We start from the raw sequence: 44,393 nt of genomic DNA, 5'->3' as shown, positions 1-44,393 counted from the left end.
CCGTCACCAAGCCCGCGCCCGCTGGTTCCACCAACGCACCCGACTGAATCGCGACTACGCCCTGGTCAGCTAGCAATTGGCGGCTGCCGTACTAGTCGATCGGCAGAATGACGGCCATGTCCGACGCGCGTGCCCGACTGCTGTCCCTGCTGTCGCTGTTGCAGACTCCTCGGCTATGGCCGGGAAGCGAGCTCGCGCAGCGGCTCGGGGTGTCCGGCCGGACCGTACGGCGCGACGTCGACCGGCTGCGCGAGCTGGGCTACCCGGTGTACGCCGAGCAGGGCGGGCTGGGCGGTTACCGGCTGACGGCAGGCTCCGCGATGCCGCCGCTGCTGCTCGAGGATGACGAGGCGGTCGCCGTGGCCATCGGGCTGCGCACGGCGGCGGTGCAGGCGGTGACCGGGGCGGACGACGCGGCGGTGCGCGCGTTGCGCAAGCTGCCTCAGGTCCTGCCGGCCCGGCTGCGCCGCCGGGTCGACACGCTGGCCTCCTCCACGGTGGCCCACCCGTTCTCTCTCGCCCCGGAGCCGGTGGACCCCGACGCCCTGGTCGTCGCCGCCACCACGATCGCCAACCACAAGCGGCTGCGGTTCCGGTACCGCGACGAGGGCCGGCACGTCGAGCCGCGCGCCCTGGTGACGGCCGGGCGGCGCTGGTACCTGCTCGCTTTCGACCTCGACCGCGACGATTGGCGGACCTTCCGACTGGACCGGGTCACGGACCTCGCCGCAACCGGTGCCCGGGCGACCACGAGAGACGTACCCGGCGGGGACGTCGCCGCCTTCGTCGCCAGCCGGACCACGCAGATGGCCCCGACATACCCGGCCGACGTAGTGATCCACGCACCGGCCGCCCACGTGGTGGACCGCCTCGGCGCGCCGCCGCCGGGCACCCTGACCGACCAGCCGGACGGCACCTGCCGGTGGCAGGCGCCGCCGGACACCCCCGAATGGCATACGCTCCGGCTGGCGTCGATCGGGCTTCCGTTCGACGTCAGCGGCCCGGCAGAGCTAGCTGCTCACCTCAGGTCAACAGCTGCACTGTTCCAGGCCGCCACAGCGGGACCAGGCCGGTCCGGGACGCGGGGCCGTGTCCGCCCAGCGTCACCGCCGCCGCACAGTTGATGCGCGCCTGAAGCGAGCGCTCGCCCGGCACGGCGGACCGAGGACAATCCGGGCTGATGCCGCCTGCCCAGTCGGCTGCATCGTGTGCATTTACCGCCAGTTCCTGCCGGGTGCACGGATCTGCCGCTGAGCACGCGCGACCTCCTAAAGATGGTCGCAGTACGGAGAGCAACGACGGCCAAGGGCGTGGCCCAGGTCCCGCAGGAGACTACCCAGCCGCTCGGCCTCCTCGGCGGTGGGTGGAGTGATGGCTGCGCCCGCCGCGATGTGCTCTCCGGCCTCGTGCAGCGCAACGTACGGATCTTCGGCGGTTGCGCGGTCGAGCCGCAGAACGACGTCATCCCGCATGCGCAGACCCTAATCGCACGTCGCGCGGCACCGGTTGGCCAAGGTCGGGGGTGCGCTGATCTGCCGCGAGGCGTGCGCCGGCAGGGCGCGTTGTGTTCGCCGCTGGCGACTGGTGTACGGGCAGGATTGGCTACGAGTCTTGGACGAGGAAGCACCCGTGTCGGCCGTCGGTGGAGATGAACGCGAAGGCCACCGGTGCGGCGCCGAGGTTGAGGTGGAACGGTTTCCAGTTCGTCTCGAGGCGCAGTAGGGGCCGCCACGGCCCCCTCTTGGGCCAGTCGTGTCCGTTGAGCAGTAGTGCCGTCCCGCCGATCTTGTCCTGGTCCAGTGTCTGGAAGTGGCGGTCCTGTTCGTGTGGTGGCAGCGCCGTGTAGGCGTCGTACGGCAGGTGCTCGGGGTCCTCACCGCGGGCCAGTTCGACGGTGTACTCCGCTGGCGACCCATCGCGGTGGTAGAGGGTTGGGCCGCTGGTCAGTGGGCTGGTCGGCCCGTCGAAGACGCCGCCGGGCTGGATGATGACGGCGTTCTCGCCGCCGTCGGGGAAGATGACGTCCGGGTCGAAGTCCTCCACGTCGCTGCCGTGGTCGCCATGGGTGACGAACACGTAGGCCAACTGTCCCGGGCCGGCTCCGGCGAGCTCGGGCTCCAATGCGATCTGGCAGACAAACCGCATCGGGCTGTCCCAGCCTTGGCTGACCGGCCACTGCGCTCCGCTAAGCCAGACGGGCTGACCGCCGAACTTGGTGACCGGCTCGGTCACCGGCGCCTCGGCCCGGTGATAGTTCGCGATCCGCCATACGGCAGTCATGGCGGCGACCGTAGCAGACAGCCCCAGCACCCGGCCCGCAGCCAATCGTGACAGCGCTGGTCGCGTGAGGCGGGTCGACATCGAATGGCCGCCGGTAGATACAGCATTAACCTCGCCCTGTTCCTGGACGTATCCTCATCTGCCGTCGAGCGGGCGTCAGGGGCCGCACCTACGAGACCGACAAGTCAGCCGACCGCTCGTGCCGATGTCCGCTAGTTGCCGCTGTGCAGCGGTCTGGAATGCTTTGCCCATGCCTTCCTACCCGCCCACCTTCGCCGACCAGGTCATCGCACAGCCAGCCCGTGCCCAGTTCGAGGCGTTCCTCGACGAGCACCGCGGCGCGCTCAACGGCTGCTTGGACGGGCTGACAGAGGAACAGGCGCGCCGATCGTTGGTGGCCTCCCGGACCACGCTGCTGGGTCTTGTGAAGCACGCGACTTTCGTCGAGAAGGTCTGGTTTGACGAAGCCGTCACGTGCCGGTCGCGCGCTGAGATCGGCATCCCTGCGACGTCAGAGGAGTCGTTCATCCTCGATGACGACGACACGATCGCCACCGTCCAGCACGCACACCGCGAAGCCTGCGAAGCATCACGCCATGCGACGTCATCCCTGGGTCTGGACGACATCCTTCACGGACACCGCCGGGGCCCGCTCCCGCTGCGGTGGGTGTATCTCCACGTGCTGCGCGAGCTCGCCCAGCACTGCGGGCACGCAGACATTCTTCGAGAGCAGCTCATCAACGAGTAGTGCGCGGACGTCCGCTAAGTAGGCTCCCCTCTCTGTCAAGACATCGCCGGGAGCGGGGTTCTAAGCTGGGTCTCGGCGGGTCCGGGAAGTGACTTCTCCGAAGAGCCGGCTTGGGGATGCGAGCTGGTCACGCTGGAGTCAGTAGTCGTTCCCCGGTGTCCTCCCGGGCCCGTCGCCGCGGCTACGGCGTCGTTGATCATGCGCCGGTAGACGATGTCAGGCAGGCGCCGTTTCAGAGACCGCATCGCCGTTGCAGGAGGTGGTGCCGATCAGCGCGACGCAGTGGGCGTTGGCGGCATCGGCTGGGTCCGTCAGACCCGCTCGCCTGCAGGTCAGGTGAGGGCAACGGCGGCGCCGGTCACCGCGATCCCGGTTCTGGGTTGGGCGGGGATGTTTACCGTGAGCAGGCTTGGGCGGCCCATGTCCTGGCCCTGGTGCACGGTGACCGTCGCGGGCGGCGTCACCAGGCCCAGCTCGCGTAGGTAGCCACCCAACGCGGCCGCTGCCGCACCGGTCGCGGGGTCCTCCACAACGCCACCGGGTGGGAACGGGTTACGCGCGTGGAACACCAGCGCGGACTCGCGGTGGACCAGGTTGATCGTTGTCCAGCCGCGCTGGGCCATCAGGCTGGCCAGGGCCGCCATGTTGTAGTCCAGGTTGGCCAGGCGTTGCCGGCTCGCGGCGGCCACGATGGGATGCCACGCCCCGGCGAAGGCGATCCGCGGCGGCAGCGTCGCGTCGAGGTCACCCGATGTCCATCGCAGCGCTTCGAGCAGGGCCGCAAGGTCGCTGGCGGAGACAGGTTTGGTTCGGGGTTCGACGCTGATCAGCGTGGCGGTGGTGGTGCCGTCCGCGTGCATCTTGGTGGAGACCTCGACCAGGCCGGCGCGGGTCTCCAGATGCAGGATTCGCGGACCGTGCCGCTCGGCGTAGGCAGCTGCCGACGCGATGGTCGCGTGGCCGCAGAATGGGACCTCTGCCTTTGGGCTGAAGTAGCGCACCTTGAAATGCCCGTCCCCGTCAGGTACGAGGAACGCCGTTTCGGAGTACCCGACCTCGGCCGCGAGCCGCTGCATCTCCGCGTCGCTGAGCCCGGTGGCATCCAGCACAACACCAGCCGGGTTGCCGCCAGCCGGATCGGCACTGAACGCGGCGTACCGCAGGATCTCCATGATCATGATCCTAGGGCGGAAGCCCACCAAATTCGAGTGCAATCCACCCTCGCGGCCGCAAGAGCAACCCTGTAGCCCGGCATCCGCTCTAAAGTAGCCGCTGATCGCTCGTACCTCACCGGCCTGTAGTCGTCGTCGACCTGCTCCCTGCCCAGAAGGTGGCCGCGATCGTGCTGGCCGGGTCCGGCTGAGCGGGGTGTCCGTCGCGGCGGTCAACGTAGCTACCGTGGCAATGGACGGGACCACGATCCAGGCGGCAGCAAGCGCAAGGGCGCGACGGCGGCCGACTATGCAACCCCACCTGTCAGGCGTGATCGGTCACATCACGGGGAGCCATCCTGGTCTCACTCCAGCGTTCCTGTACCTCTGCCCGTGCCTGGGCCGCGAGCTCGTCCAGGTCGAGCCCGGTGAGATCACGGGCGTACACACCGAGAATCCGTTGGCGCAGCAGCACCTGGTGCCGAGGACGCCAGTTCCAGGCGTCCTCGGCGGTGACCAGGTGCACGGTGCGGCGCATCAGGTGCAGCCGCACCACGGCGCGCTGCTCGAGCAGCCGTGAGAGTTCCGAAGGGTCGAAGCTGCTCACCCGCGACCACAGCCCGACGAAAGGTTCCTGCGGTTCCTGCGCCTGCAACCCGCACAGGTGGCCGACCGCGTCGAGCACGGACACGTCGGTGCGCTCGAGCAGGAACTGACGGGCGAGGGTAGCGCGGTTGAGCGCTCGCACGTCGAGGCGCTCGGTCATCGGAATTGCGGCGTCTCCTCCCGGCCGTTTACGGCCGGGAGGAGACGCCGCCCCCTCCCCTCAGTGATCGTCTTACATGGATAGTCGTTAGGATGTGGGTCGTGGGTGATGTGGTGAAGCGGGCTTACAAGTACCGCTTCTACCCGTCTCCTGAACAGGCTGGGCAGCTGAACCGCACCTTCGGGTGCGTGCGTGTGGTGTACAACCGAGCGTTGGAAGCCCGCACCCGGGCGTGGGCGGTCGACCGTCGGCGCACCACGTACGTTGAGTCGTCGGGGTGGCTGACGGAGTGGAAACGCACCGATGACCTGGCGTTCCTGAACGAGGTGTCGTCGGTGCCGTTGCAGCAGACGCTGCGGCATCTGCAGGCCGGATTCGTAGCGTTCTGGGACAAGCGGTCCCGGTATCCGAGGTTCAAGTCCAAGCGCAAGTCGCGGGCGTCGGCCGAATACACCCGCTCCGCCTTCCGGTGGCGTGACGGCCGGCTCACTCTGGCCAAGATGAACGCGCCGCTGGAAATCGTGTGGTCCCGACCGTTGCCGGAGGGGGCGGAACCTTCCACGGTCACGGTGTCCCGGGACGCTGCCGGACGCTGGTTCGTGTCCCTGCTGGTGGAGGACCCGACGGTGACGCCGCTGCCGCCGGTCGCGGCGGAGGTCGGTGTGGACGCGGGCATCACCAGTCTTCTCACCCTGTCCTGCCCGATGCCCGGGGTGAGTGACGAGCTGGGCAAGGTGGCCAACCCGCGTTACGGGCAGGCCGACCGGCGCAAGCTCGCCAAGGCGCAGCGGAACCTGGCCCGCAAACAGGACGGCTCCGCGAACCGGGCCAAGGCCCGGCTCAGAGTGGCCCGCATCCACGCCCGGATCGCCGACCGGCGGCGGGACCACCTGCACAAGCTGACCACTCGACTCGTCCGTGAGACCCAAACGGTCGCGATCGAAGACCTCAGCGTGCGCAACATGCTCCGCAACCGGCGTCTGGCCCGTGTCATCTCCGACGCGGCCTGGGGCCAGTTCCGCGGCATGCTGGAGTACAAAGCCACCTGGTACGGGCGTAAGGTGATCCCCGTCGACCGGTGGCTGCCCACGTCCAAAACCTGCTCCGGGTGCGGGCGGATCAACACCACCCTCACCCTCGATGTCCGCGCTTGGACGTGCCCGGGTTGCGGGGCCGTGCACGATCGGGACATCAACGCTGCTAAGAACATTCTCGCCGCCGGGCTGGCGGAGGGGTAAAACGCCTGCGGAGCTGATGTAAGACCTCAAGGGAAAGTCCTCCCGGAAAGGCAGTCGGCGATGAAACAGGAAACCTCACGGGCGACCGTGAGAATCCTGGCCCTTCAGGGCCGGGAGGATGTCAACTCCGGTCTCCTGCGGCGCGCGCGCGGTCGGCGGTACGGCGGCGCAGGTGGGGGAGCTGGATGCCGGTGCGGCCCAGGGGACGCGTACGCATGAATGGCTCCTTTAGTTAGGCCCGGGGGATCTGGCAACGGGACGAGGCCGCCGAGCTGGGCGTCTCGTCCCGTTGCCAGAGGGCGAGGGTCAGGCGTTGGCGTACTGGGCGGCGACGTCGAGGATCCAGGTGATGCCGAAGCGGTCGGTCAGCATCCCGAACCCGGGTGCCCACTGCGCCGGGCCGTACGCCTCGACGACGGTGGCGCCATCGGCCAGCTTCTCCCACAGCGCGCCGACCTCTTCGACGGTCTCGCCGCGGACGGACAGGAAGAACGGCTCGCCGGTCAGGGTCATGCCGTTCTCGCGTCGCGTGGAGGGCGCCGGCGCGATGCCGGCTCCGGCCTGGCTGGGGACGTCGTAGGCCATGACGCGGAAGCCGTCGTCGGCCGCGACCTGGCCCCAGACGACCTTGCTGGCGTCGGGCAGGTCGTTCGGCATCCCGAAGTCGCCGTACGTGATGGCCATGATCTCGCCGCCGAACACCGAGTGGTAGAACTCCAGCGCCTGCCGGGCGTTGCCCCGGAAGTTGAGGTGGGCGGTGGTGGTGATGCTCATCCAAGGCTCCTGGTGGAAGTTGTTTCCGGTCACGGTGTCCGGCCGGCGTCGTCACCAAGGTTCGACGGCGTAGGTGACAGGTTGTGGCATCTACTGCGGGTAGATTTCAGCCTCATGCCGAAAACCTCTGGTCGACTGCTGGCCATGTTGTCGCTGCTGCAGACGCGCCGTGACTGGCCGGGCACGCTGCTGGCCGAGCGGCTCGGCATCAGCCTGCGGACCGTGCGCCGCGACGTGGACCGGCTGCGCGAGCTCGGCTACCCCATCGCCGCCGTCAAGGGTCCCGACGGTGGCTACCGGCTCAGCGCCGGCACCGAGCTACCGCCTCTGCTGTTCGACGACGAGCAGGCCGTGGCCCTCACCATCGCGCTGCAGACCGCCGCCACCACACTGGGCGACGGCACCGGCGAAGCGGCAGCACGGGCGTTGACCACCATCCGGCAGGTCATGCCGTCCCGGCTGCGGCACCGCATCCACGCCCTCCAGATCACCGCCGTCGAACGGCCCGCCACCCGACCGGCCGCCCCGATCGACGGCGACGTGCTCCTGGCGATCAGCTCCGCCGTACGAGCCCACGAGATCCTCCGCTTCGACTACGGCTCCGAGACCGCGGACAAGCCCCCGCGCCGCGTCGAGCCGCACCACGTCATCACCTGGGACGGACGCTGGTACCTCGTCGCGTGGGACCTCGACCGGTCGGACTGGCGCACCTTCCGCGCCGACCGGATCACCCTGCGCATCCCCAACGGACCCCGCTTCACGCCCAGGGAACTGCCCGGCGGCGACGTGACCACCTTCGTCACCGGCAGGTTCCGCGGCGCTGACGACGGCACCATCGGCTGGCCCTGCGAGGGCACCGCGATTCTTGACCTGCCGGCCGCCGTCGTGGCCCTCTACACGCGCGACGGGATCGTCGAGGAGCTCGGCTCGGACCGCTGCCGGCTCACTCTCGGCTCCTGGTCCTGGCCCGGCCTCGCCGCCGCCATCGCCCGGTTCGACACCGAGATCGAGGTTGTCGGCCCCGCCGAGCTTGTCGACGCCTTCGGGCACCTCGCCCGCCGCCTCGCCAGGACCGCGCCGGCCCCACTCCTGGCGGGACTTCTTGACCGGGTGCTCGCTCATACCGCCGACCCCGACGGAGCGTGATGTCCCCGGTGCCGCAGCGCCCGGTCGTAGCCGAGAACAGTGTTGTCCGACGAGGAACTCGGACGAACACGTCCTTCATGCCTGATCGAGCAGAGCCGCCATGGTTCGGTGGCAATGCTGCAGCGTGCGGCGTGGTACCCGGCAGCATCGGCGACAGCGCTTGCGGCGGTCAGCTCTGCTGGTAGTTCACTGCGGCGAACCCGCATGGCTGGTGCAGGTGCAGGTAGTAGGCGCCCTCGCCGAACTCGTCCAGGTCCCCCGTTCCGGTCGACTCCGGCAGTTGCCGGCCTGCAGCTGCGGCACAGTGGGCCGGAGGTACCACCGTGCGAACCACACCGCCACGGTCGCCGGTGATCCGCTACCGCTGAGTTTGCCCAGCTCACGGGCATCGGGCGGCAGCCGGTGACCCCGGCCCGGCGGTCCGCGCGGCTGGTGCGGTTCGCCAATGCCGAAGAGATCAACCCGTCCACGCTCCGGTCCGTTCCCGAGGCGCGGCCGGCGTCGGACGGGACACCCCAAGCAACCACGAGGCGGATCTCGTCGCTTGGCGCACGACCCACCCGCGTGCGGCCTGTCCGACTACGCCTGTCGTACGGCGTGTATGCCCGATCGGTCGCCGGATCGCATGGACGGTCATCCGCCGGTGTTCGGTCGGGTGAGTCCCTGGTCGTAGGCGAAGATGACGGCCTGTACGCGGTCGCGGGCACCTATCTTGGCGAGGACCTTGCCGACGTGGGTCTTCACGGTGGACTCCGACAGCACGAGCCGCTCGGCGATCTCCCGGTTGGTCCAGCCACTGCCGATCGCCACGAGGATCTCGCGTTCCCGGTCGGTGAGGCTGGCCAGCCGCGGGTCGGTCCGGCCCGGCTGCGAGGGGCCGGCGGCGAGCTGGCCGGCGAAGCGGTCCAGCAGTCGGCGGGTCAGCGCGGGCGCGATGACGGCGTCGCCGTCCGCGACCGCCCGGATGCCTGCCAGAAGCTCCTCGGGGCGCGCGTCCTTGAGCAGGAAGCCGCTGGCCCCGGCGCGCAGGGCGGCGTGCGCGTACTCGTCTAGGTCGAACGTGGTCAGCACGAGCACCCGGGACCGGTCGCCGGCCGCGACGATGCGTCGGGTGGCCTCGATGCCGTCCATGCCGGGCATGCGTACGTCCATGAGAATCACGTCGGGGTGCAGCTGCTCGGCTCGGCGCACCGCCTCGGTACCGTTGCCGGCTTCTCCGACGACGTCCGTTTCCTCGTTGTTCTCGAGCAGCATGCGGAAACCCAGCCGTTGCAGGGGCTGGTCGTCGACGATGAGCACGGTGATCATGTCTGGCCTTCGAGTGCGGCGAGCGGGGTCAGGTCGAGGATCGCCCGCACCGTCCAGCCTCCGCCAGGGCGCCGGCCGGCCTCGACGGTTCCGGCGTACAGGGCGGCTCGCTCGCGCATGCCGGCGAGTCCGTGCCCGGGTTTCGCGGGCGGCGGTGGCGGGCGGTCGGGCGGCTGGGGGCCGGTGTCGTGCACCGTGATCTGCAGCCGCCCGTCGGCGGCGGTGAGGCCGACGTCGAGCGCGGTGTGCGGCCCCGCGTACCGCAGCGCGTTGGTGAGCGCCTCCTGTGCGATCCGGTACGCGGTGAGCTGTACCCCGGGGTCGAGGGCATCAAGGTTGCCGGCGGTGCGGTAGACGACGTCCGGTCCGGCCACCCGGATGCGCTCACACAGGGCGCTGATCTCGGCGACGCCGGGCTGCGGGTGGCGCTCGGCGGCCTCGGTCTCGTCGCGCAGGACGCCGAGCACCCGGCGCAGTTCGGCGAGGGCCTGCCGGCTGGTGTCGCCGATGAGTTCAAGCGCCTCGCGGCCGCGTTGCGGGTTGCCGCCGACCGCGTACGCGCCGCCGTCGGCCAGTGAGATGATCACCGACAGGCTGTGGCCGACGATGTCGTGCATCTCGCGAGCCACCCGGGTGCGTTCGGTGGCTGCGGCGAGCCGGCTGCGCTGGTCGCGCTCGATCTCCAGACGCAGCGCCCGGTCGCGCAGCGCGGCCAGCTGTGCCCGGCGGATGCGGATGGCGACACCCAGGGCGGCGGCCGCGGTAGCGGCGCTGTATAGGAAGAACAGCGCGTCCCACGGCGTCACGACGGCGGAGGCCCGCCACGCGACCAGGGACATCGCCGCGGCGACGGTCAGTCCGGCCCAGAGCAGCCGGGCCGGATGGACCCGCAGCACGAGGCTATAGATGGCGATGAGCAGCGCGACGTCGGCGCGGAGCAGCACGCCGAGGGACCACTGTAGGACGAACACCGCGGCGATGGCGTAGAACGCGGCGGTTGGTGCCCGCCGGCGCCAGAACAGCGGCAGGACGAGGCCGAGCTGCAGGGCGACCGTGGCGGCCAGGGGCGGATGGTTCAGCAGGACCCGCAGCTCCCGCCGCTCGTCGGTGTGGACGAGGTCGGGAATGCAGAACACCAGCAGTACCGCGGCGACCACCGCCGTGTCGAACAGCCATGGCCGCCGGGCGTCGAACCGCCGCAGCCGCTGGCCAAGGCCGGCGAGCCGGTCGACCAGCGGATGGGCGGCGAGATGGTCGGTGCCTGCAGAGCTCATCGTCACCAACCCGTTGCGATGGTCATGCGTCCTTGCGTACCAGACGGTAGGCGGCGCCGGCCAGCGCCAGGACGGTCCAGCCCAGCAGGACCAGCGCGCCGGTCCCCGCGGACAGCATGCCCGTGCTGTGGTGCAGCGCGTACAGCGACTCGCCAGCGTTGCTCGGCAGGTACGGCCCGATGTTGTCCTGCCAGGAGGTCGGCAGCAGCGACAGCAGCCCGGGCACCAGCAGCAGCGTGGCGACGAGCACCGAGATGGCCCCGGGCACCGAGCGCATCAGCATCCCGAGCGCGGTCCCGATCACCCCGACGAGGCTCAGATAGAGGCCGGCGCCGAGCAGCGACCGGGCGACGCCGCTGTCCGACAGGGGCATGTGGGCCGGGGTGCCGTTCACGATGGCGTTGACGATCAGGAACCCGCCGAACGCGCCGGCGACGCCGACGACGAAGGCGACCACGCCGTACACGGTGGCCTTGGACCACAGCACCGGCAGCCGGCGCGGCACCGCGGCCAGCGTCGAGCGGATCATGCCCGTGGAGTACTCACCCGCGGCGACCAGCACGCCGAGCACGCCGAGCGCCAGCTGGCCGAACCGTACGCCGAACAGCGTCAGGGTCACCGCGCTCGCGTTGACGAACTCCCCCGAGCCCGGCCGGGTGCCGCCGGAGGTGGCCAGCGACTTGTACCGCACCGCCGCGATGCTGCCGAACACCAGCAGGCCGGCCAGCCCGAGGGCGAGCGTGATCCAGGTGGAGCGCAGCGTCCACAGCTTCGCCCACTCCGAGCGGAGCACCCGCCGCCCAGTGACCTTGTACGCGGGCCGCGACACCGGCCCGGCGCCGGCTCCCGCGGTGCGAACTTCCGTAACAGTGCTCATGCCGCCACCCCGCTCGTCACGGCGCCGTGGTACTCCACGGCGTCCCTCGTCAGATCCATGAACGCCTCCTCCAGCGATACGTGCTTCGGGGTGAGCTCGAACAGCGCGATGCCATGCTCGGCGGCCACGAGCCCGATCTGCCGTGCCGACAGGCCGCTCACCTGCAGCTGCTCGGAGCCGGCCCGCCCGGTGATCTCGACGCCCGGGCCGGCCAGTGCGGCCCGCAACCGGGCCGGGTCCGCGGTGGCCACGGTGACGGTGTCGCCGCCAGCGTGGCGCACCAGGTCCTGCACGGTGGTGTCGGCGAGCAGCCGCCCGCGCCCGACGACGATGAGGTGCTCGGCGACGAGCGCCACCTCGGCCATCAGGTGCGACGACACGAACACCGTGCGGCCCTCGGCGGCGAGCCCGGCGAGCAGGTTGCGTATCCACAGCACGCCCTCGGGGTCGAGACCGTTGACGGGCTCGTCGAGCATCACCGTGGCCGGGTCGCCGAGCAACGCGGCGGCGATGCCGAGCCGCTGCCCCATGCCCAGCGAAAACGACCCGGCACGCCTGCGCGCCACGGACTGCAACCCGGTCAGCTCGATCATCTCGTCGACCCGCCGCCGCGGGATACCGTGCGTGTGGGCGAGGACCATCAGGTGGTCGAACGCGGTGCGGCCCGGGTGGATCGACCGCGCCTCCAGCAGTGCTCCGACCTCCTGCAGCGGCGCCGTGTGGCGCGCGTACCGCCGGCCGTTGACGGTCACTGACCCACTGGTCGGAGCGTCCAGCCCGATGATCAAGCGCATGGTGGTGGACTTCCCCGCACCGTTCGGCCCGAGGAACCCGGTCACCATGCCGGGCTTCACCTCGAAGTCGAGGCGGTCGACCGCCGTCTTCTCGCCGTACCGCTTCGTCAGCTGCCGTGCCTCGATCATCGACCATCCCTCGCCTCGACTCCGCCGCGTTTCCGGCATCCCGTCAACGACGCTAGAGGCCGAACGCCCTCCGGCGGCGGTACCACGGAATGATCTCTCGGTTCCGGCGTAGTACCGCGGTACCCATCCGGGCAGCCAGCAGCGTCGCGGAAGGTACGGGCGGGTGGCTGGGCGTCCAAGCTGATCCGGCAACGGGTAGCTCAACGGCTGATGATGATGCCCAAATGGCCCGTCTGCCGGCTCCGTCATCCGGCCATGTCTCCGCCGAGGCCGGGCAGGGACGTCGGACGCAAGAGTGGCTTCTTCGATGGTGGGAGATGCGCGCAGCCGGCCGGCTGGTTGGCCGAGCTGGAGAAGTCAGCTCAGCGTGGCCGCCTTGCGCAACAGCACTGAGCGTTCGCGCTGGTTGGCGCACAGCCGGGCCGCCAGCTCCAGCTCGGCGCGCGCTTCCGGTCGCCGTCCGAGCCGGGTCAGCAGCTCACCACGTACGGTCGGAACCAAATGCGAACCGGGGAGCCGGTCCGAGGCGATCAGCTCGTCCACGATGGCCAGGGCTTGCGCCGGGCCCGAGGCCATGGCAACAGCGACGGCCCGGTTGAGCACGACCACCGGCGACGGTGCGACCCGGCCGAGTGCCTCGTAGAGCACTACGATCCGGTCCCAGTCGGTTGCCTCGACCGAGGGCGCCGACGCGTGGGTGGCGGCGATCGCGGCCTGCAGGCCGTAGGGGCCGAGGCCGCGAGTCGATGCCTTGGCCAGCGCGGCCAGCCCACGGCGGATCGCCGAGATGTCCCACCGCCGCCGGTCCTGGTCCTCGAGCAGGATCGGCGAGCCGTCCGGGCCGGTCCGGGCCGGGAAGCGCGCGGCCGTCAGCTCGCACAACGCGAGCAGATCGTGCACCTCCGGCTCGGCCGGTTGCAGCGCGGCCAGCGTGCGGGCCAGCCGGATCGCCTCGTACGCGACGTCGGGGCGCAGCAGCCGGTCGCCTGAGGTGGCCGTCGACCCCTCGGTGAAGATCACGTAGATGACGCTGAGCACGCCGCCCAGCCGCTCCCGGCGCTCGTCGGCCGGCGGCAGCTCGAACGGCACCCCGGCCGCCGCGATCGTCTTCTTGCCCCGGGTGATGCGGGCCTGCACGGTCGGCACGGGTACGAGGAACGCGCGGGCGATCTCCTCGCTGGACAGGCCGCCGACCACGCGCAGGGTCAGCGCCACCCGGGCCTCGGGGGAGAGCACCGGGTGGCAGCTGATGAACATCAGCGCAAGCACGTCGTCATCGATCTTGTCGGGATCGATTTCTTCGTCCACCGCCAAGTCGGCCGCCAGCTGGGCGTATCGGTCCTGCAGGGCGCTCCGGCGGCGGATCGCGTCGATCGCCCGCCGCCGGGCCGTGGCCATCAGCCAGCCGGCCGGATTCGCCGGAGAGGCGAGCGGCCACGACACCAACGCCTCGGCCACCGCCTCCTGGGCCGCGTCCTCAGCCAGCCCGAAATCGCCGGTGAACCGGGTCAGCGCGGCGACGATCCGCGCCGACTCGATCCGCCAGACGGCCTCGACATCGACCGTACCCATCAGATCTGGCCGTTGCTCTCGCGCCCGGCCCAGTCCTTGACGATCACTCGCGGACCTGCGGGACCTCGTCGCTCCCAGGCACCCGCCGGACCTCGATCTTGGACCCGCGGGCCGCCGGGACCCGCTTGGCCCACTCGACCGCCTCCTGTTTCGAGGCGACGTCGAGCAGGAAGAAGCCCCCGAACAGTTCCTTGGTCTCGCCGTACGGCCCGTCCGTGACCACCGGGACCTCGCCGGTGAAGTCGACCACGACGCCCTTGCCCGGATCGTCCAGCCCTTCCGCCGCGAGGAGAACGCCGGCCTTGACCATCTCCTCGATGAACTGGCGGGTTGTGGCCATCATCTCGTCGATGTTGGTCATCATTGCCGCGTTCGACTCGTCGGTACCCCGCATGATCAGCAGGTACTTCGGCATCGCGTTCTCCTCGTCCGGCGGGGCCGCCTCTCGGCCCTCGCACCCTAACGTCGAACGAGTGGCCCGCAGATCGACACGGCCCCGGAGAAATCTCTCGCCGCGACGCAGCCGATCCCGCCGACGTCCGGTTTCGCCCGTCAGAGCGATCCCTGAGCGATGGCTGACGCGGATGCCCTGCTGATCAGAAAGCTCATCGTCGCATCTTTGCAAGGCGGCGACGCTCAGGCGATCGGCGCATGGCGAGCTCGCCGACCCCGCCCCTCAGTGCTCGGCACCAGGACAAAACGGGTGGCCTCGCCAGCCCGTCCCGCTCTACCTTGTAACTGGATCTTCTTCTCCGATCCACTCACGAGAGGACTTCACCCGCGTGACACCGCCCGCTCTTTAGACCCGACACCTTCCGTGCATCGGTCGCCGACGTCGCCGTCGGCTCTTTTCCCATGCCTACCGTCAGGTCTTCAGAGAGATCATGTCTACGCGTCCTCACACCATGCTGTCCTGGGCCCTTCGACCCACGCGCCTTCCCCTGCTCGCGTTCCGCTGCGTCCACCGCCATTCCGGCCTCGCCGCCACCGGCGACGGGAAGCTCCGCGTCAACGCCAACGGCAAACTCCTCGACATCTGGCCGGCCGCCTGCGTTTCCTGCGACCGCACCAGCAAGATCACCGTTCACGATCGCGTCCCGGTCCGGTACCTGGATCCGATCCTTCTGGAGGGCTACTCCGGCAACTCCTCCACCCTCGTCGCCCGCGTCCTTCTCGACCCGCTGACCGCCCGGCGCAACCGGTTCGCCCTGGAGTGGGACTCATGCTGGGAACTGCTCGCCCCGTCCCCTCCCGAAAGCCCCTGGCCCGTCCAGGTTTCGGTCGTCTTCGACGACCCCGTGCCCCTTCGCCCCGAACGGCTCATCGCCGAAGGGGCTGGGCATCAGCCGCGGGGAGATCGCTCCCTACGTCAAGATCGGCATTCCGCTGAACCGCAGGACTCACAGGGATTTCTCGTTCGTCCTGCTATGAGCCGCCGCCTTGGGCCTGAGCTGGGGCGAGAGGGAAGGTGGCCTTGCCATGGACTACGTCACGCGGCCGTCCGCGCGCGGTCGCTCATGACCGGGCGCGAACGAAGGTCAGGGCCGGCCCGATACCGGCGACGAAGGTGAACGCCCCCGACTCCATCGTCGACCCTGACGGGGTCGGGCCACGGATCGGGGGTTGAGACTGACTGGCCGGCTCCGTTGATCGAGTAGTCGGAATTCACCTCATCAACGCCGTCAGAGTGACGCTCTGTCACGGGCCGAGACCTGCGCCGTCCGCGCCGAGCATCCGCATCTGCCGAGATCAGTGCGCCGTTGTCGTCGGACGATGCGGCCTGACCCACACCGACCGAGGCCTGCCGGTCGTTGGATTGCGCGCTCGCCTGGGCGACGACGAGGAGTGTGGATCGGCCGCGAATATCTGCGCCGTTCAGGACGGGTACGCGTTGCCAGGCGTCGTTGCGATCAGTACATCGGCTACCGGCTGCCAGCCGAGCGTCATGTACAGACGCTGACCGTCCTCGCTGGCGATGAGAATGCCCTGTTCGACGCCTTCTTCGATCGCGGAACGGGCTAGTGCACTCATGACCGCGCTGGCTAGGCCCTTGCGGCGATGAGCCGGCATGGTTTCGATCCGGTCTGCGACCGCATCCGTACCGGCCAGTCCCATCGTCCCGCGCGCACCGACCTGTCCCGAGTCGTGCCCTACCGTGGCCGTGACCACGCTGTCGCCTCCGTGCGAGTCGACCTGGGTCAGGAGCCGGTACGGTGCGACGGGCATGTTCTGCGGATGCTCGCGAAGATCGGCTGTCATCAGCAGTTCCGAGTGCTTAAGCACGATCAGGCCGGCGGCCGCCAGAGCCGAGGCTGCCCTCGCCGGGTCGGTGGTGGGCACGGTCAGCCACGTGACGGCGTCCTCGCCAGCAACTAGCTCAGCCAGCGTGGTGAGCGACGCGAGGTCCTCGCCGGCATCGAGCGCGACATACTCGATGTCGCGGCCGGGCTGCATGCACCGGACCCGCAACGCGCCGCCTACGTCTTCGGCGACAGGCAGCGCGCGAGCCACGCCCCAGCCGCGCTGCCAGCGGACGATGAGATCTCGCAGGTTGCTCACCCATCGAGTAGATCACTTGCACGTGAGCGGCCCGCCACGCCCCTGGGACGCAATGAGCCCGAGATCACGTGCGCGGATCTGGATCCGCGATCCGCGCGCCACGGAGGGTTACGTGAGCGCTCGCGGCTCGCGGTCGCGGTAGCCGATGTTCGGATCCTGTTGTTTGATTCCGTGCGCGTCAGTCGTTCTCTTGCAGGCAGTAGACGGAGATGGCGAGGAGCGGATCCGCTCCGTCGTTGCGAATCTGGTGCGGCACCTTGCTCTCGAACGCCGCGACGTCCCCGGCGCGCAGAACTCTCGTCTGGTCCGCCCACGTCAAGGTGCCGATTCCGGACGCGATGACCCACACCTCACGCGACCGGTGCATATCAAGGTCGTTGGACGTTTTCGGCGCAACTGACCAGCGACCGACCTCGAACGGGCGGGAGCCGTTGACGGGAACGGCAGCAGCGCGCGGTGCACTGGGCCGCCCTCGGTGAAGTCGTACCAGTGTTCAAACCTTACGGGGCCGCTGGTCATGCTCGAATTCGTATTCGATACGTGTCCAGGTTGGTTCGCTGGAGCTGTTGCGTCTGGCGGCAATCGGACGCAGCGTTGCCGAGGTCGGCGCAAAGTGCTGAAGCCACAGCTTCCGCTGATAGACGACGTGTATGCTCCCGGGCTCAAGGTGTGCACTCTCATGCCGCCTAGCGCTCGTCACGCAAGGTAACCGCCTAGCGGTGCACGCATCCGGACGTGTCGATGAGCGTGGGTGAGCCGCAGGTTTCAGGTTGCGGTAGACGCTGGCTTCAGACGCTTGCGCTCGACAACGCTTGTAGCTGTCACCACGCTCAAAGGCGGCACGTCCTTCGCGACAACGGCGCCCGCGCCGACGACTGAGCCCCTACCGATTGTCACTCCGGGGGTGACCGTGGCTGCGGCGCCGATCCACACATCATCCTCGATGACGATGGGCGCGTGCGTGATGAAGTCGTACCGTTCGTCGAGCTCGACGGGGTGTCCGGCCGTGCTCAGAGTTACTCGGGGACCGATCAGGACGCGGTCACCGATGGTGATGCCCCCGTAGTCGAGGAAGAAGCATCCCTGATTGATGAACACGCGCTCTCCGAACGATGCTCCAAGCCCGTAGTCGCAATAGAACGGGGGCAGGATGGACAGCGAGTCAGGGATGGGTCCACCGAAGATCTCGGTGAGCACCGTCCTGCGCGTGTCGAGGTCGTCAAACGGCAGCACGTTGAGGCGCGAGGTCAGGTTCATGACGAGCTGTACGCGCTCCGCGAAGGCTCGGGACTCGGGCGTCCGTGTTCGTAGGCGTTGCTCGTTGCGCACGAGGCGATCTTGTCACGGCGAGTCAGAGACTGCGTGACGACCCACCGGCAGGGAATGCGTCACTCCGTGATCGTGGGGTCCTCATCGAACGTCTGGATCGGCCGCTGGCCGGGTGCGATCTACTCCAATCGCCGTCACAGTCTGCAGCCCGGGCGCTGCTCGGTCGGACGGCTTTCCTGTCGTTGAGTAGATGCCTGGGGCTAGCGCATTGAATGCGCCACGGACAGCGGTCAGTGTGAACCGGTAGGTTCCCCCCAGCCGGTCAACGTCAGCGCGGGCAGCTGATCAGGGACGCTGGACGCGTCGCGGTTGAGGTCGCTGACGACGGTGAGCACGTAGCCGTCGTCCTCGTTGGAGGCGCCGGCGGCGGGCACGAACACGGCCTCGCTCGGCGGCACCCCGGTGCCGACCGGCAGCACCGCAATCCCTCAGCCATCCCTCTCCGGTCTGCGGGTTCGGTGGCTGGCAGCAATGGGCGCCGTGCCGGCCACACTGGCACGGTGACCCGTACGGAGGGTCGGCGCGGTCGGCGCCGACCTGTCCGCACCGCGCGGCCGCCAGGGCGCTCCCGCAGGATGGCTCAGTCCGCGCCGACGCGCAGCCAGAACGAGGCGGGAAGGAACTGCTCGGTCAGCCCGATCCGGCGCCACAGTGGGGCCGCCACCTCGCGCAGCTCCGGGTCGCCGGCCACGAACGCGTTGGGCAGCTCGACCTGCCAGCGTTCCGGTGCGGCCAGCAGGAACGCAGCCAGCAGATACTGCTCGTTGTAGTGCCGGTGCCGCCACTGCGGCGGGTAGTCGCGGGGGAGCATGATGTCGTGCACCTGTACCAGCACGCCGGGACGCAACCGGGGCAGCACCTCGAAGAAGAAGACCGTAACGTCCGAGCCCATGAAGCTGCGGTGGGAGCCGTCGAAGAACAGCACGTCGCCCGCTTCGAGCGCGTCGAACAGGCTGAGGTCGGCCTGTTCGAGCGGGGCCCGGACCACCTCGTCGCAGAGCACGTCGACGCTCGCCCGGGGCGCGGGGTCGATCGAGGTGATCCGAGTTCGCAGGCCGTGGTCGCGTACCGCACGGCGGGCGAACTTGGTCGAGTTGCCCGAGCCGATCTCCACGTACCGCTTCGGGTCGCGCTCGACCAGGAAGCCGTAGAGGGCCAGGGCGTCCAGCGGCGGCAGCCAGCCGTTGACCCAGTATGGAGCCCCGAAGTCGAGATCGCCGCGCAGCGGGACGGCGGCGAGATGGTCACCGTGGTCGAGGAAGCGCCGCAGCCGGGCGGCGTACGCCTCCCGCCGCCGATCGAGCAGTTCGGTGAGGCCGGGGTGGTCGGGGCGGCCGTAGCCGAAGCGCGGCTCCGAACGGACCGGGAAGTCCACGAAGATCGGCCGGCGCAGCCCGAACGCGGACAGCACCAGCCCGTGCAGCAGCGGTCGGCGCTCCAGCCGGGCCAGGGGACCGGCCAGGAATGGCAGGGCGGAGAGCACCTCCACCCCGGAGGCGGTGCTCAACGCGCTGCGCAGCCGGCGGGTCGCGCTGCGCAGCCCGCCGCCGGTGACCCGGGGCGGAGCCGGCAGCCGGTCGGTGGGCCGGGAGGTGGCGGTCATGAGGGCGCTCCTTCGAGACGGTCGGCGGTCGGGTGGGGCAGTGGGGCCGTGGTGGGATCCGGTGGGCTGGCGGGGCCGGCCGAGCGGCGGCCGGTGGCCGCGAGCAGGGCGAGCACGACAGCGGTCGAGCCGATGTCGCCCACGGTCAGCAGCACTCGGCTCAACGCGACCAGCGTCACCAGGTCGGGTCCGCCGACCAGGGTGGCCACCGTGAGCGCGAGCGCGACCTCGCGTACGCCCAGCCCGGTCGGCAGCACCACGGCGCACAGGCCCGCGACCACGGAGAGGGCGAAGCCGCCCACGCCCAGCGGCAGCGCCGGGCCCGGATCGGCGCCGAGGGCGACGGCGAGCACGGTGACGTGCAGCCCGCTGATCAGCCAACCGAGCACCATCAGCCCGGTCGCGCCGAGCAGCGCCCGCCGCCCGGGCAGCAGCGGCCCGGCGTCGCCCCGGCGCAGCAGCCGCGCGGCGGCGCCCAGCAGCCGGGCCAGGAGATCCGGGGCCAGCACCGGCGCCGCGGCGGCCGCGCAGGCCGGCAGCAGCAACCACCACCACGGGCTCCGCGCGAGCAGCCAGGGCAGGGCCAGGACGCCGACCAGCACACCGGAGACCGCGGCGAGGCCCTGGCTGGCCAGGAACGCCGCGGCGAGTCGGGCCGGTGGCTGGCGCAGCGGCCGCGCCATGGCGGCGTGCGCCACCGTCGGCCACACGCCGCCGGGCAGGTAGCGGGTCAGCCCGGCGAGGAAGTAGACCCGGGTGGCGTCGCGCAGCGACAGCCGGGCGCCCAGCCCGGCGAGCAGCACCCGCCAGCCGACGAAGCCGGGCACCCCACCGACCGCCGCGAGGACCCCGGCGGCCAGGGCGGCGGCCCAGCCGACGGCCCGCAGGCTGTCGGCCATCCCGTGCCGCACCCGCCACACCTGCCAGCCGAGGAAGACCAGCACGGCGGCGTACCCGGCCAGACGCAGCGCCGCGGCCACCCGCGCCCGGCTCACCGGGCACCGCCCAGCGAGAGCACGACGTCCTGCACCCGGTGGTCGGACATGCCGCGGGCGTCCCGCAGCCGGTACCGGTGTACCGTCCAGTCGGCAGAGACGAACGTCCAGTCCAGCCGCCACCAGCGCCGCCCGCCGATCATCCACGACGTCGGGTACGCCGACCCGCTGGCCCGGCCGGCGTCGTTGAGCCGGTCGGTGAGCCGCCGTAGGTCGGCCATCGCCGGGCTGGTGTTCAGGTCACCGGCGACCAGCACCGGGTTCGGGTTGCGGTCCAGGTCGGCGGCGAGCGCCCGGTACTGCGCCTCCCGCCGCTGGAAGAACTCGTGCCGGCGCTGATAGAACAGCTCGCGCAGCGGGCTGCTCAGGTCCAGCGGCACCAGCAGGTGGGTGTTGTAGACCGACACGATGCGCCCCCGCACGAGCAGGTCGGTACGGAGCGACTTCACCTCCCAGTAGTCGGTGCGCCAGTCCGAGCCGGCCGGTGGATCAGCTGGCAGCGCGACCACCGCGACGACCGGGAACCGGGTGACGGTCACCAGTTCGCCCCGCAGCACCACCTGGTAGCCCGAGAACTCCCGGCCCAGCCGGGCCAGGTCCGCGTCGCGTCGCGCCGGGTCGTCGTCCGGCTTGTACTCCTGGAGCAGGTAGATGTCGGCGTGGCGCGCGGTGAGCGAGCCGTAGAAGACGTCGGCGTCGTCGGTGGCGTTCCACACGGTCGTGTTCCAGGAGACCAGGTGCAGCGCGTCCGGCGGCGCGGGTGGCGCGGTGCGCAGCACGGCCGGGTTCAGTCCCGCCAGGTCCCCACCGAGCAGCAGCCCGGCCACCGCGAGCAGCGCCACCCGGGCGCGGAACCGCCCGGCGACCACGGCCAGCACGAGCAGCAGGCCCGGTACGGCGACGAACGCCAACGGCGGGATCAGCTCCGGCGCCAGCCACAGCCACCACCGGCCGCTGAGCAGCCGGTGCGCCACCACGAACGCCAGCCACGCCCCCGCCAGCCCGGCCACCGTCCGCCTGGCGCCCACCCCGTCCCGCCGGCCGGCCGGATCCTGGCGCCTCGCCACCGGGGCCACGCCGACCGGCGCCTGCACGGCGGTCACGCGGCCACCGCCGGCTCCTCGTAGAGGCGGCGGAAGCGGCGCGAGAGCAGCCACTGGAGCAGTCCCACCGCCACCCCCACCCCGATGGTCAGGCTCACGACCAGGTGCAGGCCGGCGAAGGCGACCGTGTAGCGCGGGCCGCGGACCTGGCGCACGTAGCGGTACATCCGGGCGTCGCTGAACAGCCAGAGCATCAGCAGCAGCACCGGCACTGCGGTCCACGCCGGGCCGGCCAGCAGCGGCAGCGGCGCGGTGGCGGCGGCCAGCCACGAGGCCAGCCCGGTGCCGGACTCGGCGGAGGTGACCACCCCCACCACCCGGCGCCGGTGCAGGAAGAACGGGATGTGCACCCGGGTGCGGGTGAACACCTTGCCCAGCGCGATCCGCAGCGTCGCGTCGTCGTCGTGTCGGCCGATCACCCGGCTGGTCATCCGGACCTCGTACCGGTCGGTGAGCCGCTCGCTGACGTCGGCGCCCTCGCTCTGGGTCAGCCGCGGGTTGAACGGGCCGACCTCGGCCCAGATCCGGGCCGGCACGGCCAGGATCGCCGTCGACAGGAAGCCGGTGATGCTTCCCTCGGCGGCGCGGAAGTACCAGTGCCGGTACAGGTTGCGGTAGTCCTTGGTGAAGGTGCCGTCGATCAGCGGGACCGTGTCGTAGTTGCCGCAGACCGCGCCGACGCCGGGTTCGTCGCGCAGGATCGCCACCGCGGTGGCGACCGCGTCCGGAGCCAGCGCGACGTCCGAGTCGACGAACATGAGGACCTCCCCGGCGGCGGCCTCCGCGCCGAGGTTCCGCGCCACCGAGGGGCCGCTGTTGACCGGCGTACGCAGCAGCCGCACACCGGGGAAGGAGTGCGCGACGGCCACCGAGTCGTCGGTGCTGCCGTCGTCGACCACGATCACCTCCAGCGGCCGGTGGGTCTGCCGGCCCAGCCCTTCCAGGCAGAGGCGCAGCGTGCGGGCGTAGTTGTAGTTGGGCACGATCACCGAGACGAGTGGGGCGGAGACGATCACCACCTCACCAACCTTTCGAGTCGAGGGGACGGGCGGCGGGACGCGACGACGGCCCGAACGACGGGTCCACGGCGGCCCGGACCAACCCGACCGCCGCGCCCGTGATCAGGGCGACGTTGACCAGCAGATGGGTGCCGAGGGCCCGGGCGAGGAACGCCCAGCCGCCGGCCCGCTGCAGCAGCGCCACCAGCGGCGGGTCGGCGGCGGCGAAGACGGCGAGGCAGAGCAGCGGTGCCGCCGCCCCGTACGGCGCGAGTAGCGCCGCCGGCAGGGTGAGCACGGTCAGCCCGGCGGCGAGCACGCCGAGGGTGGGATTCAGCGCCAGGCCCCGGCGGCGGTACCGGTTGCGCAACGACCAGCGCAACAGTTGGGCCCGGCGGTACTGCTCAGCCAGCAGGGGCAGCAACCGGTCCGCCTCGTCGTGCCAGCCGACGACTGTGTCGGTGAGCCGGATCCGGTAGCGGGTCAGCAGCCGCTCGCTGTACTCGTCGTCCTCGGCGCTGCGCAGGTTCTCGTCGAACGGGCCGAGGTCGCGCAGCACCGTACGCGGCACGGCGGCGAGCGCGAACACGGCGGTGTCCACCGGCCCGACCGCCCGGGTCAGCGCGGCGTGCAGGTGAAGCACCCGGTACCGCTCGACCGGCCCGTCGTCGATCAGCGGTTGCGGGGCGTAGACGCCGTAGACGCAGCCGCAGCCCGGATCGGTGGCCAGCACGGCCAGGGCGTTGGCGACCGCGTCGGCCGCCAGCGCGACGTCGGAGTCGACGAAGAAGACCACCTCGCCGGTGCTGGCCGCCACGCCGGCGTTGCGGGCGGCGGACACCCCGCCGTTGACCGGTTGGACCAGCACCCGGACGCCGGCCGCCGCGGCCACCGCCCGTGAGCCGTCGGTGCTGCCGTCGTCGACGACCAGCACCTCCAGGGGCGGATGGGTCTGCGCGGCCACCGAGTCCAGGCAGCGCCGTAGCGTCTTGGTCGCGTTGTACACCGGGATGACGACCGAGACGGTCGGTGCGGGGTTCATGGCGCCTCCGGCAGCGAGATCAGGGCGGTCTGGGTGCGGTGGTCGGAGAGCCCGTGCGGATCGCCCAGGGCGTACCGGTGTATCCGTACGGCGCCGGAGGTGAGGGTCCAGTCCAGCCGCCAGGCCGCGGGCAGCCCATCGGCCGGCCAACTCGCCGGGTACAGGTCGGACCCGGCGTCCACGGCGTCACGCAGCCGGCCGCGCAGCCACCGCAGGTCGCCCATCGCCGGAGTGGTGTTGAAGTCACCGGCGACCAGCACCGGGTTCCGGTTGGCGGCGAGGTCCGCGCGCAGCCCGGCCAGCTGCGCGCGCCGGGCCGCATCCCGTTCCCGCACGTACGCCAGGAAGCGCCCCGGTGCCAGGTTCACCTGCACCGGAAGGTGCACGTTGTACGCCGACAGCACCCGGGCACCCACCCGCAGGTCGGTGCGCAGCACCTTGGCGGCGGTGAAGACCCGCCCGAAGTCGGCGTCCGGGTCCGTCGCGACGTCCGCGTCCGGGCCGATCGCTGGCGCGGCCACCACCGGGTACCGGGACAGGGTGAGCAGCTCACCCCGGGCGACCAGGGTGTATCCGGGAAACGCGCGGCGCAGCCGCTGCGGGTCGGGGGCGGGTCGGGCCCCGGCCAGCCCGGCGGCGTCGTCCCAGTAGAGATGCTCCTGCAACAGATAGACGTCGGCCCGCTGGGCGACGAGGAACCGCAGGAACGCCTCCGGGTCGTCGTGCTGGTCCCAGTAGCCGGTGTTCCAGGCCAACACGGTGACTGCCCCCGGCGGCGGGGTGGGATGGGACGCCCACGCGTACCGATTGAGCCCGGCGTCGGGCAGGCCGAGCGCCAGCGCCGCGGCGGCCGCGCCCAGCACGGCCGCCGCCGGCCGGGTGGGCAGCGGCCGGCGCAGCATCCGCGCCGCCGGTACCGCCGACGCCAGCGCCACCGGCACCAGCAGGTACGCGACCGGCGGCACCAGGTCCGGCAGCAGCCAGAACCACCAGCGTCCGGTCAGCGCCCGGTGCAGGCCGGTGAAGAGCAACCAGCCGAGCGCCACCGCGCACAGCAGCCGGGTGGCCCGGCACCACCGGCGGCGCGGCGCTCCGGCCGATGCCGGGGCGGCGGGGCGGGCGAGCACGCTCATGCCGGCACCCGCTCGGCGGGGCGCGGGCCGCCCTCGTAGAGGCGACGGAAGGAACGGGAGCAGAGCCACTGCGCCGCCCCGGCGGCCGCCCCGGCGGCGATCGCCAGGTTGATCAGCCACTGCACTCCGACGAAGGCGGCCAGTAGGACCAGCCGGCGCCGCCGCGCGACGAACCGGTACATGCCGGCGTCACAGGCCAGGAACGCCAGGCCCGCCGCCAGGGACGGCACCGCCCCCGGTGGTCCGGCCAGCAGCGGCAGAAGCAGGGCCAGGGTGCCGAGCAGCGCGCTGATGGCCGCCCACATCCTGGCCGCGGTCTCGAAACCCTGCGCGGCGCGGCGGCGGTGGGCGTACAGCGGCATCCGCAGCCGGCTGCGGTGGAACACCTTGCGCAGCATCGGCCAGAGCCGGTCGTCGTCCCGGTGCCGGCCGTGGATGGCGTCGGTGAGCCGGATCGGATACCGCTCGGCCAGCCGTTCGCCGTACTCGACTTCCTCGGTCTGCCGCAGCCCCTCGTGGAACGGGCCGATCTCGGCGAACACCCGGGCCGGCATGGCGCAGATCGCGGTGAACAGGAAACTGACGTCGCCCAGCGAGCTGATCCGCCACCAGTACGCCTGCAGGCACCGGCACTCCTGCACGAGGCTGTCGCGGACCAGCGGGACCTCGTCGAGGATGCCGCAGATCGCGCCGGCCGCCGGGTCCGCGCCCAGCAGCCGCACTGCGCGGGCCACCGTGTCCGGCGGCAACTCCACGTCGGAGTCGACGAAGAGCAGGATCTCGCCGCGAGCACGCGCGGCGCCGACGTTGCGGGCCAACGCCGGACCGCCGTTGCGAGGGGTGGAGACCACCCGCACGCCGAGTGCCAGTGCCACGGCCACCGAGTCGTCGGTGCTCTGGTCGTCCACGAAGACGATCTCGGTGGTGGGATAGGTCTGGGCCAGCAGCGCCGGCAGGGTCAGCGGCAGCGAGTCCGCGTGGTTGTAGTTCGGTACGACGACGGACACCGTCGGGGTGTGCGCGGTCATTGCTCTCCTTGGCAGAGGGCGCCGGTGCGGCGTCAGGACAGGGCGGCGGCGATCGCGGGGAACCGCGTGGCGGCGTAGAGCACGCCGAGCGAGGCGACCCAGAGCACGGCGGCGGCGACCACCGCGCGGTCGTGCAGCAGCAGCCGGACCGGATCGCCGGCCGCCCGCCGGACCAGGGCCAGTTGCAGGTAGCGGGACACCAGGTAGAGAACGAACGGGGTGGACAGCAGCATCGCGGCCTCCCCGTGCGGGTCGAACGGCGCCTCCGTGCCCACCCAGACCAGGCCGGCGGTGACCGCCAGGACGCCGGTGAGCTGCAGCAGATGGCCGGCCAGCTCCACCGACCAGCCGCGCAGCGCCGGCCGGTGGGCCACCCCGCTGTCCAGCAGTTCCTGCCGGCGCTTGCCGACGATCAGCAGCAGGCAGCCGGCGAAGACCGTGATCAGCAGCCAGGCGGACACGGCAGCGCCGACAGCCAGGTAGCCCTGCACCGCGCGGAGCACGAACCCGACCGCGACCAAACCGGCCTCGACCAGGGGAACGTGCTTCAGACCCCGGCTGTACCAGACGTTGAGCGCCAGGTAGGCCAGCACCGGCCAGATCGGCCCGACCAGGCCGGCGGTCAGCAGCAGGGCGAGGCCGAGGAGCAGCACCAGGCACCAGACGTACGCCAGCGGCACTGGCACCCGGCCGGACGCCACCGGCCGGTCCCGTTTCACGGGGTGGTGACGGTCCCGGTGTCGGTCGGTCACGTCGTTGCCGACGTACACCGCCGACGCGGCGAGCACGAAGGCCACAACGGACCAGCCCAGCCGGGCCAGTTCCGCCGAGTGCCAGGAGCGCGGGTCCAGCAGCGGCAGCGCGACGACCAGCAGGCTCTTGACCCAGTGCGCGGGACGGACCAGACGGACCAGGTCCACCACCAGACGGGCGCGGCGGGTGGGCAGCGGCGCCACGGCCGGAACGGCGGTTCGGGCGGAGTCGAGGAGGGGCATGGGTCCTCCCCCTAAAAGAAAATCTTGGCGAGGGACAGGGCCCCTTGCCGCCAGGGTTCCCGACTGGTCCTACCGCCCCCGGTCGCCGTGGCGGCGCTCCGGTTTGCCCGCCACCAGCGGTAGGTGCCGAGGATCGCGTCCCGGTTGGAGAACCGGGGCTTGAAGCCCAGCCGCTCGCGAGCCTTGTCGATGCTGACGTAGGAGTCGGCGCGCAGCTTGTGCAGCAGCCGTCCGTACACCGGGGAGAGTCCGCTGCGCTCGAGGGTGCGCAGCGCCGCGAGCGCCGGCGCGGCAGGCAGGCCGACCACCCGCCGGCCGTGCCCGGCCGCGTCGAGCACCGCCTGGAAGTCCTCGCGGAGGGTGCCGAACTCGGCGGCGCCGAGGTTGTAGGTGTCCGCGGCGACGTCGTCGGGGGCGGCGAGCACGGTCAGCACCGCGTCGACCAGGTCCTCGACGGCGAACATCTGCACCCGCACGTCGCCGCGGCCGAGCACCGGGAAGTTGCGGCCCTCCTCGGCCCACTCGAAAAGCATGGCGAACAGGCCCATCCGGCCCGGCCCGAGGAAGGTCTTGGGACGCAGCACCGGGACGCAGAGCCCGTCCCCGCGGAACCGCTCCACCAGCAGCTCTGCCTCGACCTTCGCCCGGGTGTACGCGTCGACCGGCTCGCGCGGATGGTCCTCTGGGGTGGGCACGAGCCGGGGCAGGCCGTACACGGCGGTGGAGGAGATGTGCACCACCCGCGGCACCTGTACCCGGCGGGCCGCGCCGAGGACCGCATGGGTGCCGTCCACGATGATCGACTGGATCATCTCGGCCGGATAGCTGGGCAGCGCGGCGGCGCAGTGCACCACGGCGGATGCGTCGGCGAGCACCCGGGCCAGCAGCGCGGCGTCGCGGACGTCGCCCTGACTGTGGGCCAGCCGTGGATGGGTGTGCGCGGCGGGCAGCAGGTCGACGCCGTGCACCCGGTGTCCCTCGGCGAGCAACCGGCGGACCAGGTGCGAGCCGAGCATCCCGCAGGCGCCGGTCACCACGATGTGGTCGCTGGTCACCACCGGGACGTCACCCGCTCCCGGACGAAGGCGGCCAGCAGCCGCGGCAGGCCCCGGGAGAGCGTGGCGTCCAGGGCGCTCAGGAAGTACTCGACGTCGTCGGGGGTGGCCACCAGGCTCGGGGCGACCATGAGCGGGTTGTCCGCGTTGGGGCTGTAGTAGGTCATGATCCTGTGTTCGCGGAACAGGTGGGCGATCACCGACAGGGTGATGAGCTTGGTGCGGAACTGCGGGTCGTGGGTGAAGCCGGGCATCAGCTTGCCGGCCAGGTCGAGCAGGCCGGGCCCGCCGCCGAGGAACACACCCCAGAGCGCGCCGGTGCCGCTGACCTGGGCGATCACGTCGGGGTACGCCTTGGCCAGCCGGTCGAGGCCGGGCTGCAGCACCGCCTCCAGGGCGCGGGCCCGGGCCGGGTAGTCGTCGTCGACCACGACCGCGATGGCCTCCAGGGCGGTGGTGGTTTCTTCCCCGAAGCCGTAGTAGGTGGTGCTGTGCAGGATGACGTCGGACAGCCGGTCGTACGCGCGGCGGAAGACCGGCTCGCGGGCCGTGTAACCGGCGATGGACGCCTTGCCGCCGCCGAGCGACTTGGAGTAGGTGAGGATGTCCGGCACCAGCCCCTCGTGCCGCATGAAGTAGAAGAGGCTTCCGGTCTTGCCCCAGCCGGTGTAGACCTCGTCGAAGATCAGCACGATGTCCCGTTCGCGGCAGAGCCGCTGCAGGGCCAGCAGGTCGTCCCCGGTCCACCGACGCATCGTGGAGGCGCTGAACGGCTCGACGAGGATGGCGTACACGTCGCAGCCGCCGTCCGGGGCGCGCGCGGCGTCGACGGCCGCCCGTACGGCGGCGAGGTCGCCGTACGGGTACACGACGATGCCGGGCAGGCCGGGGAAGCGGAACGCGTTCTCGGAGGAGCCGGTGAGGCTGCCCGCGCCGAGGGTCTTGCCGTGGAAGCTGATGTCCGCGCGCAGCACCGTGTTGCGTCGCCCGCCGTGGTACTTGTACGCCATCTTCACCGCCCCTTCGTTCGCCTCGGCCCCGGAGTTCGGGAAGTACGAGACGGACAGATCTGCGGGGAGCAGCGCAGCCACGTTGTGGCTCAGCGCCGCCACGTAGGGGGAGAAGAACGCCTTGTGCACCTCCATCCGGTGGGCCTCGGCGTACCGCCGTCGGGCGGCCAGAATCCGCGGGTGGTTGTGCCCGTGGTTGAGCACGCCCACGCCGCCGGAGAAGTCCAGCACTCGACGGCCGTCCCGGAGGTGGATCCAGACGCCCTCGGCGCGGTCCACCAGCTCCCGTCCGAATCCGAAGGTTGTCATCAGCGAGACCTGGCTTCGACTGACATGGTCGCGGTACAGCTGGTGCACCTGTCTGGTGCTGAGCTGTTCCGCCTCGTCGATACCGATCAGGTGGGGCATGCAGTGGCCTTTCCTCGAACGACCGGCGGGGGAGTGGCAGCGCCGGCCGTGACCGGCCGTCCGTCGGACGGGTGCCGCGACGGCGACGCTGCGCGATCTCAAGCTAACGAAGTGTGTCGATGCCGTCATGCCGGATGTTCGGAGGACGTCAGGCCGGCGTGCTGTCCCCCGGGTGGGGGACGACGGCGACCCGGGGGAGCGCGCCCACGCTCCCGTTCGGATGGTGCGGTGACGGGTCAGCCGGCCTGCAGCCGGTCCTCGCGGACCCGCTCGGCGAGGTCGAGCTTGGTCCGGCTGGGCCGGCCGAGGTCGTGGTACTTGGCCTTGACCCGGTCCAGATAGGTGCGGGCCGTCTCCGGTTTGATGCCCAGGTGCCGCGCCGTGGCCGTGAGGGTCATCCCCGAGGCGTACGCGAGCAACACGCCGCGCTCCCGGGGGGACAGCCGGGGCCGCGCCGGACGGGTGTCACCCAGGCAGGCGAACGCCAGCTCGGAGGAGAAGACGGGTCGGCCGTCCGCCACCTCACGGATCGCGGCGGTCAGCGCTTGCAGGTCGTGGTCCTTGGTCATGTAGCCGCTGCAGCCGGCGGCGAAGGTCGCCACCACCTGGTCGGGGCGCGCCCAGACGCTGAGTACCAGCACCCGGCGCCCCGGTGCCGCCAGCCGCCGGACGTTGTCGGCCGCGTCGCTGCCGTCGCGCAGCACCAGGTCCAGCAGCACCACGTCGACCGGCTCCGTCAGCTCGCGCAGCAGCCGCTCCACGGTGGCCGCCGCCCGCACCAGCCGCAGATCGGCCACGCTCGACAGCCAGGCGCCCAGACCCTCCAGGAGCATCCGGTCGTCGTCGACCGCCGCCACCCGGATCACCTGGCCCACGTCAGCTCCACGCATGTCCCGGCGCCCGGCTCGCTGGAAACGCGGGCCCGGCCACCCACCTCGGTCATGCGGTCGACGAGGGAGTGCCGGAAACCGAACCCGGACGGTACCGCCGCCGGGTCGAAGCCGCGTCCACGATCGACGATCGTGACGCGCAGCACCCGGCCCTCCCCGGTCACGGTGAGCCAGGCCTGATCAACCCCGGCGTGCTTCACGACGTTGTTCAGCGCCTCCTGCGCCGCAGCGCGGAGGGCCTCCACCACCTGCGGCGGTACGTCCGGCGGGACCGTCGTCCCCTGATACCGGACCCGCAGTCCCAGCAGGGACACCTCGCCGACCACCTCCCGCAGCGCCTCGCCGACCGTGCCGAACGCGGGGTCGCACCCGTCGCCGAGCAACCCGCGGATCACCTCGGCGTCGCGGGCGCAGCGTCGGCGCACCTCCGGCCGCCCCGGATCCGCCACCCCGCGGGCGATCAACGTCAAGGTGGTGAGGACCGTGTCGTGCAGCGCCCGGTGGTGGGCGAGCCGGGTGACGTAGCGGGCATGGTCGGCGGCGGCGTCGGCCTCGGCGGCCAACCGATGGGCGTTGATGCGGTCGAGATTGCGCCCGATCCGGCGCAGATAGCGCACGGCGAAGCCGGCGACCAGGGTGAAGCAGACCAGGCCATTGATCGCGTGGACGAGCGCCGGTGCGGGCATGCCCGTTCCCGGGCTGTACCCGATGATCACGGCCGACTGGGCGAGGACCAGCGCGAGCACGCCGGCCGCCACCGACCACGGCCGGGTCAGCGCCGCCCCGACCAGCGACCCGCTCGCCTGCACCACCAGGTTGCCCCAGTTCGGTACGGTGACGTCGGTCGTCAGGTTCGCGGTGACCATCATCAGCACCAGCCCGGCGAGCAGGACGTCGAGGTGGACCAGCGCCGCGGGGAACCAGCCGCGCTGTCGGGCGACCCGGAACAGCGCGAGGTTCCAGGCCGCTACCGCCAAGAGCAGCCCGAGGTTGGCCCACGTGCTCCGGTACGCGCCATAGGCGCAGGTGACGAGGGCCGGCGCCAGGCAGGTGATCCGGTGCAGTGCCAGCAGGACCACCATGAAGCGGTTCGCCCGGTCCTCTCCCGTGGCATCGGCTGTGGCCGCAGAGTGACCGCGCAATGACACGTCGGTCATTCTGGCAGTCCCGGCCAGCGATGGTCATCACTGAATGGCGTTGCTGGAGCCTTTCGGCGGTCCGGATTGACCGGGTGGTGGGGGGAGCGACCGCTTCCGCTACTTGACGGTCCGCCGAGGACCCGCATCGCGCGGAGGTGCGGCCGGTCGCGCGCTGGCCACTCCGCAACACCAGGGGCGGGCGGTCTGGGACGCGTCAGAGCAACTCGCCGCTCGGGCAAACGAGTTGGTCGACCATGCGGGACAGGTGCCGGGAATGCGGCGGCGCCGTCACCTGATGGGTGACGGCGCCGCGGGGGAGTGCTTACCTAGTTCTTGCCGGTGTACTTGAACACGTACAGCCCGAAGTCGCGATCGCTGGCGAGCACGTACTCGCCACCGGCGCGCTGGAGGATCTGCACGCCCCAGAGGTCGTTGCCGGCCTCGTCGACGAAGTGGCCGACCTCGGTGATCCGGTCGTTCTTGATGCTGAGGACCCGCAGCCCTGCGTCGTAGTACGACGCGTACACCAGGTGCGGGTTCTGCTTCGACACGGCCACCTCGTGCACGGTCAGGTTGCCGAACCCGCCGGCGTAGGCCGGGTCCATGCCTTCCCGTACGGCGTAGGTGTCCAACTCCTGTAGCTTCCCGGTCCCGTTGCGGAACAGGTGCACGTAGCCCCATCCGTCGAAGGTGGCAGCCAGGGTGACGGCGTCCCCGACGGTGCCGACCGGCACCGCGGCCCTGGCCGAGCTCTTCTGGCAGGCCGCCTCGTCGTAGCCGGCGTCTGCGTCCATGATGGACAGGCCGGCCTGCCGGTTCACGAAGAAGAACGGCTTGCTGGCCACGACCGACGGGCTCACCAACGAGCCGCAGCCGCCCGGCGAACCCGTCCGGTTGAAGACAACGGTCCCGGCGTACCCGCGCGACTCCACGTTGGTCGCCATCTCGGTGAAGCCGCATCCGCCTCGCTCGACGAGGGCGATGTAGGGACCGCCGGTTGCCGGTGCGGGCGCCGGCGGGTTTGCGTTGCAACCAAGGCCGACGAAGATGGCGGTGCCGGAGAGTTCGTCGCCGGTCGGCAGTTGCGCGCTGCCGGCCTGCACCGCCCGGAAGTCGCCTCCGTCGTTCGTCGCGACACGGACCCGGGTCGACCCGAAGTCCTCGTCGGTGGTCAGCACGTACTGGCCGTTGTGCACGAACTCGGCGTAGTGCCCGTTGCCCTCGGGGCCTAGGGTCACCCCGTTGGTTTCCAACAACTGGGGGTCGGGGAAGGTGAAGTCGGTGTCGGCGACGTAGGTCGGATGAGCCGGGTCGGTCACGTCGAGCGCCACGTAGCCGGCGTCCCACATGGACAGCAGCATGATCTGCCGGCTGCCGTGCTTGCGAACCACCACGTCGTGGAAGAAGACCGTGTCCAGGTCGACACCCGGCTGCAGGATCTGGGGGAACATCGCGGCCACGTCGATGTCGATCACCTGGACCGGGTGCCGCGGGTCGGTGATGTCAAAGATTGGCAGCATCGGCGTACGGCTGTCCGGGAGCACGATGTAGGCCTTGCGGTCCGGTCCGGCCCCGGTCTGCCACATGAACGTGCTGTGAACCGTGCGCGCCCGCGACGTCACCCCCGGCTCGACCGCCCCGAAGCCGTTGGCGAGGACCACGGGGTGCAGGGGGTCGGAAACGTCGACGAGGGTCGCTCCACCCACCGCCGGCGGTGCCGTGGCGTTGGTGCACAGCTCGTTGCTGTACGCCAGCACGTCGCCGCTGAATGCGGGGGTGCTGAAGCTGATCGGATGGATTCCTTCGCCGACGAACGAGCCCGGTGACGCGGCGATGAAGCCGACCTGGCGGGGCTTGCTGAGGTCGGAGATGTCCATGACGTAGACGCCGCCCTCGCATGGATCGCTGTTGAACGCGCCGAGGTACGCGTAGTCGCCGAGCACGCCGACGTCGGAAACGACACCCGCCCGCGCGTTGTTCACCCGTGCCTTGCCGACGAGGGTGACGTCCTTGCTGCCGTGGTCGAGATGCCCTCCCTCGCCACCGTGCTGGTGACTTTCGACGACGACACCGCCGTCGTCGAAGGTCTTCGTGTTGTCCGCGCCGGCCGGCCCAACCGTCAGAGCCGTGGCGGCGAGGACGACGGAGAGCAGAATCACGCCTCTGCGGGGTTGCCGCATGCGATCACATCCGATCAGGTAAATCAACCAATGGCCTGATCGGCAGCATGGTAATCGGCATGATGGAGCGAAACCATCCCCTGTCCGGCCTTCCTCACGAGCGGGGGCGGTGCCCGGTGGGCTCTACCGCACCACCAGCGTGAACTCGGCGGTATGCACCCTGCCGCCCACCTGGAAGTCGAAGAACATCCGGTACCGGCCGGGACTCGTCGCCGTGAGCCAGAACTTGACCGCGCCGCCGAGGAGCCGCGCCTCCGGGTGGACATGCACGTACCCAAGGTCGCCCTCACGTAGCACGACAAGGTGCCCGTACGCGCCGAGATAGCGCTGCAGGTCGACCACCGGCGAACCCTCCCGGGACACTCGGAACACCAGCGCCTGGATCTCGCCGAGTCGGGGCGTACCCTCATAGGTCACGGTGAGTCCGTCGACAGTGGATTCGCGCGTGGCCTCGGGTAGTGGGCGCGGCCGGTAGTCGCCGGGCACGGTGAGGTCCACGCCGAGGGTCAGCGGGACCTGCGCCGCAGCCGAGCCGACGGCCGCGAAGTCGGCGTACGCCCGCCAGGCGCCGGCCTGCGGCAGCACCAGGTCGACGCTCCAGGTGCCGTCCGGCGCCATCGTCGGGTGCAGGTGCTGGTAGCTGGAGAAGTCCCGACGCGCGACGATCAGGTGCATCGGCTTGTCGTGCACGATCGCGAAGTTCGTCACCGGCTTGCGGTCGGGGCCGGCGACGCGGAACCGCCAGGTGCTCCGCGCGCCCGCCGTCAGGGAGGTCGTCTCGGGTACGAGGGTGTAGCCGCCCGCGCTGACGGCCAGCCCACCCACCTCGGCACCGGCAACCGCCGCCGCACCGCCCGCGTGCTGGTGCCCGGCGTCACCCGAAGTGTGCATGCTGGTGCCGGTCGGCCCGCCCGTCGGAGCCGAACCTGTCGGGCGCGCCGAGTCGCGGACCACCTCGCCGAGCGCAAAGCCGGCAACGAGCGCGACCGCGAGCCCACCCGCGATGGCGAGCAGGCGGACCGACGCGCCCTCACGGGCCGACGGGGACGCCGGGCGAGACGTCGCCTCCGTAGCCGAGGGCTCAGCCATCGGCGCCGGCCGGCTCGTAGCCTGCCGCGTCTACCGCGGTGACCGTCTGCACCCAGCGGCCGCAGGCAGCCCTCGTGACGGTGTACGTGGTGGTTTCAGACATCCGGTCTTCCTTGCGTTGGCCGAGAAAACGCCAGTGGGTACATGACTATCCGCACTGTTGCCGGGAGGCGCAATCCCTGCCGGGTAGGGGACCGGGGCGCCGTTGACTGGGCCGGTCCGCCGGCTGTACCGGTCGGTGACCTCGACCCAGTGGCCGGCGGGGACGCCGGTTGGTGCGCCACCGGTGAGACCGGCCTTGACTGGCCGGCCGTCCGCCGCGTAGCAGGAGAGGATGATCCGGGTCAGCATCGGCTGCCCGCCCGGACCGATGCCGATGAATCCGCTGAAGGCGACCATGCGGTCGCCGATGGACGCCCGTTGTCGAAGGGTGCCCGGGAGACGTACGCGAGCCTTCGCCGGTGGCGCCTCCGCCGGTCGTGTGGTGAGGGGGGCCGCACGGTGCCTCCTGATAGGCGGGCGTCACGGGATCATATCGGCACCAGCAACCCTGGGGGCGCGTTCGGCTGCCCGGGATCGAGCCGGACTGTCGGCCATCCTCGGCGCACCGTCGCCGCACCAGCTGCCCGCTACGCCATGAGGACCCTGCGCAGGCCGTAGACGGTGTCGAAGGCCGGGTCGACGTCCCCGGCGGCGGCGTCCTGCCGCAGGTCGCGCCATTCGGAGTCCGCGGCCATGATTCGGTCGAGGGCCCTCACCGCGAGTACTGCCAGGTCGTCGGGCAGATCGAGCCGGCCGCCGTCGCGTAGAAAGTCCGGCACCTACGTGAAGGCGTCGACGCAGACTAACGCCGAGGTCGGGGACAAGTCCAACGACGCGGCTGGCACAGATCCGCAGCGATCTGCGAGCACCGGGCCACCTCTCGCTTCTGATATTCGAGCGGCAAGCTGCCGGCAGCTGTAGGGGGCCGGGCGGGAGGTGGGGTGGCCGCCCACGTCGATCCACTGGTGCGACGCCCCGGCCGAGTGGGGGAGTAACCGAGCCGCCGCCGCGCCACCGGGGACGAGGTCCGGTCGCCGGCGTCCTCGATTCAGCTCGGCCAGGGTACGTGTGCCGTCACCCGCTCCCGCAGCTGCTCGTTGATCAGCCACAGCTCGCCGGTGGCGGGCCAGTACGACAGGTTCTCGGTGTTCTTCGGCGCCTTGGTCCAGACGGTGGTCGACTGCCCGCCGACGCCCCGGTGCAGGCAGCTCGGGTAGTCGACACCGTCGCCGATGTTGTCGGCGTACTCCGGGCAGACGCCGGCGATGACGAACTGTCCACCGTGCGACACCGCACCCTGCATGCCCCATACCGGCGACCCGAACGCCTCGACGGCACGCACGTAGCCGTCGGCGTCGCGACGGGGCAGGCCGGTCTCCGGGTCGATCGGCCAGCGTACGATCCGCCCGCCGCCGCGGGTGGTGTGCTCGACCGCGACGAAGGAGCCGTCGGTGCGGTCGAGTGCGAGGCTGGCGAAGCACGGCCGGGTCCCGGTCGCGTTCGCGCAGCCGCCGCCTTCGTACCAGAATGCGCCGACCTGCGGCAGTGCGAAGGCGTGGTAGCGGGCGTGGAAGTTGCCGTCGGCGCCCAGACCCACCTCGGCGCTGGAGGTGTCGGTGCGCCAGATGTGGGCGAGGTCGAACACGCGCAGCACCGCGCCGCCGGTGGCGACGACGAGCTTGTTGCCGTACCAGTACAGGCCGTGCCCGTGCCCGCTGATCGCCTGGAACGTCCCGGTCGCGGTCGGCTCGACGAGCAGCACGTGCCGGTACCGCAGGGTGGCCAGGTCCAGGAACGACACGCGGATGAACGAGTCGTCGGTGTAGTGCCACGTGGCGGCGACGACCCGCCGCCCGTTTAGCACGGTGCCCGCCGATTGGGCGTCGCCGGACCCGGTGACTCCCTGCGGGATCCAGACGTTGGCGGTGTCGTCCTCGCCGGTGTCCCAGCAGAACCCGGCGGGGGACAGCGACGCCGCGAGGTTGGTCGGGTGGCACAGTCCGCGCCCCTGCCGGTTAGCGCCGTCGAGCACGGCCGCCAGCCCGGCCGGCGCCAGGCGAGGGTCGCGCTCCAGCGCGGTGATGCGGCTGCCGTAGGTGGCGAACGTGTCACCGGCCACCAGCCGGAAGCCGCTGACGTCGATGCGCGGGAAGGTGGCGGCGGCCGCGGCCGGCGCGGGGTTGGCCACCACGGTCCCCGCCGCTGCGAGCGCCAGTGCGGTGAGCGTCACCAGGATACGAGCCAGACGGTTCTTCATGGTCGGCGTCCTCGGTTCTCAGACAGCGATCGGGGTACGGGGTACGGGGCCAGGTCCACCGCGCACGGCGGGCCGCGCCGCGCGGCCAGGACAGCGGGTGGCGATGTCGCCCGGTAGCGCGTTCACCGCGTCGGTGATCTCGGCAAAGAAACTCGGTGCACGAACCACTGCCTCCACTGTGGACGCCCTTGGCGTGCCTGCCCGTTGCTGTCCGTATAGTAGACGGCGTCGCCGGAGTCCCGCTGTTGGTGCACGTGCCGCTCTTGGTGCCACGGGTGACGTTGCGGGCGACCTCGCCGCTGACGTATTTGATGTCGTAGCTGACCTCCTGCGCGGTCCAGCCGCACAGCTCCCCGGTGCGGGCACCGCTTGTGCAGTACGTGTCACCGTTGACCGATTTGCAGTTGTAGCGGGTAATCACGTTGCGCCAGTCGGTGGAGTTGGGGCCGTAGACGTAGACCCGAGCGTCGCTGGCCCCGGTGCCGGCGGCTTCCAGTCGCCAGGAAGCGCCGCCGTGGTTCGGTTGGTTCGCCGGGCCGGGCGCTTCTCGTCAGGCAGCAGTCGTTCGAGCACCTCGCCCTGTCACATCGGCTCGTCGTCAGGGCTCATAGGTACGAGTGCAACCACGCGAGGAGGACGCAATGCAGTTCAAAGAAGCCGCCGAGGCCGCCGACGAAGCGACGATGCGGTCGATGCTGGCCGCCGATCCCGGGCTGCGCGATCGGCACGTAGACCTGGTTACGCGGATGGCCGAGGCTCGCAACTGGCCAACGGTCCGGCTGCTGATCGAGCATGGCTTCGACGTCAACGGTGTCACGGCCGACGGCGCCACCGCCTTGCACTATGCGGCGGCGGCTGGCGAGCTGTCGATCGCGCGCCTGCTGGTCGAGCACGGTGCCGACCACACCGCCCGCGAACCTGGGTTCAATGCGCAGCCGGCGGGCTGGGCACAGTACTTCAAGAAGTCGGAAACCCAGAAATATCTCGACTCCCTGGCCTGATAGCGCGCCGCCCGATCACGCGGCATCAGACCCCAGCCCGTCGAAATAGGGCTCGCTCCCATCCCGCTCGGCATTCACCGCCCTGTTCACTCCGTCCGGTGGAGGAATGCGGACGCGAGGCGGTGGACGCGGTCGGGGTCGCGGACAACGTCGATCCTGACGATCTTGTCGCCCGCGACGGTGAAGGCCATGACAGAGAACGGCCGCCCGTCGCGGGCGATCAACGTTCCGATGGCGCCGTTGACCAGGGCGGGGCGCAGTTGGCCACCACGTGGGGCGCGGGCCTGCTTGGCCACGGCTTGCGCGCCGCGGACGACGGTTGGCGGCCGGGTGGTGCCGAAGTCGGTGCGCAGGACGACATCGGGGTCGAGGACCTGGACGAGGGCGTCGAAGTCGCCGTTCCACGCAGCCGCGTAGAAGGCACGGACGACCTGCCGCTGGCGCGCTAGATCCGGGTCGGGCGATGGGATCTCGGCACCGTTCACCCGGCGTCGTGCCCGGCTGGCGAGTTGCCGCGCGGCGGCCGGGGTGCGGCCCACGATGCCGGCGACCTCCTCGAAGGGCAGTTCGAACATGTCGTGCAGCACGAACGCCAACCGTTCAGCAGGAGTGAGCTGGTCGAGCACGACGAGCAGGGCCAAGCTCACCGAGGCGGCCAGCAACGCCTCCTGCTCGGGGCCGAGGTCCCCGTCCGGGATGACAACCAGGTCGGGCAGGTGCGCGGCGAACGGATCCTCCCGGCGGCGTCGGCGGGAGCGCAACACATGTAGGCACTCCCGAGCGACGACAGTGGTCAACCATCCGCCGAGGTTGTCGATCTGCTCCGCGTCGGACCGGCCCAGCCGCAGCCAGGCATCCTGAACAGCGTCGTCCGCGTCAGCCAGCGAGCCGAGCATTCGATAGGCCACCGCCCGCAGCCGAGGTCGGTGCTGCTCGAAGCGCGCGGCCAGCCACTCATGCTCATCCATCGGTCACACCGTCCCATCGCCAACGCTCACAGAAGTGAACCCTCGGACACGACGAATGTGACACGCCTGGCCCGGCTCACCGTGCAACCCTCGTGTCGAACGCCGCGGCGATCCGCCGGTACTCGGGTGGTAGGAGTCCTTCGCCGCGTCGAAGGCGGCTCTGGCCGTTACACCGAGGTGCTGCGCCGGCGAGACCGGACCCCGTACGCAGCGCACAGCCCGCTGACGATGACGAGCGTCAGCGCCAGCATCGTGACCGCGGGCCAGGCGCCGAGCGCCCAGGCGCGGCCGGCCAGGCTGCCGAAGATGGACGAGCCGAGGTAGTAGGCGAACAGGTACAGCGAGGCGGCCTGCCCGGAGGCCACGCCGCGGGCGTGGGCGCGCGTGGGTACCCAGCCGCTGGTCACCCCATGCACGGCGAAGAAACCGACTGTCATGATCGCGAGGCCGAGCACGACGACGGGTAGCGAACCGGGCAGCGTGAGCAGCACCCCGGCGACGGTGACCAGGCAGCCGACCGGCACGACGGCGCGGTGGGAGAACCGTTCGGCCAGTCGTCCTGCGAGGGTCGAGCTGACGGTGCCGAGTGGGTAGACCAGGAACACCAGGCTCGCGATGCCGGCGTTCAGGTCGAACGGTGCGGAGGTGAGCCGGAAATCCATCGCGTTGTACACGGCGACGAACGCGCCCATCGAGCAGGCGCCGATGACGTAGAGCGCGAGCAGTCCGCGATCGGCCACTGCCCCTCGCGCCATGTCCGTCAGGTGGTCGATGCGGGCGGGCGCCGCCACGAAGTTCCGCGACGGGGGCAGGGTGAGCAGGGCGACGGCCGCGCTGAGCAGTCCCACTGCGGCGATCGCGGCCAGTGCCCACCGCCAACCGGCGGCGTCGGCGACTGCGGCGGCGATCAGGCGACCGGTCATACCGCCCAGGGCCGTGCCCCCGATGTAGAGGCCGGCCGCCCGGGCGTGCGTGTCGGCGTGGAGTTCCTCGCGCAGGTAGGCAGTGGCGACCGCCGGCAGCCCGGCCAGGGTGACGCCCTGTAGCAGGCGCAGGCCGAGCAGCACGTGCCAGGTCGGAGCCAGCGCGCAGGCCAGCCCGACGACGGCGGAGAGGGTGAGGGAGAGGTGGATGAGCCTGGTCCGCCCCAGCACCTCCGAGACCGGGCCGGCCACCAGCAGCGTGACGCCGAGGCCGACGGTGGTCAGGGAGAGGGAGAGGGTGCTCTGCGTCGCGGAGATGGAGAAGGCGTGCGCGAGCTCGGGTAGTAGCGCCTGCGTGCTGTGCAGGAGGGCGAACGTCGCCACTCCGGCCGCGAAGAGCGCCACCGCGATTCGGCGGTAACCCGACTCGCCGACCTGGTAGCCCGTCGACGACTGGGTCGGGGCCGCGCGGGGCGGCGAGAGCGGGCGGGTGGCGGCCTTGCGGATCGGGGTCATCCTTCGAGCGTCCGACGACGCACCGCATGCGTCAAATGCATGCCCTGCCTAACATCAATACGTGAGGCGTATAGTTGCGCCCATGCAGGTCGAGGATCTCCGCAGGCTGCTTGCCCTCGCGGACCACGAGCGGGTCACCGACGCCGCTGCCGCGCTGCACATGAGTCAGCCCACCCTGTCCCGGTTGCTCGCCCGGGTCGAGGAGGAGCTTGGCAGCCGGCTGTTCGAGCGGGACGCGCGGGGAGTGCGCCCCAACCCGTACGGCGAGGTCGTCCTCGCCGCGGCGAAGGACATCACGGACCGGTACGACCAGCTGCTGCGCGACCTGGCGGGCCTGCTTGACCCCGAGTCGGGGACCGTCCGGCTGGCGTTCCTCGACTCGATGGCCACGTCCCTCGTGCCGCGCCTCCTGCACGACTTCCGCCAGCAGGCGCCCCGCGTACGCGTCGCGCTCCGTCAGGAGCCCGGCCACGAGATCCTGCGCGACCTCGCCTCCGGCGTCTCCGAGCTGGCGCTGATCTCACCGCGCCCCGACGGCCCGCACGGCTGGCTGCCGCTGCAGCGGCAGCAGTTGGTGCTCGTCGTCCCCGCAGGCCACCGGCTGGCCGAGCGCGCTCGCGTGCGGCTCGATGAGATCGCGGAGGAGGATTTCGTGACCGTACCCAGTGGGTTCGGGTTCCGGTCCCTGGTGGACGAGCTGTTCGCGGCCGCGGGGGCGACGCCGCGCGTGGCGTTCGAGAGCGGGGATCTGGCCACGATCGAGGGACTGGTCGGATCGGGTCTGGGGGTGGCCCTCGTGCCGGAGGAGTTCGCCGGTGCCTCGAGGAGCGTTGGCGTGCCTCTCGTCGCCGACGGCGCGGAACGCGTCGTCGGGCTTACCTGGCGGACCGACCGCGTACTCGCCCCGGCCGCGGCGCGGTTCCTGGAGTTCGTGCGCTCCGTCGCTCCGTTCGGTAGGACCGGGAGGGCAGCGGGCGGGATACCCGGCCGCAGGTAGCCGATGCCCGCCGCAACAACCCAGTGGGCTGCCAGCGGCTGGAGGGCCCACGGCTCGCGCAGAAGCGTTTTGCGCAAAACGCCGCGGTCCGCCACCTGCGCAGGTTCTGGCCGCAGTCGTTGACGCCGCTGGCCGTCGGGCCCCCAGTGCCGATGCGACGGCTTGTCAAGGACGGTGACGAAGTCGTCGACCAGGTTGGGCCAGGTCGGCGTGCCCACCAATGGCGGCAGGCCAGCCCACCGTGTGCCGCGGCGCGCCAGGCGGCGTGGCGGCCACCCCGTTCCTCGGCTGCGGCTGCCCACCCGCCCAACACGCCGGCGACGTGGTCGCTGAAGTCCGCGAGGTCGTCGCCGGCGATCTCGACGAGCCGCGAGCCACCCGGCAGCAGGCGCTGCGGGCTGACCAACCAGCGCCAGATCCCTACGGCCAGCCAGTCCCAATCGTCCACGCTGACGTCGTCAAACTGCCCAGAGCCGGCATTTGCCGCCAGGCCCACCTCGCCGCGCCAGCGCCGGATGATCTGTCGTACCCGCCGACAGGTGTGCGAATTGGTGCGGAGCATGTCGCCGTCGCTGAGTGGCCCGTCCCCGGCATGCCAGTCCTCGACCGGGCTGTTGCGCCACGCGTTGTTGACCACACCGACTGCAGCGAGATCCAGAACCGGCCCCACCCGGTCCGGATCGATCCCCACCTGATAAGTCAGCATCGCCCGCACGAGCTCCGACTCCTGCTGCCGTGTCAAGGCATCGTCGGTATCGGGGCGAGCGACATTTCCCATGGACACCGAGAATGCCAGCTCATGCCCTCGATTGGGCGGACCGGCCAGTACCGGTCTGGCCGGCGGTAACGACGGGTTGGATCAGCCCGGCGGGCTTTAGTCTGAGGGCATGCTCGAAGCCGGCAGCCGGACGCGCACTCAACCGCCCCCACCGGCCATCGTGTTCGAGGCGCTCACGGAGCCCGACCGCGACCCGGCGCGTCCCTGGCTGCAGCTTCTGGACGACGAACAATCGCCGCAGGTCCTGCGTGCCGAGCACCCACACCTGGTCCTCTGGTCATCCCTGTGGCCGAAGCGGCCGGATGCCCAGGTGCGCTTCGACCTGGAGTCCGACGGCGGAGAAGGCACGCAGCTGCGCTGGACGCTGCTGGTCGCCGAGCCCCTACCCGACCCGTCGCTCCTCGGACATCTGCGCAAGCGGCTCAACGATCTGATCAACGCGAACCTGCGCTACACCTTCGGGCAGTAGCCAGACGAAAGGTTTGGTGGGCAACAGCCACTGGAGGCCGAACCACGATGACAAGTGCTACGAGTGCATGAGGCCGTACGCTGACGATGGGTGGCCCTTGTCGCTTGTCCTATCCCTTTGCGATGCGCCGGCTGCCCGGTGGCTGTGCGCTGATCGGCGATCGGAGCGAACCGCTCCGGTATCCGGATCTGCCGAGATGAGTGCACCATTGACCATCTCCGGCGGGTGACCCCGGCGACCTTGGCCTTGGCGGACGCGTAACATGGTGGTTACGCTTGTCTGATGGACGAGGTGGCGGCGGCGATCGCCGACCCGGTGCGGCGAGACATCCTGGTGATGCTGCGCGAGCAGCGGCTCCCCGCGGGGGAGATCGCCGACCGGTTCATAATCAGCCGGCCTGCCGTCAGCCGGCACCTGCGGGTGCTCCGGGAAAGCGGCCTGGTCCGCGACACGCTCGTCGGCCGTCAACGCTTCTACGAGCTGGACGCGTCGCGGTTCGCCGGCTTGATCGAGTGGCTCGACCAGTTCGCCCGGGCCGCCAGCTGGGAGCGTCGTCTCGACGCGCTGGAGACCGAGGTCTATCGCACCCGTCGCGAGCGCCGCCAGCGCGACACGACGGATCAACGACAGGAGAAAACGGCATGATCAATCCACCCACCGGCCGGCTCTTCCCGATCGCTGACGGCCACGATCTCATCCTCAGCCGCACGTTCCGGGCACCCATTGAGGACGTGTGGGCCAGCGTGACCGAATCCCCCCGCACCGCCCGGTGGTTCGGAGCGTGGCAAGGCGATGCCGCCCCCGGTCACATGATCAAAATGCAGATGGCCTACGAGGATCGGGCACCGTGGTTCGACGTGCGGATCGACGCATGCGACCCACCACGGCGACTGGCCCTGTCGACGACCGACGAGTCCGGCAACTGGCGGATCGAGCTACTGCTGTCGCACACCGATGGTCAGACCGAGTTCCGGCTCGTGCACCACCTCGACACCACCGACGAGATCGGCGAGATGGGTCCCGGCTGGGAGTACTACCTGGACATGCTGGTGGCGGCGCGGGACGGCTTGCCCACGCCGAGTTTCGACGACTATTACCCGGCGATGAAGCCCTACTACGATTCGCTGCCTGCCCAGACCGACCCGGCGTGACCTTGCAGGGCTGCTAGTGGGTAGAAGCCCACCCATACTCTTCTGCCGCGGATGGTGCGGTGAGCCCGAAGGCGTACCCACGTCCTACGGTGGGACGATGGACTGGAAGATTGAACTCATCCCCGTTCCGGTGACCGATGTCGACCGGGCCAAGGCGTTCTACCAGAAGGTGGGCTTCAACGCCGACCACGATCACAGGGTGCACGAGGGCCTGCGGTTCGTGCAGCTGACACCACCCGGCTCTGCCTGCTCCATCGTGATTGGCGAGGGCATCACCGACAAGACTCCCGGCACGCAGGAAATCCAGGTTGTGGTCGCCGACGCCGAGGCGGCGCGCCGGCAACTGCTCGACGCCGGCGTCGATGTCAGCGAGGTCGAGGTGCAGCCATGGGGCAACTTCGTCTACTTCGGCGATCCTGACGGCAACAGGTGGTCGTTGCAGGCGATCGAGTCACGCCCCAACGGCTGATCGACGGCCCACAACAGCCTGGGCAACGCGCTGATTTGCCGCCGTCCGTGCGCGCCCCGCGTCGCCGGTCGCGACAGCCTGTAACGCCGTGCTGGCGCTGTCGGCGTCCCGGCGTGCCGAGAAGAGTGCATCCCACCTCGTGGCGTTGCCACCGTTCCGTACCCCTGTGGGTCATTCTGCAGTGTTCAGGGACGGACGGGCCGACTGTG

The 44,393-nt window shown here is 70.8% G+C and carries 46 protein-coding genes; 11 read left to right on the top strand and 35 right to left on the bottom strand.

Features of this window, described 5'->3' with window-relative positions; translation table 11 throughout:
- Positions 1-116: 116 nt before the first annotated feature.
- Positions 117-1,124 carry a helix-turn-helix transcriptional regulator gene (locus ACFYM6_RS33310; RefSeq protein ID WP_387281439.1) on the top strand — a complete coding sequence of 336 codons (1,008 nt, stop codon included), beginning with the start codon at positions 117-119 and terminating at the stop codon, positions 1,122-1,124.
- A 144-nt stretch (positions 1,125-1,268) separates the two neighbouring features.
- Here ACFYM6_RS33310 and ACFYM6_RS33305 read toward each other — a convergent pair whose 3' ends face one another.
- Together ACFYM6_RS33305 and ACFYM6_RS33300 are read right to left on the bottom strand one after the other, a co-directional pair.
- Complete coding sequence (locus ACFYM6_RS33305) at positions 1,269-1,472, bottom strand: hypothetical protein (protein WP_387281438.1); 204 nt, start codon at positions 1,470-1,472, stop codon at positions 1,269-1,271.
- 130 nt (positions 1,473-1,602) lie between these two features.
- Positions 1,603-2,280, bottom strand: coding sequence for a hypothetical protein (locus ACFYM6_RS33300; RefSeq protein ID WP_387281437.1), 678 nt, complete (start codon positions 2,278-2,280; stop codon positions 1,603-1,605).
- Between the two features lie 250 nt (positions 2,281-2,530).
- On the opposite strand from ACFYM6_RS33300, the gene ACFYM6_RS33295 reads away from it, so the two are divergent.
- Positions 2,531-3,028, top strand: coding sequence for a DinB family protein (locus ACFYM6_RS33295; RefSeq protein WP_387281436.1), 498 nt, complete (start codon positions 2,531-2,533; stop codon positions 3,026-3,028).
- Positions 3,029-3,360: 332 nt separating this feature from the next.
- Here ACFYM6_RS33295 and ACFYM6_RS33290 read toward each other — a convergent pair whose 3' ends face one another.
- Positions 3,361-4,200: a PhzF family phenazine biosynthesis protein gene (locus ACFYM6_RS33290; protein WP_387281435.1), complete on the bottom strand. Its 840-nt coding sequence runs from the start codon at positions 4,198-4,200 to the stop codon at positions 3,361-3,363.
- A gap of 304 nt (positions 4,201-4,504) precedes the next feature.
- Complete coding sequence (locus ACFYM6_RS33285) at positions 4,505-4,945, bottom strand: DNA glycosylase AlkZ-like family protein (RefSeq protein WP_387281434.1); 441 nt, start codon at positions 4,943-4,945, stop codon at positions 4,505-4,507.
- 101 nt (positions 4,946-5,046) lie between these two features.
- Here ACFYM6_RS33285 and ACFYM6_RS33280 point away from each other — a divergent pair, with 101 nt between their 5' ends.
- Positions 5,047-6,183 (top strand): RNA-guided endonuclease InsQ/TnpB family protein, encoded by a 1,137-nt coding sequence (locus ACFYM6_RS33280; protein WP_387281433.1) that lies wholly within the window; start codon positions 5,047-5,049, stop codon positions 6,181-6,183.
- Positions 6,184-6,489: 306 nt separating this feature from the next.
- On the opposite strand, the gene ACFYM6_RS33275 is transcribed toward ACFYM6_RS33280, so the two are convergent.
- On the bottom strand, positions 6,490-6,957 hold the full coding sequence (locus tag ACFYM6_RS33275) for a VOC family protein (protein ID WP_387281432.1): 468 nt from the start codon (positions 6,955-6,957) through the stop codon (positions 6,490-6,492).
- A 114-nt stretch (positions 6,958-7,071) separates the two neighbouring features.
- On the opposite strand from ACFYM6_RS33275, the gene ACFYM6_RS33270 reads away from it, so the two are divergent.
- Positions 7,072-8,103, top strand: coding sequence for a helix-turn-helix transcriptional regulator (locus ACFYM6_RS33270; RefSeq protein WP_387281431.1), 1,032 nt, complete (start codon positions 7,072-7,074; stop codon positions 8,101-8,103).
- 169 nt (positions 8,104-8,272) lie between these two features.
- On the opposite strand, the gene ACFYM6_RS33265 is transcribed toward ACFYM6_RS33270, so the two are convergent.
- From ACFYM6_RS33265 to ACFYM6_RS33230, 8 genes are all read right to left on the bottom strand, one after another.
- On the bottom strand, positions 8,273-8,437 hold the full coding sequence (locus ACFYM6_RS33265; RefSeq protein WP_387281430.1) for a hypothetical protein: 165 nt from the start codon (positions 8,435-8,437) through the stop codon (positions 8,273-8,275).
- Positions 8,438-8,736: 299 nt separating this feature from the next.
- Positions 8,737-9,411 carry a response regulator gene (locus ACFYM6_RS33260; protein ID WP_387281429.1) on the bottom strand — a complete coding sequence of 225 codons (675 nt, stop codon included), beginning with the start codon at positions 9,409-9,411 and terminating at the stop codon, positions 8,737-8,739.
- On the bottom strand, positions 9,408-10,685 hold the full coding sequence (locus tag ACFYM6_RS33255; RefSeq protein ID WP_387281428.1) for a sensor histidine kinase: 1,278 nt from the start codon (positions 10,683-10,685) through the stop codon (positions 9,408-9,410). The genes ACFYM6_RS33260 and ACFYM6_RS33255 overlap by 4 nt, the downstream gene beginning before the upstream one ends.
- A gap of 22 nt (positions 10,686-10,707) precedes the next feature.
- Complete coding sequence (locus ACFYM6_RS33250) at positions 10,708-11,562, bottom strand: ABC transporter permease subunit (protein ID WP_387281427.1); 855 nt, start codon at positions 11,560-11,562, stop codon at positions 10,708-10,710.
- Positions 11,559-12,485, bottom strand: coding sequence for an ABC transporter ATP-binding protein (locus ACFYM6_RS33245; RefSeq protein ID WP_387281426.1), 927 nt, complete (start codon positions 12,483-12,485; stop codon positions 11,559-11,561). The genes ACFYM6_RS33250 and ACFYM6_RS33245 overlap by 4 nt, the downstream gene beginning before the upstream one ends.
- Positions 12,486-12,842: 357 nt before the next feature.
- A complete protein-coding gene (locus ACFYM6_RS33240) occupies positions 12,843-14,057 on the bottom strand; it encodes an RNA polymerase sigma factor (protein WP_387281425.1) in 1,215 nt (404 codons plus the stop codon).
- 43 nt (positions 14,058-14,100) lie between these two features.
- Entirely contained in the window at positions 14,101-14,472 is a 372-nt protein-coding gene (locus ACFYM6_RS33235) for a YciI family protein (protein ID WP_387281424.1), read from the bottom strand.
- Between the two features lie 346 nt (positions 14,473-14,818).
- Complete coding sequence (locus tag ACFYM6_RS33230) at positions 14,819-15,145, bottom strand: hypothetical protein (protein WP_387281443.1); 327 nt, start codon at positions 15,143-15,145, stop codon at positions 14,819-14,821.
- On the opposite strand from ACFYM6_RS33230, the gene ACFYM6_RS33225 reads away from it, so the two are divergent.
- Entirely contained in the window at positions 15,092-15,628 is a 537-nt protein-coding gene (locus ACFYM6_RS33225) for a DUF1062 domain-containing protein (RefSeq protein ID WP_387281442.1), read from the top strand. The genes ACFYM6_RS33230 and ACFYM6_RS33225 overlap by 54 nt on opposite strands.
- A 304-nt stretch (positions 15,629-15,932) precedes the next feature.
- On the opposite strand, the gene ACFYM6_RS33220 is transcribed toward ACFYM6_RS33225, so the two are convergent.
- From ACFYM6_RS33220 to ACFYM6_RS33125, 20 genes are all read right to left on the bottom strand, one after another.
- On the bottom strand, positions 15,933-16,616 hold the full coding sequence (locus ACFYM6_RS33220) for a GNAT family N-acetyltransferase (RefSeq protein ID WP_387281423.1): 684 nt from the start codon (positions 16,614-16,616) through the stop codon (positions 15,933-15,935).
- Positions 16,617-16,794: 178 nt separating this feature from the next.
- On the bottom strand, positions 16,795-17,106 hold the full coding sequence (locus ACFYM6_RS33215) for a cupin domain-containing protein (RefSeq protein WP_387281441.1): 312 nt from the start codon (positions 17,104-17,106) through the stop codon (positions 16,795-16,797).
- A gap of 275 nt (positions 17,107-17,381) precedes the next feature.
- Entirely contained in the window at positions 17,382-17,945 is a 564-nt protein-coding gene (locus tag ACFYM6_RS33210) for a sugar O-acetyltransferase (RefSeq protein ID WP_387281422.1), read from the bottom strand.
- Between the two features lie 230 nt (positions 17,946-18,175).
- Positions 18,176-18,364, bottom strand: a complete 189-nt coding sequence (locus ACFYM6_RS33205) for a carotenoid oxygenase family protein (protein ID WP_387281421.1) — start codon at positions 18,362-18,364, stop codon at positions 18,176-18,178.
- A 161-nt stretch (positions 18,365-18,525) separates the two neighbouring features.
- Positions 18,526-19,548: a class I SAM-dependent methyltransferase gene (locus ACFYM6_RS33200; protein WP_387281420.1), complete on the bottom strand. Its 1,023-nt coding sequence runs from the start codon at positions 19,546-19,548 to the stop codon at positions 18,526-18,528.
- On the bottom strand, positions 19,545-20,543 hold the full coding sequence (locus ACFYM6_RS33195) for a hypothetical protein (protein WP_387281419.1): 999 nt from the start codon (positions 20,541-20,543) through the stop codon (positions 19,545-19,547). The genes ACFYM6_RS33200 and ACFYM6_RS33195 overlap by 4 nt, the downstream gene beginning before the upstream one ends.
- On the bottom strand, positions 20,540-21,646 hold the full coding sequence (locus tag ACFYM6_RS33190) for an endonuclease/exonuclease/phosphatase family protein (protein WP_387281418.1): 1,107 nt from the start codon (positions 21,644-21,646) through the stop codon (positions 20,540-20,542). Before ACFYM6_RS33190 ends, ACFYM6_RS33195 begins: the two co-directional genes overlap by 4 nt.
- Positions 21,643-22,665 (bottom strand): glycosyltransferase family 2 protein, encoded by a 1,023-nt coding sequence (locus ACFYM6_RS33185; RefSeq protein WP_387281417.1) that lies wholly within the window; start codon positions 22,663-22,665, stop codon positions 21,643-21,645. Before ACFYM6_RS33185 ends, ACFYM6_RS33190 begins: the two co-directional genes overlap by 4 nt.
- A gap of 1 nt (position 22,666) precedes the next feature.
- A complete protein-coding gene (locus tag ACFYM6_RS33180; protein WP_387281416.1) occupies positions 22,667-23,686 on the bottom strand; it encodes a glycosyltransferase family 2 protein in 1,020 nt (339 codons plus the stop codon).
- Positions 23,683-24,819: an endonuclease/exonuclease/phosphatase family protein gene (locus tag ACFYM6_RS33175; RefSeq protein WP_387281415.1), complete on the bottom strand. Its 1,137-nt coding sequence runs from the start codon at positions 24,817-24,819 to the stop codon at positions 23,683-23,685. The genes ACFYM6_RS33180 and ACFYM6_RS33175 overlap by 4 nt, the downstream gene beginning before the upstream one ends.
- Positions 24,816-25,847 carry a glycosyltransferase family 2 protein gene (locus tag ACFYM6_RS33170; protein WP_387281414.1) on the bottom strand — a complete coding sequence of 344 codons (1,032 nt, stop codon included), beginning with the start codon at positions 25,845-25,847 and terminating at the stop codon, positions 24,816-24,818. Before ACFYM6_RS33170 ends, ACFYM6_RS33175 begins: the two co-directional genes overlap by 4 nt.
- 32 nt (positions 25,848-25,879) lie before the next feature.
- Complete coding sequence (locus ACFYM6_RS33165) at positions 25,880-26,842, bottom strand: UbiA prenyltransferase family protein (RefSeq protein WP_387281413.1); 963 nt, start codon at positions 26,840-26,842, stop codon at positions 25,880-25,882.
- A gap of 11 nt (positions 26,843-26,853) precedes the next feature.
- Positions 26,854-27,897, bottom strand: coding sequence for an NAD-dependent epimerase/dehydratase family protein (locus ACFYM6_RS33160; protein WP_387281412.1), 1,044 nt, complete (start codon positions 27,895-27,897; stop codon positions 26,854-26,856).
- A complete protein-coding gene (locus ACFYM6_RS33155; protein WP_387281440.1) occupies positions 27,894-29,216 on the bottom strand; it encodes an aspartate aminotransferase family protein in 1,323 nt (440 codons plus the stop codon). The genes ACFYM6_RS33160 and ACFYM6_RS33155 overlap by 4 nt, the downstream gene beginning before the upstream one ends.
- A gap of 335 nt (positions 29,217-29,551) precedes the next feature.
- On the bottom strand, positions 29,552-30,190 hold the full coding sequence (locus ACFYM6_RS33150; protein WP_387281411.1) for a response regulator: 639 nt from the start codon (positions 30,188-30,190) through the stop codon (positions 29,552-29,554).
- Positions 30,178-31,287, bottom strand: a complete 1,110-nt coding sequence (locus ACFYM6_RS33145; RefSeq protein ID WP_387281410.1) for a sensor histidine kinase — start codon at positions 31,285-31,287, stop codon at positions 30,178-30,180. The genes ACFYM6_RS33150 and ACFYM6_RS33145 overlap by 13 nt, the downstream gene beginning before the upstream one ends.
- A gap of 383 nt (positions 31,288-31,670) precedes the next feature.
- Positions 31,671-33,503 carry a PA domain-containing protein gene (locus ACFYM6_RS33140; RefSeq protein WP_387281409.1) on the bottom strand — a complete coding sequence of 611 codons (1,833 nt, stop codon included), beginning with the start codon at positions 33,501-33,503 and terminating at the stop codon, positions 31,671-31,673.
- Positions 33,504-33,647: 144 nt separating this feature from the next.
- The gene (locus tag ACFYM6_RS33135) at positions 33,648-34,613 is read right to left on the bottom strand and encodes a hypothetical protein (RefSeq protein WP_387281408.1); all 966 of its coding nucleotides are present in this window, start codon (positions 34,611-34,613) and stop codon (positions 33,648-33,650) included.
- Positions 34,614-35,242: 629 nt separating this feature from the next.
- On the bottom strand, positions 35,243-35,434 hold the full coding sequence (locus tag ACFYM6_RS33130) for a hypothetical protein (RefSeq protein ID WP_387281407.1): 192 nt from the start codon (positions 35,432-35,434) through the stop codon (positions 35,243-35,245).
- A 269-nt stretch (positions 35,435-35,703) separates the two neighbouring features.
- Entirely contained in the window at positions 35,704-36,912 is a 1,209-nt protein-coding gene (locus ACFYM6_RS33125) for a hypothetical protein (protein WP_387281406.1), read from the bottom strand.
- Positions 36,913-37,553: 641 nt separating this feature from the next.
- Here ACFYM6_RS33125 and ACFYM6_RS33120 point away from each other — a divergent pair.
- Positions 37,554-37,913 (top strand): ankyrin repeat domain-containing protein, encoded by a 360-nt coding sequence (locus tag ACFYM6_RS33120; RefSeq protein WP_387281405.1) that lies wholly within the window; start codon positions 37,554-37,556, stop codon positions 37,911-37,913.
- Between the two features lie 86 nt (positions 37,914-37,999).
- On the opposite strand, the gene ACFYM6_RS33115 is transcribed toward ACFYM6_RS33120, so the two are convergent.
- Together ACFYM6_RS33115 and ACFYM6_RS33110 are read right to left on the bottom strand one after the other, a co-directional pair.
- The gene (locus tag ACFYM6_RS33115) at positions 38,000-38,881 is read right to left on the bottom strand and encodes a sigma-70 family RNA polymerase sigma factor (RefSeq protein WP_387281404.1); all 882 of its coding nucleotides are present in this window, start codon (positions 38,879-38,881) and stop codon (positions 38,000-38,002) included.
- A gap of 167 nt (positions 38,882-39,048) precedes the next feature.
- On the bottom strand, positions 39,049-40,320 hold the full coding sequence (locus ACFYM6_RS33110; protein WP_387281403.1) for an MFS transporter: 1,272 nt from the start codon (positions 40,318-40,320) through the stop codon (positions 39,049-39,051).
- Positions 40,321-40,402: 82 nt separating this feature from the next.
- On the opposite strand from ACFYM6_RS33110, the gene ACFYM6_RS33105 reads away from it, so the two are divergent.
- From ACFYM6_RS33105 to ACFYM6_RS33085, 5 genes are all read left to right on the top strand, one after another.
- A complete protein-coding gene (locus ACFYM6_RS33105; protein ID WP_387281402.1) occupies positions 40,403-41,317 on the top strand; it encodes a LysR family transcriptional regulator in 915 nt (304 codons plus the stop codon).
- An 887-nt stretch (positions 41,318-42,204) separates the two neighbouring features.
- Positions 42,205-42,564: a hypothetical protein gene (locus ACFYM6_RS33100; protein ID WP_387281401.1), complete on the top strand. Its 360-nt coding sequence runs from the start codon at positions 42,205-42,207 to the stop codon at positions 42,562-42,564.
- A gap of 282 nt (positions 42,565-42,846) precedes the next feature.
- A complete protein-coding gene (locus tag ACFYM6_RS33095; RefSeq protein WP_387281400.1) occupies positions 42,847-43,209 on the top strand; it encodes a metalloregulator ArsR/SmtB family transcription factor in 363 nt (120 codons plus the stop codon).
- Positions 43,206-43,715 carry an SRPBCC family protein gene (locus ACFYM6_RS33090; protein WP_387281399.1) on the top strand — a complete coding sequence of 170 codons (510 nt, stop codon included), beginning with the start codon at positions 43,206-43,208 and terminating at the stop codon, positions 43,713-43,715. The genes ACFYM6_RS33095 and ACFYM6_RS33090 overlap by 4 nt, the downstream gene beginning before the upstream one ends.
- A gap of 97 nt (positions 43,716-43,812) precedes the next feature.
- Complete coding sequence (locus ACFYM6_RS33085) at positions 43,813-44,184, top strand: VOC family protein (protein ID WP_387281398.1); 372 nt, start codon at positions 43,813-43,815, stop codon at positions 44,182-44,184.
- The last annotated feature ends 209 nt before the right edge of the window (positions 44,185-44,393 follow it).

Origin of the sequence: Micromonospora sp. NPDC006431, assembly GCF_042870725.1 — a bacterium.
In the GTDB taxonomy this organism is placed as follows: domain Bacteria; phylum Actinomycetota; class Actinomycetes; order Mycobacteriales; family Micromonosporaceae; genus Micromonospora.
Note: the sequence above shows the minus strand (reverse complement) of the source record. Positions and strands in the feature narration are given on the sequence as shown.

Coding starts and splice junctions, on each gene's coding strand:
- ACFYM6_RS33310 (WP_387281439.1), top strand. CDS start 117: ATGTCCGACGCGCGTGCCCGACTGCTGTCCCTGCTGTCGCTGTTGCAG.
- ACFYM6_RS33305 (WP_387281438.1), bottom strand. CDS start 1,472: ATGCGGGATGACGTCGTTCTGCGGCTCGACCGCGCAACCGCCGAAGAT.
- ACFYM6_RS33300 (WP_387281437.1), bottom strand. CDS start 2,280: ATGACTGCCGTATGGCGGATCGCGAACTATCACCGGGCCGAGGCGCCG.
- ACFYM6_RS33295 (WP_387281436.1), top strand. CDS start 2,531: ATGCCTTCCTACCCGCCCACCTTCGCCGACCAGGTCATCGCACAGCCA.
- ACFYM6_RS33290 (WP_387281435.1), bottom strand. CDS start 4,200: ATGGAGATCCTGCGGTACGCCGCGTTCAGTGCCGATCCGGCTGGCGGC.
- ACFYM6_RS33285 (WP_387281434.1), bottom strand. CDS start 4,945: ATGACCGAGCGCCTCGACGTGCGAGCGCTCAACCGCGCTACCCTCGCC.
- ACFYM6_RS33275 (WP_387281432.1), bottom strand. CDS start 6,957: ATGAGCATCACCACCACCGCCCACCTCAACTTCCGGGGCAACGCCCGG.
- ACFYM6_RS33270 (WP_387281431.1), top strand. CDS start 7,072: ATGCCGAAAACCTCTGGTCGACTGCTGGCCATGTTGTCGCTGCTGCAG.
- ACFYM6_RS33260 (WP_387281429.1), bottom strand. CDS start 9,411: ATGATCACCGTGCTCATCGTCGACGACCAGCCCCTGCAACGGCTGGGT.
- ACFYM6_RS33255 (WP_387281428.1), bottom strand. CDS start 10,685: ATGAGCTCTGCAGGCACCGACCATCTCGCCGCCCATCCGCTGGTCGAC.
- ACFYM6_RS33250 (WP_387281427.1), bottom strand. CDS start 11,562: ATGAGCACTGTTACGGAAGTTCGCACCGCGGGAGCCGGCGCCGGGCCG.
- ACFYM6_RS33245 (WP_387281426.1), bottom strand. CDS start 12,485: ATGATCGAGGCACGGCAGCTGACGAAGCGGTACGGCGAGAAGACGGCG.
- ACFYM6_RS33240 (WP_387281425.1), bottom strand. CDS start 14,057: ATGGGTACGGTCGATGTCGAGGCCGTCTGGCGGATCGAGTCGGCGCGG.
- ACFYM6_RS33235 (WP_387281424.1), bottom strand. CDS start 14,472: ATGCCGAAGTACCTGCTGATCATGCGGGGTACCGACGAGTCGAACGCG.
- ACFYM6_RS33200 (WP_387281420.1), bottom strand. CDS start 19,548: ATGACCGCCACCTCCCGGCCCACCGACCGGCTGCCGGCTCCGCCCCGG.
- ACFYM6_RS33180 (WP_387281416.1), bottom strand. CDS start 23,686: ATGAACCCCGCACCGACCGTCTCGGTCGTCATCCCGGTGTACAACGCG.
- ACFYM6_RS33175 (WP_387281415.1), bottom strand. CDS start 24,819: ATGAGCGTGCTCGCCCGCCCCGCCGCCCCGGCATCGGCCGGAGCGCCG.
- ACFYM6_RS33170 (WP_387281414.1), bottom strand. CDS start 25,847: ATGACCGCGCACACCCCGACGGTGTCCGTCGTCGTACCGAACTACAAC.
- ACFYM6_RS33165 (WP_387281413.1), bottom strand. CDS start 26,842: ATGCCCCTCCTCGACTCCGCCCGAACCGCCGTTCCGGCCGTGGCGCCG.
- ACFYM6_RS33155 (WP_387281440.1), bottom strand. CDS start 29,216: ATGACAACCTTCGGATTCGGACGGGAGCTGGTGGACCGCGCCGAGGGC.
- ACFYM6_RS33145 (WP_387281410.1), bottom strand. CDS start 31,287: ATGGTGGTCCTGCTGGCACTGCACCGGATCACCTGCCTGGCGCCGGCC.
- ACFYM6_RS33135 (WP_387281408.1), bottom strand. CDS start 34,613: ATGGCTGAGCCCTCGGCTACGGAGGCGACGTCTCGCCCGGCGTCCCCG.
- ACFYM6_RS33125 (WP_387281406.1), bottom strand. CDS start 36,912: ATGAAGAACCGTCTGGCTCGTATCCTGGTGACGCTCACCGCACTGGCG.
- ACFYM6_RS33120 (WP_387281405.1), top strand. CDS start 37,554: ATGCAGTTCAAAGAAGCCGCCGAGGCCGCCGACGAAGCGACGATGCGG.
- ACFYM6_RS33115 (WP_387281404.1), bottom strand. CDS start 38,881: ATGGATGAGCATGAGTGGCTGGCCGCGCGCTTCGAGCAGCACCGACCT.
- ACFYM6_RS33110 (WP_387281403.1), bottom strand. CDS start 40,320: ATGACCCCGATCCGCAAGGCCGCCACCCGCCCGCTCTCGCCGCCCCGC.
- ACFYM6_RS33105 (WP_387281402.1), top strand. CDS start 40,403: ATGCAGGTCGAGGATCTCCGCAGGCTGCTTGCCCTCGCGGACCACGAG.
- ACFYM6_RS33100 (WP_387281401.1), top strand. CDS start 42,205: ATGCTCGAAGCCGGCAGCCGGACGCGCACTCAACCGCCCCCACCGGCC.
- ACFYM6_RS33095 (WP_387281400.1), top strand. CDS start 42,847: ATGGACGAGGTGGCGGCGGCGATCGCCGACCCGGTGCGGCGAGACATC.
- ACFYM6_RS33090 (WP_387281399.1), top strand. CDS start 43,206: ATGATCAATCCACCCACCGGCCGGCTCTTCCCGATCGCTGACGGCCAC.
- ACFYM6_RS33085 (WP_387281398.1), top strand. CDS start 43,813: ATGGACTGGAAGATTGAACTCATCCCCGTTCCGGTGACCGATGTCGAC.